This window comes from Azospirillum sp. B21 (assembly GCF_008364825.1).
In the GTDB taxonomy this organism is placed as follows: domain Bacteria; phylum Pseudomonadota; class Alphaproteobacteria; order Azospirillales; family Azospirillaceae; genus Azospirillum.
Window position 1 is genome coordinate 1 of the sequence record NZ_VTTO01000027.1, and the last position, 48,745, is coordinate 48,745.

Annotated in this window: 47 protein-coding genes; 33 read left to right on the forward strand and 14 right to left on the reverse strand. The window is 68.0% G+C overall.

The window, feature by feature from the left end:
* Positions 1 to 248: 248 nt before the first annotated feature.
* The 7 genes from FZ983_RS31410 to tauA all read right to left on the reverse strand — a co-directional run bounded on the left by FZ983_RS31410 (position 249) and on the right by tauA (position 4,893).
* Positions 249 to 821: an ABC transporter substrate-binding protein gene (locus tag FZ983_RS31410; protein WP_188092590.1), complete on the reverse strand. Its 573-nt coding sequence runs from the start codon at positions 819 to 821 to the stop codon at positions 249 to 251.
* Positions 821 to 961: a hypothetical protein gene (locus FZ983_RS34415; protein WP_188092591.1), complete on the reverse strand. Its 141-nt coding sequence runs from the start codon at positions 959 to 961 to the stop codon at positions 821 to 823. The genes FZ983_RS31410 and FZ983_RS34415 overlap by 1 nt, the downstream gene beginning before the upstream one ends.
* Positions 958 to 1,158, reverse strand: a complete 201-nt coding sequence (locus FZ983_RS31415) for a hypothetical protein (RefSeq protein WP_149228571.1) — start codon at positions 1,156 to 1,158, stop codon at positions 958 to 960. Before FZ983_RS31415 ends, FZ983_RS34415 begins: the two co-directional genes overlap by 4 nt.
* 132 nt (positions 1,159 to 1,290) lie before the next feature.
* Entirely contained in the window at positions 1,291 to 2,142 is an 852-nt protein-coding gene (gene tauD, locus FZ983_RS31420; protein ID WP_149228573.1) for a taurine dioxygenase, read from the reverse strand.
* Positions 2,143 to 2,199: 57 nt separating this feature from the next.
* Positions 2,200 to 3,051, reverse strand: a complete 852-nt coding sequence (locus tag FZ983_RS31425; RefSeq protein ID WP_149228575.1) for an ABC transporter permease subunit — start codon at positions 3,049 to 3,051, stop codon at positions 2,200 to 2,202.
* Positions 3,048 to 3,851: an ABC transporter ATP-binding protein gene (locus FZ983_RS31430; protein WP_149228576.1), complete on the reverse strand. Its 804-nt coding sequence runs from the start codon at positions 3,849 to 3,851 to the stop codon at positions 3,048 to 3,050. Before FZ983_RS31430 ends, FZ983_RS31425 begins: the two co-directional genes overlap by 4 nt.
* Positions 3,852 to 3,876: 25 nt before the next feature.
* Positions 3,877 to 4,893 (reverse strand): taurine ABC transporter substrate-binding protein, encoded by a 1,017-nt coding sequence (gene tauA / locus FZ983_RS31435; RefSeq protein WP_149228578.1) that lies wholly within the window; start codon positions 4,891 to 4,893, stop codon positions 3,877 to 3,879.
* A gap of 383 nt (positions 4,894 to 5,276) precedes the next feature.
* Here tauA and FZ983_RS31440 point away from each other — a divergent pair, with 383 nt between their 5' ends.
* From FZ983_RS31440 to FZ983_RS31560, 25 genes are all read left to right on the forward strand, one after another.
* Entirely contained in the window at positions 5,277 to 5,477 is a 201-nt protein-coding gene (locus FZ983_RS31440) for a hypothetical protein (RefSeq protein WP_149228581.1), read from the forward strand.
* A 43-nt stretch (positions 5,478 to 5,520) separates the two neighbouring features.
* Positions 5,521 to 6,855 carry a phenylacetate--CoA ligase gene (locus FZ983_RS31445; protein WP_149228583.1) on the forward strand — a complete coding sequence of 445 codons (1,335 nt, stop codon included), beginning with the start codon at positions 5,521 to 5,523 and terminating at the stop codon, positions 6,853 to 6,855.
* A 27-nt stretch (positions 6,856 to 6,882) separates the two neighbouring features.
* Positions 6,883 to 7,503: a malonic semialdehyde reductase gene (locus FZ983_RS31450; RefSeq protein WP_149228584.1), complete on the forward strand. Its 621-nt coding sequence runs from the start codon at positions 6,883 to 6,885 to the stop codon at positions 7,501 to 7,503.
* A gap of 49 nt (positions 7,504 to 7,552) precedes the next feature.
* Complete coding sequence (locus tag FZ983_RS31455) at positions 7,553 to 8,605, forward strand: ABC transporter permease subunit (protein ID WP_149228586.1); 1,053 nt, start codon at positions 7,553 to 7,555, stop codon at positions 8,603 to 8,605.
* Positions 8,599 to 9,393 carry an ABC transporter ATP-binding protein gene (locus FZ983_RS31460; RefSeq protein WP_149228588.1) on the forward strand — a complete coding sequence of 265 codons (795 nt, stop codon included), beginning with the start codon at positions 8,599 to 8,601 and terminating at the stop codon, positions 9,391 to 9,393. The genes FZ983_RS31455 and FZ983_RS31460 overlap by 7 nt, the downstream gene beginning before the upstream one ends.
* A gap of 12 nt (positions 9,394 to 9,405) precedes the next feature.
* Positions 9,406 to 10,044, forward strand: coding sequence for a cysteine dioxygenase (locus tag FZ983_RS31465; protein WP_149228590.1), 639 nt, complete (start codon positions 9,406 to 9,408; stop codon positions 10,042 to 10,044).
* A gap of 15 nt (positions 10,045 to 10,059) precedes the next feature.
* A complete protein-coding gene (locus FZ983_RS31470; RefSeq protein ID WP_149228592.1) occupies positions 10,060 to 11,691 on the forward strand; it encodes a rhodanese-like domain-containing protein in 1,632 nt (543 codons plus the stop codon).
* Between the two features lie 20 nt (positions 11,692 to 11,711).
* Positions 11,712 to 12,746, forward strand: coding sequence for an ABC transporter substrate-binding protein (locus tag FZ983_RS31475; RefSeq protein ID WP_247884062.1), 1,035 nt, complete (start codon positions 11,712 to 11,714; stop codon positions 12,744 to 12,746).
* 9 nt (positions 12,747 to 12,755) lie between these two features.
* The gene (locus FZ983_RS31480) at positions 12,756 to 13,646 is read left to right on the forward strand and encodes a TauD/TfdA family dioxygenase (RefSeq protein WP_149228595.1); all 891 of its coding nucleotides are present in this window, start codon (positions 12,756 to 12,758) and stop codon (positions 13,644 to 13,646) included.
* Positions 13,643 to 14,491 carry an HAD-IIB family hydrolase gene (locus FZ983_RS31485; protein WP_211103021.1) on the forward strand — a complete coding sequence of 283 codons (849 nt, stop codon included), beginning with the start codon at positions 13,643 to 13,645 and terminating at the stop codon, positions 14,489 to 14,491. Before FZ983_RS31480 ends, FZ983_RS31485 begins: the two co-directional genes overlap by 4 nt.
* Positions 14,481 to 15,464: an ABC transporter substrate-binding protein gene (locus tag FZ983_RS31490; RefSeq protein WP_149228597.1), complete on the forward strand. Its 984-nt coding sequence runs from the start codon at positions 14,481 to 14,483 to the stop codon at positions 15,462 to 15,464. Before FZ983_RS31485 ends, FZ983_RS31490 begins: the two co-directional genes overlap by 11 nt.
* Positions 15,465 to 15,494: 30 nt before the next feature.
* Entirely contained in the window at positions 15,495 to 16,400 is a 906-nt protein-coding gene (locus FZ983_RS31495) for a LysR substrate-binding domain-containing protein (protein ID WP_149228599.1), read from the forward strand.
* A gap of 128 nt (positions 16,401 to 16,528) precedes the next feature.
* On the forward strand, positions 16,529 to 17,341 hold the full coding sequence (locus FZ983_RS31500; RefSeq protein WP_149228601.1) for an ABC transporter permease subunit: 813 nt from the start codon (positions 16,529 to 16,531) through the stop codon (positions 17,339 to 17,341).
* Between the two features lie 6 nt (positions 17,342 to 17,347).
* Entirely contained in the window at positions 17,348 to 18,208 is an 861-nt protein-coding gene (locus FZ983_RS31505; RefSeq protein ID WP_149228603.1) for an ABC transporter ATP-binding protein, read from the forward strand.
* Between the two features lie 26 nt (positions 18,209 to 18,234).
* Positions 18,235 to 19,248, forward strand: coding sequence for an ABC transporter substrate-binding protein (locus FZ983_RS31510; protein ID WP_149228605.1), 1,014 nt, complete (start codon positions 18,235 to 18,237; stop codon positions 19,246 to 19,248).
* A 63-nt stretch (positions 19,249 to 19,311) separates the two neighbouring features.
* The gene (locus tag FZ983_RS31515; RefSeq protein ID WP_149228607.1) at positions 19,312 to 20,436 is read left to right on the forward strand and encodes an LLM class flavin-dependent oxidoreductase; all 1,125 of its coding nucleotides are present in this window, start codon (positions 19,312 to 19,314) and stop codon (positions 20,434 to 20,436) included.
* A 7-nt stretch (positions 20,437 to 20,443) separates the two neighbouring features.
* Positions 20,444 to 21,403: a D-isomer specific 2-hydroxyacid dehydrogenase family protein gene (locus tag FZ983_RS31520; RefSeq protein ID WP_149228609.1), complete on the forward strand. Its 960-nt coding sequence runs from the start codon at positions 20,444 to 20,446 to the stop codon at positions 21,401 to 21,403.
* 27 nt (positions 21,404 to 21,430) lie between these two features.
* The gene (locus FZ983_RS31525) at positions 21,431 to 22,216 is read left to right on the forward strand and encodes a class II aldolase/adducin family protein (protein WP_149228611.1); all 786 of its coding nucleotides are present in this window, start codon (positions 21,431 to 21,433) and stop codon (positions 22,214 to 22,216) included.
* 37 nt (positions 22,217 to 22,253) lie between these two features.
* The gene (locus tag FZ983_RS31530) at positions 22,254 to 23,252 is read left to right on the forward strand and encodes an ABC transporter substrate-binding protein (RefSeq protein WP_149228613.1); all 999 of its coding nucleotides are present in this window, start codon (positions 22,254 to 22,256) and stop codon (positions 23,250 to 23,252) included.
* Positions 23,253 to 23,282: 30 nt separating this feature from the next.
* A complete protein-coding gene (locus tag FZ983_RS31535) occupies positions 23,283 to 24,485 on the forward strand; it encodes an acyl-CoA dehydrogenase family protein (RefSeq protein ID WP_149228615.1) in 1,203 nt (400 codons plus the stop codon).
* Between the two features lie 134 nt (positions 24,486 to 24,619).
* Positions 24,620 to 25,651, forward strand: coding sequence for an ABC transporter substrate-binding protein (locus tag FZ983_RS31540; RefSeq protein WP_149228617.1), 1,032 nt, complete (start codon positions 24,620 to 24,622; stop codon positions 25,649 to 25,651).
* Between the two features lie 4 nt (positions 25,652 to 25,655).
* Entirely contained in the window at positions 25,656 to 26,504 is an 849-nt protein-coding gene (locus FZ983_RS31545; protein WP_149228618.1) for an ABC transporter ATP-binding protein, read from the forward strand.
* Entirely contained in the window at positions 26,501 to 27,415 is a 915-nt protein-coding gene (locus FZ983_RS31550; protein ID WP_149228620.1) for an ABC transporter permease, read from the forward strand. Before FZ983_RS31545 ends, FZ983_RS31550 begins: the two co-directional genes overlap by 4 nt.
* The gene (locus FZ983_RS31555; RefSeq protein ID WP_247884063.1) at positions 27,416 to 28,696 is read left to right on the forward strand and encodes a threonine synthase; all 1,281 of its coding nucleotides are present in this window, start codon (positions 27,416 to 27,418) and stop codon (positions 28,694 to 28,696) included. It abuts the gene before it with no gap.
* Positions 28,693 to 29,757: a malate/lactate/ureidoglycolate dehydrogenase gene (locus FZ983_RS31560; RefSeq protein WP_149228622.1), complete on the forward strand. Its 1,065-nt coding sequence runs from the start codon at positions 28,693 to 28,695 to the stop codon at positions 29,755 to 29,757. The genes FZ983_RS31555 and FZ983_RS31560 overlap by 4 nt, the downstream gene beginning before the upstream one ends.
* 33 nt (positions 29,758 to 29,790) lie before the next feature.
* Here FZ983_RS31560 and FZ983_RS31565 read toward each other — a convergent pair whose 3' ends face one another.
* On the reverse strand, positions 29,791 to 30,798 hold the full coding sequence (locus tag FZ983_RS31565; protein WP_149228624.1) for a C-terminal binding protein: 1,008 nt from the start codon (positions 30,796 to 30,798) through the stop codon (positions 29,791 to 29,793).
* A 1,357-nt stretch (positions 30,799 to 32,155) separates the two neighbouring features.
* Between FZ983_RS31565 and FZ983_RS31570 the strand changes: the two genes are divergently transcribed.
* Together FZ983_RS31570 and FZ983_RS31575 are read left to right on the forward strand one after the other, a co-directional pair.
* Entirely contained in the window at positions 32,156 to 33,067 is a 912-nt protein-coding gene (locus FZ983_RS31570) for a hypothetical protein (protein WP_149228626.1), read from the forward strand.
* A 264-nt stretch (positions 33,068 to 33,331) separates the two neighbouring features.
* Entirely contained in the window at positions 33,332 to 37,357 is a 4,026-nt protein-coding gene (locus tag FZ983_RS31575; RefSeq protein WP_149228628.1) for a S24/S26 family peptidase, read from the forward strand.
* Between the two features lie 16 nt (positions 37,358 to 37,373).
* Here the strand turns inward: FZ983_RS31575 and FZ983_RS31580 are convergent, their stop codons facing one another.
* Positions 37,374 to 38,921, reverse strand: a complete 1,548-nt coding sequence (locus tag FZ983_RS31580) for a hypothetical protein (RefSeq protein WP_149228630.1) — start codon at positions 38,919 to 38,921, stop codon at positions 37,374 to 37,376.
* A 441-nt stretch (positions 38,922 to 39,362) separates the two neighbouring features.
* Here FZ983_RS31580 and FZ983_RS31585 point away from each other — a divergent pair, with 441 nt between their 5' ends.
* Both FZ983_RS31585 and FZ983_RS31590 read left to right on the forward strand, forming a co-directional pair.
* Complete coding sequence (locus FZ983_RS31585) at positions 39,363 to 39,716, forward strand: hypothetical protein (RefSeq protein ID WP_149228632.1); 354 nt, start codon at positions 39,363 to 39,365, stop codon at positions 39,714 to 39,716.
* A 236-nt stretch (positions 39,717 to 39,952) separates the two neighbouring features.
* A complete protein-coding gene (locus FZ983_RS31590; protein ID WP_149228634.1) occupies positions 39,953 to 40,204 on the forward strand; it encodes a hypothetical protein in 252 nt (83 codons plus the stop codon).
* 342 nt (positions 40,205 to 40,546) lie between these two features.
* On the opposite strand, the gene FZ983_RS31600 is transcribed toward FZ983_RS31590, so the two are convergent.
* From FZ983_RS31600 to FZ983_RS31615, 4 genes are read right to left on the reverse strand one after another with little or no spacing between them, the layout of a single operon-like run.
* A complete protein-coding gene (locus FZ983_RS31600; protein WP_188092592.1) occupies positions 40,547 to 40,828 on the reverse strand; it encodes a tyrosine-type recombinase/integrase in 282 nt (93 codons plus the stop codon).
* Positions 40,783 to 41,709, reverse strand: a complete 927-nt coding sequence (locus tag FZ983_RS31605) for an MFS transporter (RefSeq protein ID WP_149228638.1) — start codon at positions 41,707 to 41,709, stop codon at positions 40,783 to 40,785. Before FZ983_RS31605 ends, FZ983_RS31600 begins: the two co-directional genes overlap by 46 nt.
* A gap of 4 nt (positions 41,710 to 41,713) precedes the next feature.
* A complete protein-coding gene (gene chrA / locus FZ983_RS31610; RefSeq protein WP_149228640.1) occupies positions 41,714 to 43,129 on the reverse strand; it encodes a chromate efflux transporter in 1,416 nt (471 codons plus the stop codon).
* Between the two features lie 11 nt (positions 43,130 to 43,140).
* Complete coding sequence (locus FZ983_RS31615) at positions 43,141 to 44,142, reverse strand: chromate resistance protein ChrB domain-containing protein (protein ID WP_188092593.1); 1,002 nt, start codon at positions 44,140 to 44,142, stop codon at positions 43,141 to 43,143.
* 112 nt (positions 44,143 to 44,254) lie between these two features.
* Between FZ983_RS31615 and FZ983_RS31620 the strand changes: the two genes are divergently transcribed.
* The 4 genes from FZ983_RS31620 to FZ983_RS31635 are packed head-to-tail and all read left to right on the forward strand — an operon-like array spanning position 44,255 to position 47,637.
* Complete coding sequence (locus FZ983_RS31620; RefSeq protein WP_149228642.1) at positions 44,255 to 45,196, forward strand: Fe-Mn family superoxide dismutase; 942 nt, start codon at positions 44,255 to 44,257, stop codon at positions 45,194 to 45,196.
* A 24-nt stretch (positions 45,197 to 45,220) separates the two neighbouring features.
* Positions 45,221 to 45,688 carry a chromate resistance protein ChrB domain-containing protein gene (locus tag FZ983_RS31625; RefSeq protein WP_149228644.1) on the forward strand — a complete coding sequence of 156 codons (468 nt, stop codon included), beginning with the start codon at positions 45,221 to 45,223 and terminating at the stop codon, positions 45,686 to 45,688.
* A 16-nt stretch (positions 45,689 to 45,704) separates the two neighbouring features.
* Positions 45,705 to 46,622 carry a DUF1259 domain-containing protein gene (locus tag FZ983_RS31630; RefSeq protein WP_149228646.1) on the forward strand — a complete coding sequence of 306 codons (918 nt, stop codon included), beginning with the start codon at positions 45,705 to 45,707 and terminating at the stop codon, positions 46,620 to 46,622.
* Between the two features lie 4 nt (positions 46,623 to 46,626).
* Positions 46,627 to 47,637, forward strand: coding sequence for a hypothetical protein (locus FZ983_RS31635; protein ID WP_211103022.1), 1,011 nt, complete (start codon positions 46,627 to 46,629; stop codon positions 47,635 to 47,637).
* A gap of 36 nt (positions 47,638 to 47,673) precedes the next feature.
* Here FZ983_RS31635 and FZ983_RS31640 read toward each other — a convergent pair whose 3' ends face one another.
* Positions 47,674 to 48,603 carry a recombinase family protein gene (locus FZ983_RS31640; protein WP_149228648.1) on the reverse strand — a complete coding sequence of 310 codons (930 nt, stop codon included), beginning with the start codon at positions 48,601 to 48,603 and terminating at the stop codon, positions 47,674 to 47,676.
* Positions 48,604 to 48,745: the final 142 nt, after the last annotated feature.

The window sequence follows — 48,745 nt, forward strand, 5'->3', positions numbered from 1 at the left end:
ACTGACGCTTCTATGTTGCGCTGGACTGACATTTTAGCTTTGCGCCTACACGGGGCAGGCACATAAAATCAGTTATGAAAATAACGTGCATTATGCGATATCGCATAACTGGTTGGCCTTGCGGTCCCAGCTCAGGCACCAGCAAACCCGCTCCGGGAACAGAGCGACGGGGATCAGGCAGACGGCGTCAGCCGCCCTTGCCGGGATCCTGCACTGCGGCGACCATGTCGAACTCGACGTTGAACAGCTCATCGTCTTGCCGTTCGACATCCGCGGATGTAGGTGTCGTGCACGATGTCGCGCGTATCGACATCGATGGTGACCGGGCCGCGCGGGCTGGTGCAGCTCATGCCCCTGGCGGCGACGACGAAGCTGTCGCCGTCGGCCTTCTTCAGCACCTCATAGACCAGATGCATACCGTCCCAGCCGCCGACCGACATGAAGTTGGGGCGCAGGCCGCCGTTCGCCTTGCGGAACGCCTCGACATAGGCCTTGTTCTCCGGCGACGGGTGGGCGGCGGAATAGTAATGCGCCGTCACCGTGCCGATCGCGGCGTCGCCCATCGACGGCAGGATGTCGTCGTTCGTCACGTTCCCGGTGGCGAGCAGCCGCCCCCCGGCCTTGGCCAGACCGCGATTGGCGAACCCTTTCATGAAGGACGCCCCCTCGCCCGACGGCACAAAGGCGAAGATCGCGTCGGGGGCGGTGTCCTTGGCGCGCTGCACGAAGGGGCCGTAGTCGGGGTTCTTCAGCGGGATGCGGACATCCCCGACCACGGTGCCGCCGGACGCGGCGAAGCGCTGCCCAAAGATGGTTTCCATTAAGAATACATCTTGGCGGCGCCATTCTTCGCTGCCCATTGGGCGATGGTGGCGGCCGACTGCGGCAGGGTGCCGGACGTGCGCAGGATGTAGGGCCATTTGGTGGTGATGACGGAGGCCGCCGCCGCCATAACGATCATCGGCGTCTTCTCCTGCTCCGACACCGGGGCGGCCACAGTGCCAGCGGGGTCAGCCCGAAGCCGGTGAGGACGGACACCTTCTCCTTCACCACCAGTTTCTGGGCCAAGCGCTTGGTCATGTCGGGCGTCGAGCTGGTGTCGTCCTTGACGATCACCTCCACCTTGCGGCCGGCGACGCTGTCGCCGTCGAGCTGCAAAGCCTTAAAGGCAAAGGCCGGCCTTTGCTGCGTTCGGTAATGGTGATTGAGGGGGCAGGATTTGGTTTTTACCGAACGATGATTCGCTTTTGAACGCGGTTAGGATTGACGCCCCACTTCTCTCCTTCCTTCTCAATAAGGCCGGTCGCCCAGCACAGTGGCGCGGTGCATAATGCGCTGGTGCGGCGCATAGTCGTTCACCGCGTAATGCTGGGTCGATCTATTGTCCCACAGCACCAGATCGTCGGCTTTCCAGCTCCAGCGCACCGTGTATTCCGGCCGGCTGATATGATCGTACAGGAAATCGAGGATCGCCGCGCTCTCCCGGTCGCTGAGCCCGACGATGCGCGCGGTGAAGTTCTCGTTCACGAACAGGGCTTTGGCTCCACTGACCGGATGGGTGCGGATGACGGGATGGACCACCGCCGGGTGCTTGTCCCGAGCCGCCTTCCAGCGGGCATGGGTCTCAGGGTCGCCGTTGTGCCGCCATTCAGGAAAGGAACGGGTGAAGTCGTGCAGGGCCTTCAGCGGCTCCAGCAGGCGGCGGATCGGTTCGGACAAGCCGTCGTAGGCAGCGATGTTGCTGGCCCACACGGTGTCGCCGCCGACCGGCGGGATCAGCTTTCCCGACAGGGCGACGATGGCCGGCGGCGTTTCGATGCAGGTGACGTCGGTATGCCAGACATCGTTGTCGCTGGGATTGTGCGGCCCGGTGTCCAGCACCATGATCTCCGGCTGTTCCGCTACCTTCGGGTAGATCGGGTGGATGTGCAACTGACCGAAGCGGGCGGCGAAGTCTCGTTGCGCCTTGGGGGTCAGGGGCTGGTTTTCGAAGAACAGAACCTGATGGGCGACCAGAGCCCGTTCCAGTGCCGCCGCTTCACTGTCGGATAGCGAACGGGAAAGGTCGATTCCCTCCACCCGCGCGCCGATGGCGGGGCTGACGGGCGTGACGGTCAGGGTGGGCAAGGCGATGTCTGGCATGGCGGTTCCCCAATCTTTTTGTACGGCGGTTGTTAGAATTCCGGCGGTCGGCTGCCCTCAGGACTTGCCTTTCCACGGCACCAGCCACGCTTCCAGCAGGCGCATTCCGTAGGAAAAGGCGAAGGCGAAGACGGCGATGATGCCGATGCCGACGAAGACCACGTCGGTGGCAAGGAAATGCGAAGCGGACATGATCATGAAGCCGATGCCGCGGGTGGCGGCGATCAGTTCCGCCGCGACCAGCGTGCTCCAGCCGACGCCGATGCCGATGCGCAGGCCGGTCAGGATCTCCGGCAGGGCGCTGGGCAGCACGATGGCGCGGAACAGCTGCCAGCGGCTGGCGCCCAGCGACAGGGCGGCGTTCACCCGTTCAATGGGGAGCGACCGCACGCCCGCTTGGGCCGACAGGCAGACCGGCGCGAACATCGCCAGCGTCAGCAGGACGATCTTCGACACCTCGCCAATACCGAGCCAGATGATCATCAGCGGCAGATAGGCGAGCGGCGGCAGCGGCCAGTAGAACTCGATGGGCGTGTCGAAGACGCCCTTGGCCCAGCGGTTCAGACCCATTGCCAGCCCCAGCGGGATGCCGAGCGAGGCGGCGATGACCGCGGCGGAGAAGATGCGGAAGAGGCTGGCCGACACATGTTCCCACAGGGTGGCGCCGGCATAGCCGTCCTCGACGACCGCCAGGAACTGGGTCGCCACCTCCTGCGGGGTCGGCAGGAACAGCGGCGGCACCAGCCGGTAATGTGTCACCAGGAACCACGCGGCCAGCAGCAGCGCGGCAGTGGCGAAGCTGATCGGGCCGGTGCGCGCGCCATCCAGGCCGAAGGGGTGGAGCCGGACGATCTTCGGCCGGTCCGCGGGGCCGATAACGCGGTCGGCGGGGCGAGCGATATCGGTCATTGCAGCACCGTCCGGCGGGAGGCCGTCTCGGCATGCGGCCGATGCACCAGGGAACGGATCTCGTCGTAGAACTCGGCGAACTCCGGTGCCGACAAAATGGCCCGCACGTCGCGCTCGGCGACGAAGCGGCGGACGAAATCCAGATCGAAACGGGCGACAATCCGGCCGGGGCGCGGTGACATCACCACCACCGTAGTGCCGAGGAACAGCGCTTCCTCGATGGAATGGGTAATGAAGAAGATGCGCTTGCCGGTACGGGCCCAGACGTCGATCAGCAATTCCTGCATCTGTTCGCGCGTCAGGCTGTCGAGTGCGCCGAACGGCTCGTCCATCAGCAGGATCTTGGGGTCGGTCGCGAGCGCGCGGGCGATGCCGACGCGCTGGCGCATGCCGCCCGACAGTTCGTGCGGGGCGGCATCGGCGAAGCTTTCCAGCCCGACCAGCCCCAGCAGTTCCTCCGCCCGCTCCCGCCGCTCCCTGGCGGCAACCCCGGCGAAGCGCAGGCCAAGCGCCACATTGTCGGCGACGCTGCTCCAGGGCAGCAGGGTATCCTTCTGGAACACCACGCCGCGGTCGGCACCGGGGCTGGCGACCGGCTGGCCGTCCAGCGTGATCGATCCCTCCGACAGCGGCAGGAAGCCGGCGATGGCGTTCAGCAGCGTCGACTTCCCGCAGCCCGATGCCCCCAGCGCCACCACGATGCTGTTGGCGTCGATATCGAGCGACGCGCGGTCCAGCGCATGCACCACCCGGCCGTCGCGTGCGGAGAAGAAGACGCTGGCGTTGCGGACCTGGAGCATGGGCGCTCTCCCGTCTGCCGTTGGCTCAGCGGATGTCCTTGACGTAGTCGGCGGTGACGAAGCCGCCGTAGCTGGGCAGCACGGTGGTGATCTTCTTCTGCTCCTTCAGGAACTCCGCCGTATCCTTCAGGATCTTACCGGCACCACTCGCCTCGCCGCCGCCCAGCCAGGCAGTGGAGGCCTGCACCTCCGCCGGGACCAGCGACAGATTGGTCAGCGCCGACGCTTGATCGGTCGGCGTGCCGCCCAGCAGCTTCGCCAGCGTCTTCGCATTCTCCGAATCCGGCCCCCAGGCCGCCTTGTCGTTGCGGAATGAGGCGCTGTAGCGCTCGATGGTGCCGGCGAAGCTCTTCAGGAAGGCGGGATTGTCCTTGGCGAAGGCGGCGGTCGCCACCCAGGCGCTGAAGGTCGGAGCGCCGCGGTCGGCCACCTCGCGCGAGGTCAGCAGCACCTTGCCGGTCTTCTTCAGTTCGGTCAGCGCCGGATCCCAGACGAAGGCGCCGTCCAGGTCGTCGCGGTTCCACGCGGCGACGATATCCGGCTGCGGGATGGCGAAGACCTGCGCGTCACGCTCCGTCAGCTTCTCCTGCTTCAGGACGGCGAGCAGCTGGTAATGGTCGGTGGAGACCGGGGCGGCGGCCAGCTTCTTGCCCTTCAGGTCCGACGGCTTTTCGATGCCGGAGCCGTTGCGCACCACCAGCGCCTCGTCGGTACCGGAGATGGTTGCGAGGTGGAACGCCTTCACGTCCAGCCCGCGGCTGACCGCGGCGGCGAACGGGCTGGAGCCGACATAGCCGACCTGCACGTCGCCCGACGCGATGGCGGCAAAGATCTCGGCTCCCGAATTGAACTTGCGGAAGTCGATCTCAGTGCTGGTCGCCTTGACGAAATCGCCGTTGGCGATGGCGACCGAGGAGGGCAGCGCGTCGGTCTGATAGCCGACCACGACCTTGCCGGACGCGGCTTCGGCGATGGTGGAGGCGGCAAAGGGGGCGACCGCCGCCAGCGCGGCAGAAAGGAGGGTGGGCAGAATGGGCTTCATCGTCGTTTCCCCGTCACGGTGTGAATGCCGGCCTGCGAACGCCGGAAAAACGAATGTCCGTAAACTCTAAAGCGACGCTCGCGCCGTTGTCATCATAAAATCTACTAAGGAACAAGGAAAAAGAATATAGTTACGTAAATTTAATGTATAATTGCACCGCCGGTGGATTGCCGAACGAATTTGAAAGCGAGCCCTCCGCCTCCGGCTGGCCGAGCGAGGTACCGATTCCGTCAAAAACATCGACCAACACGAAGCAGGCGCTTGACCTTGTCAGTTTTTCCTATTTTCCTATAGACAATAGAGAGATTAAACATTAGCCTTTCGTTAAACCCGGCAACAGACGGGAAGCGCTACGGACCCACCACCTGACAAGGGGTTCTGCCATGCAGGGTTTGAATGATCTCGACCGGATGGTGATGGCGTCGCTCTGCCCCTCCGGCACGCCCATGCTGCCGGGTCTGCCGCCCGATGGGCCGGCGGCAGACCCGACAGACGAGTTCGGCGGCGACGATCTTTCGGATCGCGGCCTGCTTCCACTCGGGCTCGGCATCGTCTCGGCCATTCTCCTGGCAACGCTGGCCTGATCGGGCCGGCAGCCGCTGCCAAACTCTCGAAGGACAAGAAAAAGTGGCGGTTCAGGACCACGACGCATACTGGCACCCCGGTCTGGAAACCCAGAGCCGAGCCGACTGGCGGAAGCTGCAGCTCGACCTGCTGAAGGACCATCTGCGGCACGCCTACGAAGGCTCGCCCTACTACCGCGCCGCCTTCGACGCACAGAGGGTGTCGCCGGGCGATCTGCACACGCTGGACGACCTGCGGCGTTTTCCCTTCCTGGACAAGGCGACCATCCGCGACCGGCAGGTCGCGGTGCCGCCCTTCGGCGATCTGGTCGCCGTACCGGAACGGGAGATCGTCTACATCTCCGCCTCCAGCGGCTCGACCGGGGTGCCGACCGCTTCGCCCTTCACCGCCAAGGACTTCGAGGAATGGATCGACTATGAGGCGCGGCAGTTCTGGTCAAGCGGCCTGCGCCCGACCGACCGCTATGCCCATGCGCTGAACTTCTCGCTGTTTGTCGGCGGCCCCTGCGTGCTGGGCGCGCAGAAGCTGGGCGCGCTCAGCATCCATGCCGGAACCCTGCCGTCGGAACGGCTGCTGGCGATTCTAAACCAGTTCAAGGCGACGGCGCTGTGGACGACGCCGTCCTACGCTTGGCATCTCGGCGAGACCGCCCAGAGCGAGGGCATCGACCCCGCCCGCGATCTCGGCGTCCGCCGCTTGTTCGTGGCGGGCGAGCCCGGCGGCTCGATCCCCGAGACGCGCGAACGGATCGAGGCGCTGTGGGGGGCGGAGGTCTACGACTATTACGGCCTTTCCGACATCTTCGGCTCCTGCGCCGGCATGTGCGTGGAGAAGGACGGGCTGCACTGGGCCGAGGACCATATCCTGGTCGAGGTGCTCGATCCCGAAACCCTCGAACCGGTGGCGGAGGGCGCGCGCGGCGAGCTGGTGCTGACCACCCTGCGCAAGCGCGCCCGCCCGATCATCCGCTTCCGCACCGGCGACGTGGTGTCGGTGACGACGGAGCCCTGCCGCTGCGGCCGCACCTCCCTACGGCTGAAGGGCGTGCATGGACGACTCGACGACATGCTGATCGTCAAGGGCGTCAATCTGTTCCCCGGCGACGTGGAGGCAGTGGTGCGCCAGGACCCGGCGCTGACTGGCGAATACCGGCTGGTGCTGGACCGGGTCGAGCGGCTGGACCGCCTGACGGTCGAGGCGGAACACACCCAGGGCTTCAACGGCGATCTGGAAGACCTACGAGGCCGACTTCGCCGCCAGCTGAAAGCGGCCACCGGTGTCGGAGCGGAGGTCGCCCTGCTCGCCCCCGGCACCCTGCCCCGGGCCGTCCACAAGGCAAAGCGAATCGACGACCGCCGCCAGCATGTGTGGTCGTGACCCAATCCCCTGACGGAGCCCGCTCACATGCCGGACACCCCTCTTCCCGTCACCGAACAGCGGCCCGACAACATTGCCCAGGCAGCGGCTGACCGCCTGTTCCTCAACGCCCGCACGCCGCAATCCTGGTCCGACCGGCCGCTCCCGGTGGAGACCCTGCATCGCCTCTACGATCTGGTCCGGCTGGCGCCGACCGCCTTCAACGGCAGCCCGGCGCGCTTCGTCTTCTTGACCACGCCGGAGGCGAAGGAGCGGCTGCGCCCGGCGCTGAGCCGTGGCAACCAATCCAAACTGACGGCCGGCGCCATCGCCATCGTCGCCTATGACCGCCGCTTCTTCGAACATCTGCCGCTGCTGAGCCCGCATTACGACCCCTCGCCGATGTTCGTCGACGAGCCGTCGCTGGCCGAGACCACGGCCTTCCGCAACGGCTCGCTCCAGGCCGGTTACCTGATCCTGGCTGCCCGGCTGCTGGGGCTGGATGCCGGGCCGATGTCCGGCTTCGACGCCGAAGCGGTGGATGCAGAATTCTTCGCCGACGGCCGGCTGCGCACGAACCTGCTGGTGGCGCTGGGCCATGCCGACGGCCCGCCATCGCGCCCGCGCGCACCGAGGCTGGACGCGTCGAAGGCGGTGGTGATCCTTTGAGCCCAACGCCGTAGCGGCCGGCAAATCCCGGCCGAACGGGAGATCGATCATGAGCGTGAACGACACGGCCGCCGCCCTGCCGGCGGCCAACGGCGGAGCCTTGCCAATCGGCGGCGGCCTCCCGTCCAACCTCCTCCTGCGTTTTTCCGCCGCCGCCCTGCTATGGTTCGCCGCCTCCGGGGTGACGGCTCTGTGGCCCGACGCCGCCGATGCCCAGGAGTGGGAACGGACCGGCGAGTTCGCCAGCCTGCTGGTGGTCGCCGCCGGTCTTCTGGTGCTGGCCGCCCTGCTGGCCGCGGCGATCCGCCCGGCGCCGCGCAGCCGGCTGGAATCCGCTATTGCCAGCCTGTCGGCGTCCGTTCCCTGGCTGATCGCCCTGGCACTGGGCGTCACCGGTTGGGAAATCCTGACCGCCAAGCTCAATCTGCTGCCGCGGCCCTTCTTCGTCCCGCCGCAGGCGCTGCTGGAGGTCTATCTCGACGACTGGCCGCGGCTGCTCGACTGCTTCGCCGCTTCGCTGAGGCTGCTGGTCACCGGCTATGCGGTCGGTTCGGTACTGGGTGTGGTGACCGGTGTCGCCATCGGCTGGTCGCGCGCGGTCGGCTATTGGGTGCACCCGGTTCTACGGCTGATCGGCCCGCTGCCGGCCACCGCTTGGCTGCCCATCGCCTTCTTCGCCTTTCCGACCAGCTGGAGCGCCAGCGTCTTCCTGATCGCGCTCGCCAGCGGCGTGCCGGTGACCGTCCTCACCTGGTCCGGCGTGGCCGGGGTCAACAGCGCCTATTACGACATCGCCCGCACGCTGGGAGCCTCCCCGCGCTTCCTGGTGCTGAAGGTCGCCGTTCCGGCGGCGATGCCCCATGTCTTCGTCGGGCTGTTCATGGGGCTGGGCGCCTCCTTCGCCGTTCTGGTGGTGGCGGAGATGCTGGGCGTGAAGTCCGGGGTCGGCTGGTACCTGCAATGGGCCCAGGGCTGGGCCGCCTACGGCAACATGTACGCGGCCCTGCTGGTGATGGCGCTGCTCTGCTCCGGTCTGGTGACGCTGCTGTTCCGCGTCCGCGACCGCCTGCTCGCCTGGCAGAAGGGAATGCTCAAATGGTAGCGCTCGAAAACACCGACACCCGAGCTGTGGTGGCCGGCATGACCATCGACGTGCAGGCGGTCAGCCACAGCTTCGAACTGGATGGCGCGCCGCTGCTCGTGCTGGACGAGGTGGAACTTCGGGTGGAGCCGGGCGAACTGGTCGCTCTGCTGGGGCCGAGCGGCTGCGGCAAGTCCACCCTGTTGCGGTTGGTCGCCGGGCTGGAACCGCCCAGCCGCGGCAGCATCATGGCCGACGGTCGTCCCATCGACGGCCCGGACCCGTCGCGCGTCGTCGTCTTTCAGGATCCGACGCTCTATCCCTGGCGAACCGTGCGCGACAATGTCGCCCTCGGGCTGGAGGCGCGCGGCCTGCAGCGCTCCCAGGGCCATCGGATCGACAAGGCCCTGGCGCTGGTCGGGCTGGCCGGCTTCGAGAAGGCCTATCCGCACCAGCTCTCGGGCGGCATGGCCCAGCGCGCGGCGCTGGCCCGTGCCCTGGTCAACGACCCCCGCCTGCTGATCCTCGACGAACCGCTGGGCAAGCTAGACAGCCTGACCCGCCTCGCCATGCAGAGCGAGCTGGTCGATCTGTGGCGCAGTTCGGGCTTCACCGGCCTGCTGGTCACCCACGACATCGAAGAGGCGCTGTTCATGGCGACCCGCGTGATCGTGTTCAGCGGCCGCCCGGCCCGCATCAAGGCCGACCTACCCATCGACCGTCCCTATCCCCGCCACCGCGGCGATCCCGTTCTGACCGAGCTTCGCCACCGCATTCTCGAACTGCTCGGCCTTGCCGAGACCTGGTGAGGACACCCGACTATGCCCGACAGCCTCCCACCCGATACCGCCATCCCGAACCTCCCCCGCCTGCGCGGTTTCATCGCCGACTTCACCCGGCTGGTGGAGCGGCATGGCGACGACGAGGCGGCCGTGCTCGATGCTGGCCGCGTCCTGCTGGCCGGGTTGATCGCCGACGACGACTGGCTGCCCGACGCCTATGCCCAGCCCGACCCGGTGCATTACCGCCAGTATCTGCTGCATTGCGACCCGTACGAGCGATTCTCCGTCGTCAGCTTCGTCTGGGGGCCGGGGCAGCGCACGCCGATCCACGACCACACGGTCTGGGGCCTGGTCGGCATCCTGCGTGGGATGGAGCGGTCGCAACGTTTCGACCTCCAGCCCCAGGGTGGTCCGCCCGTGGCCCATCCGCCCGAAATCCTGAAGGCCGGGTCGGTGGAGGCGGTGTCGCCCCGCATCGGCGACGTCCATGCCATCTCGAACGCCCTGCCCGACCGGCCGTCCATCAGCATCCATGTCTATGGCGGCAACATCGGCGCCGTCCGGCGGACGGTGTTCGACCCGCTGACCGGCCAGCGCAAGCCCTTCATCTCCGGCTACGCCAACAGCGCCCTGCCCAACCTATGGGACCGCTCGCAGCCCGTCCCCCACGCCGCCTGAGGATCCATCACCGCCATGACCGCAGCCGTTACCAAAGCCGCACCGTTTGCTACCCGCCGCCCCGCCGACATCCGCCGCGCCTGGATCGAACGTGACGAAGTCGCCTTGCTCGACGCACGGGAGGAAGGCCCCTATTCGCTGGCCCATCCGCTGTTCTCCGTGTCGGTGCCGCTCAGCCGGGTGGAACTGCTGGTCTACAACCTGCTGCCGCGGCACGACGTGCCGATTACCGTCTACGACGACGGAGAGGGCTACGCCGAGCCGGCCGCTCGCCGGCTCCAGGCACTCGGCTACAGCGACGTGACGCTGCTGGAGGGCGGGTTGGCCGGCTGGATCGCCGCTGGCTTCGAGGTCTACCGGGACGTGAATGTGCCCAGCAAGGCTTTCGGCGAATGGGTGGAGCATCACCGCCACACCCCGTCCCTGTCGGCAGCCGAGGTCAAGGCGCTGATCGACGCCAGGGCCGACTTGGTCATCCTCGACGCCCGCCGCTTCGAGGAGTACCGCACCATGTCGATCCCCGGCGGCATCAGCGTGCCGGGGGCGGAGCTGGTCAAGCGCGTCCACGACATCGCGCCCAACTCGGACACGCTGGTGGTGGTCAATTGCGCTGGCCGCACGCGCTCGATCATCGGCACCCAGTCCCTGGTGAACGCCGGCATCCCCAACCGGGTGGCGGCGCTGCGCAACGGCACCATCGGCTGGACGCTGGCGGGGCTGACGCTGGACAGCGGCAACGAGGGACGCTTTCCGGATGTCTCGGCCGAGGGCGACGCTCAGGGCCGCCGAGCAGCACGCGCGGTGGCCGACCGGGCCGGCGTCGGCAGGATCGATGCGACGACGCTCGACCGTTTCCGCCGCGATGAGCGCCGCACGCTCCATCTCTTCGACGTGCGCACCCCGGAGGAATACGAGGCCGGCCATTTGCCGGGCTTCCGCCATGCCGCCGGCGGCCAGCTGGTCCAGGCGACAGACGAATATGTGGCGGTGCGGGGTGCCCGCATCGTGCTGGCCGACGATCCGGCCGGCGGCGGCGGTCCGCGCGCCGACATGACCGCCTCCTGGCTCGCCCAGCTCGGCTGGGAGGTGCATGTGCTGGAGGGTGACGTGTCGGCCCTGGGCAGCGAGAGCGGTCCCGACCGCCGCCGCCTGCCCCCGGAACCGGATGTGGGGGCTCAGACCGTCGCACCGCGCGACCTGCTGGCCCTGCTGGAGAATGGCGAGGCCGCGGTGATCGACATCACCCGCAGCCCGCGCTACCGCGCCGGACACATTCCGGGAGCGTATTTCTCCACCCGTGCCCGGCTGGCCGAGACCATCGCCCGCCTGCCCAAGGGGGTGCGGCCGGTGCTGACCTGCGGCGACGGCACGCTGACCCGATATGCCGTCGCCGACTTCCCCCTTTCCGGTTTTTCTGGCGGACAACGCCCGCTGCTGCTGGAGGGCGGGACCAAGGGCTGGGTCGCTGCCGGGTTGCCGCTCAGCACCGATCTCGACCGGCTGGGGGGGGAACCCGACGACGTCTACAAGCGCCCCTACGAGGGCACCGACAACAGCGCCGCCGCCATGCAGGGCTACATCGACTGGGAACTTGAACTGGTCGACCAGCTCAAGCGCGACGGCGCCCACAATTTCCACGTCATCTGATGACTTCGGTGAGATCCGCCATGACCGCGCCCTCTCCCATCCCGCGCCGAACCCTTCTGGGGGCGGCACTGCTGCTCGCTGCCGGGCTCCCTTGCCTAATGCCAACCCCGGCGCGGGCGGAGGCGACGGAGGTCCGCTTTGCCCGCAACCTCGGCCTCGGCTACCTGCCGCTCTACGTCATGCAGGACAAGGGGCTGGTGGAGAAGCAGGCGCGCGCCGCCGGCCTGGGAGAGGTGAAAGCCAGCTACACCCCGCTCGGCAATCCAACGACGATCACCGAGGCGACGTTGTCCGGCAATGCCGACTTCGGCGCGGCCGGCGTGCCGGCCTTCATCATCGCCTGGGACAAGACGAAGGGGAACGCCAACCTGCGCGGGCTGGCGGCGCTGAACGCTCAGCCGGCCTATCTCAACACCAACCGGCCGGATGTGAAGAGCCTGAAGGACTTCACCGGCAAGGACCGCATCGTCGTGCCGTCGGTCCGCGCCTCTTATCAGGCCATCGTCCTGCAGATCGCGGCGGAGCAGACCTTCGGCCCCGGCCAGCATGCGAAGCTGGACGCCCAGACCGTCTCGCTGGCCCACCCCGACGGCACCGCCGCCCTGCTGTCCGGCAAGACCGAGATCACCGCCCATTTCACCAGCCCCCCCTTCCAAGACCAGCAGCTGCGCGATCCGAAGATCCACAAGGTGCTGAGCAGCTACGACGTGCTGGGCGGCCCGGCCTCCTTCAGCGCGCTGTGGACGTCCGCCGCTTTCCACGACGCCAACCCGAAGCTGACCAAGGCGGTGCTGGCGGCGCTGGAGGAGGCCGTGGTGCAGATCAAGGCCGACCCTCAGGAAGCCGCTCGCGCCTACATCCGCATCGAGAACTCCAAGCTCGGCGTGGAGGAGGTGGCGGCGATGATTGCGCATCCGGAGATCTCTTACGACCTCGCCCCGCGCGGCATCGGCACCTTCACCGACTTCATGGCGCGCATCGGCTCCATCCGCAACCGGCCGGCGGATTGGCGCGACCTGTTCTTCGCCGACATCCACGACCGCGCCGGCAGCTGAGGTTCCGCCATGCCCGACACCGATTTCACCATCCATCCGGTCACGCCCACGCTGGGTGCCGAGATCGGCGGCCTCGACCTGTCCCGGCCGCTCGGACCCGCCACGGCGTCGGCCCTGGTCGAAGCGCTCGACCACCATCTGGTGCTGGTTTTCCGCGAACAGACTCTTTCGGACGCCGACCTCGTCCGCATCTCCGGCCATTTCGGTCCGCTCGACAAGGCGCCGATCACCGAGAACGGCCGGCTGCACGCGCCGGGCTACGAGGAGGTCTACGTCATCTCCAACATCACGGAGAATGGCCGGCCCATCGGCGCGCTGGGGGCGGGAGAGTCGGTGTGGCACGCCGACATGACCTATCTAGAGACGCCGCCCTACGCCAGCAGCCTCTATGCGCTGGAGGTGCCGGCCGAGGGCGGCGACACCGGCTTCCTCAGCATGTTCGCCGCCTATGACGCCCTACCCGAACCGCTGAAGCGGCGGGTGGAGGGGCTTTCGATCAAGCATGACAGCACCACCAACAGCGGCGGCTATCTGCGTCAGGGTTTCTCCCCGCCGGCCGATGTCGCCACCTCGCCCGGCACGGTGCATCCGCTGGTCATCGCCCACCCGGTGACGGGCGCCAAGGCATTGCTGCTGGGCCGCCGTCCCCATGCCCACATCCCCAGTCTGTCGGTGGCGGCGAGCGAGGCGCTGCTGGATGAAATCTGGGCGGCGGCGGTGCGCCCGGAGCTTGCGTGGCACCACCGCTGGCGGGTCGGCGATCTGGTGATGTGGGACAACCGCTGGACCATGCATCGCCGCGACCCCTTCCCCGCCGATCAGCGCCGCCGCATGCACCGCACCCAGATCGCCGTGCCCGCGGACCGTCGGCAGGACCCGCGGCGGACGGTGGCCGCATGACCATCATCGCCGCCCTGCGTCCGCTGGCGAAGGCACCGGCGGAGGCCCTGGCCCGCGTGCGTTTTGTCCTGACCGACATGGACGACACCCTCACCCACCGGGGCCGCCTGTCCGCCTGCACCTATGACGCGCTGGAGCGGCTGCGCGATGCCGGAATTCCGGTCCTGCCGGTCACCGCCGCCCCGGCGGGCTGGGCCGACCAGATGGCGCGCATGTGGCCAGTGGACGGGGTGATCGCCGAGAATGGCGGCCTGTTCCTGCGCCGTACCGCCGATGGCGATGTCGAGCGCCGCTATTGGCACGGGGAGGAGGAGCGGACGCTGGCCGCAAGGCGGCTGGAGCAGTTGCGGCAGGCTATCCACGCCGTTTTGCCCGAGGCGGAATTGGCGAGCGACCAGTCCTTCCGCCTGTGCAGCCTCGCCTTCCGCTTGCCCTCCGATCCCGCCTTGCGAACGGCGCTGGTCCGCCACTTCCGCAACGCCGGAGCGGAGGTGACGGTCAATTCCCTATGGGTGCTCGGCTGGTTCGGCGGCTACGACAAGCTCGGCATGGCGCGCCGGGTGATGCGCGAGGTTCATGGCCTCGACATCGACGCCGCACCGGAGACCGTCGCCTATGCCGGCGATTCGGTCAACGACGCGCCGATGTTCGCCCATTTCCCGACCTCCGTCGGCGTCAGCACGGTCATCGCCTTCCTGTCCGACATTCCCCGCCCGCCGGCCTGGATCACGCGTGGCCCTGGCGGCGACGGCTTCGTCGAACTGGCCGACGCGCTGCTGGCCGCACGGACCCCGTCCCCCTTTTTCCCGGAGCCCCGCTCCGCAGGAGACCATCATGAGCCTTGATCGACCCTTTTTCCTGTCGCGCCGCCATGCTCTCGGCCTCGGTGTCGGCGCGCTCGCCGCCGGGCTCGCGCCCCTGCGGCCGGCCCGGGCGGCCATTCCCGCCGGCACCGTGCTGAAGGTCGGCGACCAGAAGGGCGGCGTACAATCGGTGATCGAGGCCGCCGGGCTTCTGGCCGACTTGCCCTACCGCATCGAATGGAGCCAGTTCCCGGCCGCCGCCCCCCTGCTGGAGGCGCTGAACGCCGGCGCCATCGAGGTCGGCTATGCCGGCGACGCGCCGACCACCTTCGCTCTGGCGGCCGGTACCTCGGCCAAGATCATCGTCGCCGTCCGTTCCAACCCGCAGAGCACCACCATCCTGGTGCCGGGCGCCTCCCCCATCCGCAACGTCGCCGACCTGAAGGGCAAGACCATCGGCACCGGGCGCGGCTCCATCGGCCATTACCTCGTGCTGGCGGCGCTGAAGGCGAACGGGCTGAAACCGGACGACGTGAAGATCGCCTTCCTGCTGCCGTCCGACGCCAAATCGGCGCTGGCCGCCGGCTCCATCGACGCCTGGTCAACTTGGGGCATCTATGTCTCACAGGCGCTGCTGGTGGACGGCGCCCGCGCGGTCGTCACCGGCACCGGCCTGATGAGCGGCCTGTCCTATCAGTCCGCGACGCTGGAGGCGATATCCACCAAGCGCGAGGCGTTGGCCGACCTGATCCGCCGCTTCTCCACCGCCCGGCTGTGGGCCCTGGAGAACAGCGACGCCTATGCCGGCATCTGGGCCAGGACGGTCGGGGTTGATCCCGCCATCGCCCGCCACACTTTCGGCGTCGAGCGGGCACGGCCGGTTGCTATCGACGCCTCGGTTATCGCCGACCAGCAGGCGACGTCCGATGTCTGGCGGGAGTTCGGCATCATTCCCAAGCGGCTGGACGCGGCGGCGATCTTCGATCCCGGTTTCAACAGCGCGCTGCCGGCCTGACGGCGGCGAACCGCAGGAAGGCGATGCGGAATGGCGATGCTTCCAACCAACCTCGACATGGATGTGCTGCGGGCGCTGGTGATCGCCATGGAGCATGGCGGCTTCGCCCGCGCCGCCGAACGGCTGGGGCGGACCCAATCGGCGATCAGCCTGCAAATGAAAAAGCTGGAGGAGCAGGTCGGCCAGCCGCTGTTCCGCAAGGCCGGGCGCACGGTGACGCCGACCGATGCCGGCGACCTGCTGCTGGGCTATGCCCGACGCATCGTCGCCCTGAACGACGAGGCCCTGTCGGCCGCCCGCGGCCGGGCGATGGACGGCACCGTGCGGGTCGGCTTTCCCCAGGATCTGGCAGAACGCTGGCTGCCATCCGTGCTCGGCTCCTTCCACCGTGCGCATCCCCGGATCCATGTCGAGGCCCAGGTCGGCCGCGGGCGCGAACTGCGCGAGCGGGTGGCGCAGGGTGCGCTCGATCTTGCCCTGGCCTTCGGCGAGATCGGTGGCGATTCCGCAAAGACGACGACCGGAGCGGCCACTCTGGCCCATCTGCCGGTTGCCTGGGTCGCGCCGGACGGCTTCCGTGCAGACCCGGAGACCCCCCTGCCGCTGGCCCTGCTCGACGCGCCCTGCATGTTCCGCCAGCACGGCATCGACCGGCTGGATGGCGGTGGGCGCCCTTGGCGCATCACCTTCACCAGCCCCAGCCTGTCCGGCCTGTGGGCGGCGGTGGAGGCCGGGCTGGGCGTCACGATCCGCACGCCGCTCGGCCTGCCCGACACGCTGGTGCCCCTTGAGCCGCATCATGACCTGCCGGAACTGGGATCGGTCCCGCTGGAACTGCATCGCGCGCCGTCCGCCGCCAACCCTGCGGTCGAGCGCCTGCATGGGATCCTGGCCGACTCGCTGAGCGCGGTCCTGCGCGACGCGGGCGACCAATAATCACATAACAAATTAGTTACTTAAATTTTTCTCAACAGTCTGCTTTGTGTTTTTTGTTTTTCCTATTCACGCAATAGAGATACGATTTCTCCCGTAGCCACTGCAACCGGACGGCCTCGGGAGGAATCATGACGGCAGCCGCCGCAACCCAAACGCCGGGACGCCGATCCCGCGCATTGATTCTTCCGGCGGGTCTCCGCCGCTGCGTGGTGCCGCTGGCTCTGCTGGTGCTGTGGCAGGCCAGCGTCGGGTTCGGCTGGATTTCCACCCGCTCCATTCCTTCGCCGAGCCAGATCCTGACCGCCTTTTGGGATCTGACGGTTAGCGGCGAGTTGGCGGTACATTTGCTGGTCTCGCTCGGCCGGGTCAGTGCCGGGCTCGCCATTGGCGTGTCTGCCGGCACCGTCTGCGCGCTGATCGCCGGCCTGTCGCGGCGGGGGGAGGATGCGCTGGACGCGCTGCTTCAGATGCTGCGCACCTTGCCCCATCTGGCCCTGGTACCGCTGTTCATCCTGTGGTTTGGCATCGGCGAGACGCCGAAGATCGCGCTCGTGGCGCTCGGCACCGCCTTCCCGATCTACCTGAACCTGTTCGCCGGCATCCGCACCGTCGACGCCAAGGTGGTGGAGGCCGTCTCCACCCTCGGCTTGACCCGGCGCGAGCTGATCGCCCAGGTCATCCTACCAGGCGCCCTGCCGGCCTTCCTGACCGGCCTGCGCTATGCGCTCGGCGTCGCCTGGCTCAGCCTGGTGGTGGGGGAGCAGATCAACGCCTCCAGCGGCATCGGTTATCTGGCGATGACGGCGCGGGAGTTCCTGCGCACCGACGTGATCATCGTCGCCCTGATCGTCTACGCCATCCTCGGCCTGCTCGCCGACCTGATCGTCCGCCTCATTGAACGCAGGGCGCTGGTCTGGCGCCCGGCCTTCATCAAGGAGTGACCCTCCATGAGCCACGCCCTTTCCCCGATCCCCGTCTCCCCGTACACAACCGGCAAGCCCGTCGTCAGCGTCCGCGGCCTCGTCCGCAATTTCGGCAACGGCAATGTGTTGGACGGCCTGTCGCTCGACCTTCAGCCGGGCACCTTCACCGCCCTTCTCGGCCGCTCTGGCTGCGGCAAGTCCACGCTGCTGCGCACCCTGGCCAAGCTGGACCCGGCGCCGGAAGGCGACGTGCAGCTGCCAGAGGAGCGCGCCGTGGTGTTCCAAGAGCCGCGGCTGGTGCCCTGGATGCGGGTGCTGCGCAACGTCACGCTGGGCTTGCGCCATCCGGATGCCGAAGTCCGCGGCCTTGCAGCATTGGCGGAGGTCGGGCTGTCCCACCGCGCCCGTGCTTGGCCGCTGACCCTGTCGGGCGGCGAGGCGCAGCGGGCGGCGCTGGCCCGCGCCCTGGTCCGCGAACCGCGCCTGCTGCTGCTCGACGAGCCCTTCGCGGCGCTGGACGCCCTGACCCGGATGCGCATGCAGGGTCTGGTGGAGACGCTGTGGCGCACCCATGCCCCCGCCATCCTGCTGGTGACCCATGACGTGGACGAGGCTCTGCTGCTGGCCGACCGCGCCGTGGTGATGGCGGACGGCAAGATCGCCGCCGACATCCCGATCCCGCTCGCCCGCCCACGCCGCCACGGCGACCCCGGCTTCATCGCACTACGCTCCCGCCTGCTGGCCGAGCTTGGTGTCGACGAGGAGCATCTGGCCGCACGGGAACCGCAGCGCATCGACGCCAAGGGAACTGACACCAGGGCAGCTGGCGCGAAGCCCGGCAGCTACGGCCTTCCCGCCGGTGCCGCCGCCGCGCCCAGCCTCTGACTCTCGAAGCCGACGGACCCGCCGCCATGACGACCGATATTGTCCGCCTCCCCTCCACCCCGTTCGGCCGCCGCAGCCTGTTGCGCGGAGCCTGCGGCGCCCTGGCACTGGGCACCCTGCCCGGCCTTTCGCAGGCCGCCTCCGGCCCAGCATCCGAAACCGTCCTGCGCATCGCCGACTACAAGGCTTTGGACGGGCTGACGCTGGAGGCGTCCGGCAACGCCGGGTCCAGTTTCCGGTCGCAGTTCGCCGAGTTCGCGTCGGGCAACCTGATCGTCGAGGCGATCAATTCCGGTTCCATCGATGTCGGCTCCAGCAGCGAAATCCCGCCCGCCTTCGGCATCGCCGCCGGTGCCCGGCTGTCCATCGTCGCCGTGGTCAAGGACGACGTGAACTGGCAGGTGGTTCTGGTGCCGTCCGGCAGCCCGATCCAGTCGGTCGCCGACCTGAAGGGAAAGCGCGTCGGCTATGTCCGCGCCACCACCACGCAGTACTATCTCGCCAAGATGCTGGGCAAGGCCGGACTGCGTTTTACCGACATACAGGCGATCAGCCTGACGCCGTCGGAAGGACAGGCCGCCTTCGAGCAGGGCGCGCTCGAAGCCTGGGCGATCTACGGCTACTCGGTGCCCTTCGCCATCAAGAAGGGCGCGCGAGTCCTCGTCACCTCCAACGGCTACCTGTCGGGCAATTACCTGTATCTCGCCTCGCCCGACGCACTGACCGATCCGGGCAAGTCGGCCGCCCTCGGCGATTATTTCCTGCGGCTGCGCCGCGCCTTCGCCTGGCGCGCCGCCAATTTGGAGCGCTGGGCCCAGGTCCATTCCGCCGCCATCGGCGTGCCGGTCGAAACCGACCTGGAAATCCTGCGCAAGAATTCCCGCCAGCGCGATCTGGCACCGATCACCGATGCCGACATCGCTTCGGCTCAGAACGTCGCCGATACCTTCCACCAGCTGAGCGTGCTGCCAAAGCGCATCGACATCGCCCCGGCCTTCGACCGCCGCTTCACCGACATCCTGTCGCGTCCGCTCGGCTGAGCCCTATCGGCCCGTTGACGCCATCCCGATCCCTCGCCAGCCATAAATAAGGGGACCACCGCCATGACCGCCTCCCACAGCACGTCGGCCCACCCGCTCCGCTTCGTCGGCTTCGTCGGCAACCACAATGCGTCGGAGATCATCCCGCGCCAGGGTCCGGTGGTGGACCGCGACTATATCGAGACGGTCGCCAAGGCACATGAACTGGGCGGCTTCGATTCCGTGCTCCAGGCCTTCCATGCCGATGCGCCCGACAGCCTGCAGGTCAGCCAACACATCACCAGCGTCACCGACCGGCTGGGTGTGCTGATCGCCCACCGCCCCGGCTTCCAGGCGCCGACCATCCTGGCCCGCCAACTTGCGACCCTCGACCAGCTGAGCCGCGGCCGCGTCGCCATCAACGTCATCACCGGCGCCGAGCGCAGCGAGCTTGCCCGCGACGGCAACACGGTGGACGACAAGGACGACCGCTACGCTCGCACGTCCGAGTTCCTCGACATTGTCCGGGCCGAATGGACCAGCGACACGCCCTTCGACTATCAGGGCCGATTCTATCAGGTCGAGAAGGCCTTCTCGCAGGTGAAGCCCTACAACCCGTCGGGCATTCCGGTGTGGATCGCCGGCGCGTCGGCGTCGGCGGTTGAGGTGGCCGGGCGCCATGCCGACACCTATGCGGTGTGGGGCGAAACCCATGATCAGGTGCGCGAGCTGCTGGCCCGCGTGCGCGCCGCCGTCGCCAAGGGGGGCCGTCCGCAGCCGGCCTTCAGCCTGTCGTTGCGCCCGATCCTGGCCGAGACGGAGGACGCCGCCTGGGCCAAGGCCGAGGCCATCTATGAGAAGGCCAAGGCGCTGCTGGAGAAGACCGGCTTCACCCGCGGCGACCTGCCGAACAACGAGGGCGCCCGCCGCCTGCTGGCCATCGCCGATAAGGGCCACCGCCACGACAAGCGCCTGTGGACCGCCATCGCCGCCCTGACCGGGGCGAAGGGCAACTCCACCTCGCTGGTCGGCACCCCGGATCAAGTGGCCGACGCCCTGCTCGACTATTACGACCTCGGAGTCACCACCTTCCTGATCCGCGGCTTCGACCCGCTGCCCGACGCCATCGCCTACGGACGCGACCTGCTGCCGCGCGTCCGCCAACTGGTGGCCGACCGCCGGCGCGCCCAGGCCGTCGCGGCGGAGTGACGGCGCCATGGCGGGCCGGTCCGCGGTCATCCTCAACCAGCTTGGCCCCGCCGTGGGGGAGCGCATCGCCGCCCACCCTTCCCGGCCCATTGTGCTGGCGCATGAGGTCGGCCGCGCCCCTTGGGAGGTCCCGGCCGGCGTCGAAGTCCTGTTGACCCGTCCACTGATCGGGTGGGAGGAGGCCCCCGCCACCCGTCCCGCCGGCTGGGGAGATGGCCTGCGCTGGATCCAGTCGGCCTCTACAGGCATGGATTTCTACCCGCCCTGGCTACTCGATGGTGCGCCGGTCGTCACCTGCGCCCGCGGCGTATCGGCGGTCGCCATCGCCGACTACGTGATGACGGCGATCCTGACCTTCGAGAAGCAATGGGACGCCATCCGCCTGCAAGGGCCGGAAGATTGGCGGCGCAAGACGCTCGGCAGCCTGTCCGGCAAACGGCTGGGGCTGGCCGGGTTCGGCGCCATCGGCCGGGCGATCACCGAGCGAGCGCTCGCTTTTGGAATGAGCGTGGGGGCGCCGCGCCGCTCCCGCTGGGACGAACCGGAAGCGGGCGTTGAGCCGTTCGGCCGGCTGGAAGATCTGGCGGCTGCCAGCGACCATCTGGTACTGGCCCTGCCGCTGACGGCGGCGACGCGCGGGCTGGTCGGGGCACACCTGCTGGCCCAGGCCAAACCGGGGCTGCATCTGGTCAATGTCGCCCGCGGCGCGCTGGTCGATCAGCACGTACTGCTCGCCGCCATCGACAGCGGCCGGATCGCCGGTGCCACGCTGGACGTCACCGACCCCGAACCGCTGCCCGCCGGCCATCCCTTCTATCGCTATCCGTCGATCCGGCTGACGCCGCACGTCTCCTGGTCCGCCCCGGATTTCGAGCAGCGGCTGGCCGACCGCATCCTCGCCAACCTCGATGCCTACGCACGCGGCGCCCCGCTGCGCGACGTGGTGGACACCGCCACCGGCTACTGACCCCTTTCCCGACGGAGCCCCCGCCCGATGACCCACATCCAGCCCCGCCCGCGCAAATTCTGGCCGCCGGTCGATCCGGTCAGTTACACCAGCGTCGAGGAGGAGCGGCAGCACCGCAAGCAGCGGCTTGCCGCCACCTTCCGCCTGTTCGGCCGCTACGGCTTCGACCAGGGGCTGGCCGGCCACGTCACCGCCCGTGACCCGGAACATCCCGACCGCTTCTGGATCAACCCGCTGGGCCAGCATTTCCGCACCATCCGGGTATCGGACCTGCATCTGGTCGATGGGGACGGCACCATCCTGCAAGGCGACCGCGCCATCAACCAAGCCGGCTTCACCATCCATTCCGCCATCCACCGGGCGCGTCCGGACGTGGTGGCCGCCGCCCACGCCCATTCGACCTACGGCAAGGCATGGTCGGCGCTCGGCCGGCCGCTCGCCCCGCTGAGCCAGGATTCGGCCGCCTTCTACGAGGATCAGGCCATCTTCGATCCTTATTCAGGCGTCGTCCTGACCGAAGGCGAAGGCAAACGGCTGGTGGAGGCGCTGGGCGACCGGAAGCTGGCGATCCTCAAGAACCACGGCCTGCTGACCGTCGGCCCGACGGTGGAAGCCGCCGCTTGGTGGTTCATCAGCGCCGACAACGCCGCCCACACCCAGCTGCTGGCGGAGGCCGCCGGCCGCCCCCAACCCATCGACCATGAGACCGCGCTGCTGACCCGCACCCAGGTCGGCACCCACCAGGGCAGCGCCTACAACTTCCACCCGCTGTGGGAGTGGATCGTCGCGACTGAACCCGACCTGCTCGACTGACCCTGTCCCTTCCCATCCTTCGCCAAGGCAAAAAACGATGACCGCGAAACCGGCCCTTTCCCACTCCCTGTCACGTCGCGGCCTGATCGCCGCGGGCGCCGTCGCCCTCGCCGCCCCCTTCGTCCTGCGCCGACGCGCTGTGGCGGCGGAGCCGCTGCGCCTGTCCTGGAATGCCGGCGCCGTCTGCTTCTCCGCCGTGCCGCTGGCCTTCCAGCTCGACCTGTTCAAGAAGCACGGGCTGGAGGTGGAGCTGGTCAACTTCACCGGCTCCACCGACCAGCTACTGGAGGCCATCGCCACCGGCAAGGCCGACGCCGGCGTCGGCATGGCGCTGCGCTGGCTGAAACCGCTGGAACAGGGCTTCGACGTGAAAATCTCTGCCGGCCTGCATGGCGGCTGCATGCGGCTGTTCGGGGCGAAGGCGGCAGGGGTGAAGACCGTGCTGGACCTGCCGGGCAAGGTGATCGGCGTCAGCGACATGGCCAGCCCGTCGAAGAACTTCTTCTCGGTCGTGCTGACCAAGTTCGGCATCGACCCCAACAAGGACGTCGAATGGCGCCAGTTCCCCGCCGACCTGCTGGGGCTGGCGGTAGAGAAGGGCGAAATCCACGCCATCGCCGACGGCGATCCGCTGGTGTGGAGCCAGACCAAGAACCCGCAGATGGTGGAGATCACCAACAACGTCTGCGGCGAGTTCGCCACCCGCACCTGCTGCCTCGTCGGCGTGCGTGGCAGCCTGCTGCGCGACAACCGCCCGGCGGCCAAGGCGCTGACCACGGCTCTGATCGAGGCGCAGCACGCCGCCTATGCCGACCTGCGCGCTGCAGCCGCCGCCTATGCCCCATTCGCCCCGAAATTTCCGGTGGAGGAGCTGGAAGCGATGCTGCGCAGCCATGCCCACAACGTCACACCCATTGGCGACGAGCTGCGCCAGCAGCTGGCGCTCTACACCGACGAACTGAAGAGCGTGTCGGTCATCAAGCGCTCCACCGACAGCCAGCGCTTCGCCGGGCGCATCACGGTCGACCTCGCCTGATCCATCTCCACTGAAGCGGAGCCGCCTGCCATGCCCTTCGACGACCTGCCCCTCGCTGCTTCCTTCGGCGAGACCACCCCTGCCCCGGCGGTCAATTCATCGCTCATCACCGCGCTGGCGGCGGAGTTCGCCCTGCGTGCTGCGGAGCATGACGCCGCCGCCAGCTTCCCCTTCGAAAATTTCCACCGATTGGTGGCGGCGGGGCTTCCGGCGCTGGTCACACCGAAAGCGTCGGGCGGCAAGGGGGGTGGGCTTGCTGACGCGCTGGCGGTGGTGAACGGGATCGCACAGGGCGAGCCGTCCACCGCGCTGGTTCTGGTGCTGCAATACGTCATCCATAACCAACTCTGGCGCGAGTCCGCTTGGCCGGAGGCTCTGCGCGACCGCATCGCCCGCACCGCGGCGACCGACGGCGCCCTGGTCAACATCCTGCGGGTGGAGCCGGAACTGGGCTCGCCCCATCGCGGCGGGCTGCCGGCGACGGTGGCGCGCAAGGTGCCGGGCGGCTGGCGCCTCTCCGGCACCAAGATCTACTCCACCGGCATTCCGGCACTGTCCTGGCTCGGCGTCTGGGCGCGCACCGACGATGCCGAACCGCTGGTGGGCACCTGGGTGGTTCCGCGCGGCGCCGATTTGGCGGAACAGGGGATCGAGGTACGGGAGACCTGGAACCACATCGGCATGCGTGCCAGCGGCAGTCACGAGGTGGTGTTCCGCGACGTCTTTGTCCCCGACGACCATGCCGGCGAACTGCGCCCGCCGGCCGGTTGGGCGGCACCCGACGCGGTCGCCACCGCCTGGATGTCCACCCTGTTCAGCGGCGTCTATGACGGCATCGCCCGCTCCGCCCGCGACTGGCTGGTCGGATTCCTGCACGCCCGTAAGCCGACGGGGCTGAATGGCGCGTCGCTCGCCACGGTGCCGCGCCTTCAGGAGGCTTTGGGCGGGATCGAGGCGCTGCTGCTGACGAACCGCATCCTCCTGCGCTCCCTGTCGACGGCGGTCGACCACGGGTCGCCGCCCTCCTCCACCGACAGCCTGCTGGTGAAATACACGGTGACCAACAACGCCATCGACGCGGTGGCGCGGGCGCTGGAGGTCACCGGCAATCCCGGCCTGTCGCGCGACAACCCGCTGGAACGCCATCACCGCGACGTGCTGTGCGCCCGCGTTCACGCCCCGCAGAACGACATGATCCTGACCGGTGCAGGGCGCGCCGCTCTCGCACGGTGAGCATCCGGCGGAAAAGCGCGCAGGATTGTGTGAAATTTGTTCGGTGGCCTTTCACATTCTACAGTGTTGACGGCCATGAAGAATCGTGTTCCCCTTAAATCTACTAGATTTATGGAATTAAGGGGAGCACCACTATGCGCCAGCCAGGACGCCCCAGCCGCCGCGCCTTCGCGGTCCTCTCCGCGTCGGTGATGGGGCTGCTGTTGACGTCTGCCATCACGACGCCGGCGGCTGCCGAGGGGCGGATCCGCATCGCCGAGCAATATGGCCTCGGCTATCTGCCGCTGCATGTGCTGCGCTACAACCAGTTGATCGAGAAACACGGCAAGGTATTGGGCCTCGACATCGCCGTTGACTGGGTCCAGTTGTCCGGCGGGGCGGCGATGAACGATGCGCTGCTGTCCGGCAGCATCGATCTGGGGTCGGCCGGGGTCGGACCGCTGCTGACCATCTGGGACCGCACCAAGGGCAGCGCCAACGTGAAGGCGATCGCGTCGCTCAACGACATGCCGCTGTTCCTGACCACCGCCAATCCCAAGGTCAAATCGCTGAAGGACTTCACCGACGCCGACAAGATCGCGCTGCCGGCGGTGAAGGTCGGCGTCCAGGCCCGCATCCTGCAGATGGCGGCCGAGAAAGAGCTGGGCGCCGGAAAATTCGACGCCCTCGACAAGCTGACGGTGTCGATGCCGCATCCCGACGCCACCGCCGCCCTGCTGTCGGGCAGCGGCGGCATCACCGCCCACCTCTCCAGCCCGCCCTTCCAGTACCAGCAGTTGGACGACCCGAAGATCCACAAGGTCGTCAGCTCCTACGAAGTGCTGGGCGGTCCGCACAGCTTCAACCTGATCTGGAGCAAGCAATCCTTCCGCGACGAGAACCCGAAGACCTACAGGGCCTTCCTCGACGCGCTCCGGGAAGCGATGGACTATATCAACGCCAACCATGACGGCGCGGCGGACGCCTATCTGGCACAGAACAAGGGCAACCTCGACAAGGCCTATATCCTGCGCCTGCTGAACGACCCCGACATCCGCTTCACCGTCACGCCCAACCGGACGGAGGCCTTCGCCGATTTCATGCACAAGGTCGGCGCGATCAAGAACAAGCCGGCCTCGTGGAGGGATTATTTCTTTGACGACCTGCATGACGGCGCCGGGAGCTGAGGCGATGAACGCGCTGACCTACCCGCAGAGCATCGACAACGACGGCCTGTCCGAACGCCCGCTGCTCGACGTCTCCGGAGTCACCCTGCAATACAAGACGCGCCGGCACCTCGTCACCGCAACCTACCGCGTCGATTTCCAGGTGTTCCAGGCCGAGCGCTACGTCCTGCTGGGACCGTCGGGCTGCGGCAAATCCTCCCTGCTGAAGGCGGTCGGCGGCTTCCTCCAGCCGGTCGAGGGAGCAATCCGCCTGAATGGCCGTACGGTGACCAAACCCGGTCCCGACCGCATGATGGTCTTTCAGGAGTTCGACCAGCTTCCGCCCTGGAAGACGGTCAAGGAGAACGTCATGTTCCCGCTGCTCGCCAGCGGCAAGGCCAAGCGGCGCGAGGCGGAGGAAAAGGCGCTCGACTGCATCGCGCGGGTCAACCTGACCAAGTTCGCCGACGTTCACCCGCACATGCTGTCCGGCGGCATGAAGCAGCGCGTCGCCATCGCCCGCGCCATGGCAATGGAGCCCGACATCCTGCTGATGGACGAGCCCTTCGCCGCGCTCGACGCGCTGACCCGCCGCAAGATGCAGGAGGAACTGCTGCAGCTGTGGGACGACCTGCGCTTCACCGTGCTGTTCGTCACCCACTCCATCGAGGAAGCGCTGGTCGTCGGCTCACGCATCCTGGTGCTGTCGCCCCACCCCGGACAGGTGAAGGCGGAGGTCAACTGCGACGGCTACGACCATGGCGCGGTCGGCGGAGCGGAGTTCCAGGCGCTCACCAACCGCATCCACACCATGCTGTTCGCCGAGGACGTCGAAGGCGTCGGTCAGGCTGCCGTGAAAGGGGCCCACGCATGACCGACCTGTCCTTCTCTCCCCGACGTCCCGTGTCTTCCGGCGGACGGCGTGAGCCGCCGCTTCGCCCGGAATACGAGCGTACCGTCACCGCGACCGGCCCCATCGGCGACGTCGCCCGCCCGCTGTCGCTCTGGGAGCGGCTGAGCAACGTCACGGCGTTGCGCCGGCTGCTGGTTCTGGCCGCGGTCGCGGCGCTGTGGCAGGCGGCGGCGGTCTGGCAGAACAACCCGCTGATGTTCCCGACCTTCACCGACACCATGGCGGCGCTGTGGGACGGCATCCGGCGCGACGGCCTGCTGCCGATGGCCTGGACCTCGCTGTCGGTGCTGCTGAAGGGCTATGCGGTGGCGGTGGTGCTGGCCGTGCTGCTGACCACGGTCGCCGTCTCGACCCGGATCGGCAACGACCTGCTGTCGACGCTGACCTCCATGTTCAACCCGCTGCCGGCCATCGCCATGCTGCCCATCGCCATGCTGTGGTTCGGGCTGGGCGAGGTCAGCCTGATCTTCGTGCTGGTCCATGCCGTGCTGTGGCCGCTGGCGCTGAACACCCATGCCGGCTTCACCTCGGTGTCGGAGACGCTGCGGATGGCCGGGCGCAATTACGGGCTGGGCGGCCTGCGCTATGTCGTGACGCTGCTGATCCCCGCCGCCTTCCCGGCGATCCTGACCGGGCTGAAGGTCGGCTGGGCCTTCGCCTGGCGCACGCTGATCGCGGCGGAGCTGGTGTTCGGCGTGTCGTCCGGCAAGGGCGGGCTCGGCTGGTTCATCTTCCAGAACCGCAACGAACTTTACATCGACAAGGTCTTCGCCGGCCTCGTCACCGTCATCCTGATCGGCCTGCTGGTCGAGAACGTCGTCTTCCGCTGGATCGAGGTCCACACGGTCCGCAAATGGGGCATGGTCCGCTAAATGGCTTTCCAAGACATCAATCCCGTGCGCTTCGATTCCAACCTGACGGTCGAGCGCCCCACCTTCGTCACCCATCTGGAATGCGCCTACACCGGCGAACGGTACGAGGCGGACACCGTCCACAACCTGTCGCCCGCCGGCAAGCCTCTGCTGGTCCGTTACGACCTGAACGGCGTGAAGCAGGCCCTGACCAAGAGCTCGCTGTCCGAACGCCCGCAGGATCTGTGGCGCTACCGCGAGCTTCTGCCCGTCCGCAAGGTTGAGGACATCGTCAGCCTCGGCGAGGCGGTGACCCCGCTGGTCCCGCTGCCGCGTCTGGGGAGGAAGCTGGGCGCCGCCGAGTTGCTGGTGAAGGACGAGGGGCGGCTGCCCACAGGATCCTTCAAGGCGCGCGGTCTGGTGATGGCGGTATCGATGGCGAAATCCTTCGGCATCAAGCACATGGCGATGCCGACCAACGGCAATGCCGGGGCGGCACTGGCCGCCTACGCCACCCGTGCCGGCATCCGCACCACCATCTTCTGCCCGGCAGACACGCCGGAAGTGAACGTTTCGGAGATCGAGCTGCAGGGCGCCACCGTTTACCGCGTCAACGGCCTGATCGACGATTGCGGGAAGATCGTCGGCGAGGGCAAGGCGAAGGTTGGCTGGTTCGACGTCTCCACTCTGAAGGAGCCCTACCGGATCGAGGGCAAGAAGACCATGGGCCTGGAGCTTGCCGAACAGCTGGGCTGGGAGGTGCCGGACGTCATCTTCTATCCCACCGGCGGCGGCACCGGCCTGATCGGCATGTGGAAGGCCTTCGACGAGCTGGAGGCCATCGGCTTCATCGGCTCCAGGCGCCCACGCATGGTGGCGGTGCAGGCCGCCGGCTGCGCTCCCATGGTCCGCGCCTGGGAACAGGGGGAGGAGCATGCCCCGCGCTGGGAGGACGCCCACACCATCGCGTCTGGCATCCGCGTGCCGCAGGCGGTCGGCGATTTCCTGATCCTGCGCGCCGTGCGCGCGAGCGGCGGCTTCGCCATCGCCGTGCCGGACGACGCCATCCAGGCCGCCCTGAACGAGGTGGCGCGGGAGGAAGGCTTCCTGCTCTGCCCGGAAGGAGCCGCAACCTACGCCGCCTACCGCCAAGCGCTGACCGACGGCCGGGTCGGCAAGGAGGAACGCGCCGTCCTGTTCAACTGCGCCACCGGCCTGAAATACCCGCTGCCGCCGATCCACCGGACCCTGGACCGCACCCAGCCCATCGACTACTCGCTCTTTGAGGAAAGCGGACGATGAGCGAGGTCCGGTACCGCCCAGATCGGCTGGTCGCGACGCTCGACGCGATCCTCCGGCGCAGCGGCAGCTCGGCGGAGGAGGCGGCCATCGTCGCCGCCAATCTGGTGGAGGCCGACGCCCGTGGCCATGCCAGCCACGGCGTCTGCCAGATCGCCGTCTATGCCCGCAGCCTTGAGCTGGGCCATCTCCAGCCCAACCGCCATGCCCGCATCGTCCGCGACGAGGCCCCCTTCCTGGTGGTGGACGGCGATGTCGGCTACGGGCAGGTGATCGCGCGGGAGGCGACCGACCTCGCCATCGAACGGGCCAAGGCCGGCGGGGCCTGCATCCTGGCCCTGCGCAACGCCCACCATATCGGCCGCGTCGGGTCCTATGGCGAGCAGTGCATCGACGCCGGGTTGATTGGGCTGTTCTTCGTCAATGTGGTCAGCCGTCCGCTGGCGGCGCCCCATGGCGGCGGCCGGCCGCGGCTGGGGACCAACCCGATCTGCATCGCCGTTCCCGGCACGCCCGGTTATGCGCCATTTCTGCTGGATTTCGCGACCAGCGCCATCGCCGCCAACAAGTGCCGCGTCGCCGCCTCGCTGGGCAAGGAGGTGGAGGACGGCCTGCTGCTGGACCCAGAGGGCCAGCCGACGCGCGATCCCGGCGTGATGTTCAGCGAGCCGACCGGCGCTATCCTGCCCTTCGGCGGGCATAAGGGCTACGGCTTGGCACTGGCCTGCGAAATCCTGGCCGGTGCGCTGGCCGGGGGATTGCCGGCCCTGCCGGAGAATCTGCGGTCGGGGCGGGTGGTAAACAACGCCCTGGCCTTCGTCGTCAACCCCAACCGGGTGGCCAGCCCGGAATGGCAGACGCTGACGGATGCGGTCCTCGATCATGTCGCCGATACGCCCCCAGCCGCCGGAAGCGGCGGCGTCAGCATCCCCGGCGAGCCGGAGGCACTGCACCGCATGACCGCCATAGACCGGGGCATCGCACTGGATCCCGACACGGTTGTGGCGCTCCACCGCATCGGCGGCGGGCTCGGTCTGGACGTCAAGGGCCTGCTGGAGGGATAGCGGGGACCAGCATTTGCCCCCGCGCAAGATCGCTCAAGCCCGGATTCTGTTTCGCAACGTCCCACCCTCCAGGAACATGCGCACCGTTTCCGCCGCGTTGCGCCGCATCTCCACAGCCGCCTGATCGGAGTGGAAGGCGTTGTGCGGGGTCACCACCAGCCGTCCGGCCAACCAGCCCTCCCCTGCCCGCCAGGCGTCGAGCAGCGGATGGGGAGCCGGCGGCTCGACCGGCAGCACGTCGGTCCCGACGGCGGCGAGCCGGCCGCTGCGTAGGGCGGCTTCCAACGGGTCCAGGCCAGCAAACAGTTCGCCGCGCGCGGTGTTGACCAGGATGGCTCCCGGCTTCATCGCCGCCAGTGTCGCGTCGTTCAGCAAGTCGCGGGTCTCGCTGTTCAACGGACAATGGAAGGTGACGATGTCGGAGTCTGCCAGCAGGTCCTCCAGCCGCCGGACCCGGCGGTAGCCGACTGCCTTCTCATGCCCGGCTGGCTGCAGCGGATCGTAGCCCAGGATGCGGTAGCCGAAGCCCTTCAGCCGGTTGACCACCGCGGTGCCGATCCGCCCGACCCCGACCACGCCCACCGTCGCAGCGCTGGAGCGGTGCAGCGGCGTCAGCGTGTTGGCCTGCCATGTGGTCGTATAGCTGCGGGCCCGGGCATCATGCTCCCACAGGCGCCGCTGCAGCGACAGGATCATGGCGACCGCGTGGTCGGCGACCTCCTCTGTCCCGTAATCCGGGTTGTTGCAGAACGGGATCCCGGCAGCCTCCAGCGCCGCGACATCGACGCGGTCGTATCCGACGCCGAAGCGTACGACGATCCGGCAGCGCTTCAACCGCTTGACCGTGGCGGGACCGACGCGCGTGCTCCACACCAGAAGGCCGTCCAGGCGGGCGAGGCGCTCCGGATCAAGGTCCTCCTCCCGCCGGCAATCGAGAAAATCGACGTCGGCGACACCTTCCAACACGCCGGCTTCCAAATCCGGGGGCGGTATCATGTGATCGGTGATTCCGACGATGAACCGTCCTGATTTCGGCTTCATACTCTGGCGCTCCTCCCGCTGCTTCAGTCGATGAGCTCCATTTGCGCAAAGGGCCATAGAGTTTTCAAGAAAATGTCGATTGCTATTATAGGGAAATACGCGTGCACGTGAATAGCCGCCTGAGCCTTCTCTGAATCAGATGCTTCTGTCAGTGCCGGTTGGATACTGGTTCTTCGAAGTTTCACGTGCATAAATCCGAGAGGATTTAGACCCGGGGATTCTCCTACGCCTCAGCCAGAACACGGGCACGCAGAAGAGCGAAGCCCGCCCGGCTGTCTCCGAAGCGTGAGAACGGTGGCGGAGTATCTGGATCGCCCAGTAGCACCGGTCAAACTCGCGCCTCATCGTCTCCTACCCCACCGGTCCTGAAGTCCCAGTCGCGGCGGGTGGCATCGCGCCGTATGCGCCGGTCGGTCGGCGTTGGGCTCTTGGCGGTCCGTCGTTCGGTCGGGTTGTGCGACCAGCGCTCGGCGTGGTGAACGTTGCGGGGCGTCTGTTTCACGGCGGGCGGTCCGCCCCGATTCTCGTGCTCGGCGCCGCGGCCCCGGTGATGCCGACGGCGAAGCCGCCGCGTCATCTCAGACCGCCAAGGAAGGCTGCTGGCAGATCCTCGAGGTTCTGGTGCGCGGGTGGCTTGAGGAGCACAATACGTTTGCCGAACCCCTACCCACCTGCGAGATCGCCGCTCTCGCGCGATCCGTCGCGAAATTCTGTCGCTACAAGCTTCAGCCACGCGCGGATCGGGCGGCTCGGCCTCATTGCGGCACCATGAACGCAGATCGCTCGCTTCCGCCGGCTGACCGGATGACGGCGGGTGGGCGGTATGCCGCGGCGCGGCGGCAGCAGGCGACGCGCGACGCAATCATGACCTGCATATCGGAGCGACGCGCAGCGGACCTGCCGATTTCTGTCAACACCATCGCGGCAGCGCTGCACATCCATCAGAGCACCGGCCAGCGGCATCTCAAGAGCGTGGTAACGGCTCTACCCCGGAAGGTCTAGGCGTTCAGGCCCATCAGATAGTCCCCTGGCGTCGCGCCTCGGGAGAGGAGCCGGCGTGCGGCATGGGGGGGCCGACAGGCCGTAGTCGCGGGGGAAGTGGCGGGTCACTGCGCCGCGCGCATGGCTGCTCTGCGCCGGACGGGATTGCCTGCCGTGGCGCATCGCCAAATCGGGACATGGCGGCGCGCGGCGCTCGCCCCGGTCCCGAGGACCGGTCCTTCCGACTAGGAAAGCTCCGCCCCAGCATGCACCTCTCGCTGTCGCTCCCTGCGACGCCGCTCGTCTACAGCGCGTCCACTCACCGGCCCGTCCAACGCCGCGTCGGCGGGACCGACGCTTGGTTCAGCAAGACCGCATGAGCACCGCCATGAAGCAGCCCTATGCCCACCATCTCTGCGATGCCCTGCGTCAGGCGTCGAAGCGGATCATCAACGCCTCCAAGTTGGACGATCAGGGCTTCCTGCTCAGGAGCATGCTCCTGGGATTCACCTTCTGGGAGAAGCCTCTGTTCGTCATGCAGGAAGACATCATCACCTTTTACGACGACGCGCTGATCGAGACGGCGAAGGAGATGCAGAAGGCCAGCTGCTTGCGGCTGCCTTATCCATCGATGCTTATCGAAGTCACCGACTCCGTCATGATCGATCCGTCCACCAGTGAGACGGACACCATCCACGTCTACATCATCCACGCGACGCAGGCGTCCGACACGGGTGACATCCGGTTTACCCTTTTCACGACCAGCACGGCCGAACTCGGCGAATGGATCGGTGGCTTCGGCGTTGGCGAAATCCCGATGGGCGAGCGCGGGCTTGCTCTCTGGGGCCCGCCGCCGGATGACGCGGACAGGAGCAATGGTTGCCACGAAGTGCTCTCAACGGCCGGCTATTTCCTGTCTGGGCTGCTGGCCGTGATCAACTCACCGGCCGTCGAGCGCGAAACCGTCGCAGCGCCCAAAGCGTTGAACAGGGCACGGGTGAGCCGCGGCGCGGCGCCCATCCCCGCCTTCGAGACGGTCCGGCTGCGGCTGCCGAAGACGGTGGCCCTGCCCACCGGTGGCGCTGGTGATGAGCCGACCGGCACCGGCGGGCGTGAACGTCGGACGCCGAAGCCGCATTGGCGCCGCGGCCACCCGCGGCGCTACCGGTCTGGCAAGGTAACGGCGATCCCCGCCACCGTCGTTGCCTGGTCGGGCGAGGGCGCGCCGCCGGCTCCGGTCGTCCAGGTGACGGTTGGAGGCAACGTTGTAGCGCTGCGTCGCGATTGAGCGTCAGCCGATTTGCGCGTGGTCGGGCGAGGTCAACGGCATTAGTCCCATTACGCCGGCCGAGTCCGGGGCCGGCTGTCTGGCCAATGCTCGAAAGTTCCTGCAAGAACTCGCCGCGCGACTGAGGCAGGACGAAGATCCGATTTTTCTGTAAGAGCAGGCTCTGTGCCACATGCACGCTCGCGCCTGCCATGTTGCTCTTGCTGCCCGACCCGCGTGCTGATAACACACGGTTAAGGTACAGCTTGGAAGGGAGAGCCTCCGTTGGATGACCTGCGCGAGGTTTCTGCGAGAGAGGATCAACCTCCCCGTGTTCGCAGCTACGCACTGGCAGGCCTGACGTTCGACCAAGCGGTCCAGGTGCTCGTCGCCGGAGGCTGCCTGGAACTCTCCGGCAGGCACACCGTCACGCTGGGGGAAGCAGCGCGCAAGGCCCTGCACTTCTATTTCGATGCCAAGCGTCTGGACCTGTGGAAGAACCAGGTCCGGAATCTGCGCCCAAGTGAAGGCGAGGAGCTGATCGCCGCGCTCGAAGCGGACCTGCCGGATGTCCCGATGCCGGAGGCCGGACAGTCGGAGGCGGTGCTGTGGGACGTCGTGGCGCTGGAGATCGAGCAGTTCGGTGGGCTGCACGCGCATTGTGTGGAGGGGGGCAAGCCGCCCCCCACGATCACGTTGCTGCTCAAGGAACCGCGCACGCTTCTCCAAGGCCGCAACGGCGTGGGCAAAAGCCAGCTCGCGAGGGCGGTGACGTGGTGCCTGACCGGAAAGATCCCACGTTCGCTGGCCGAACCCTGTGAGCCCAAGGTCAACGACTATGCAGTCGAACCGGACACCCCGGAGGCCGAATCGCCCGATGAGGAGAATGGTGACGCCGCCGAACGGACCATCGGCTTGCCCGTGATCGTTCCGGTCCCCGGACGCAAGGAATTGCAATGGCTCGGCGGCAAGGCGCCGCTCGTCTCCACTGCCGTCACGCTCGACCTCGTGCGCCGCGACGGCACCGAGCGGTGCCGCATCCGCCGCCGCCTCGTCCCACAGCGGGGAACCTACGTCCCACGCGTGGAGCGCATCGATCCCGACACGGGTTCCGTGCAGGCGGTCGAGTCCGTTGGGCAAGCGTTGGAAGTGTCGGCGGCCTCCCTGGAGGCGACCGGGCTGATGATGGCGCGCTTGCCCTTCCTGCGGCTCGACGGGCCCAACGCCCTGGTGGACGCGGTGAAGGTCCTCACCGGCCTGCAGCCCTTCGAGAACCTTGGCCGGCGCTGCCAGCGTTCGGTGTTGCCGCGGCTGGAGAAAGCCATTCCAGACGCCGCGCGCAAGGAGATGGCCAGGACCGTCACCGCATTCACGGAGGAAGCGGCCAAACTGCCGGGCTACTTCAGCCTCGGCACGCCGCTGCCGGCCGACGCGCTTCCACCGGTACCGGACGATGCCGACGAGGGAAAGGCCTGCGATAGCGCACTGGCGGCGCTGGATGCCGAATTGAACCGCCGGGATGCCGAGTTGCGGGCCACCATCCGCACCGCCACCGGCCTGGATGTCGCCGAGGCCGATCTGTCCGCGCTCAGGAAGGCGGTGCTGGCGGCGCGGACGGCGCTCGCGACCGGGGCGATCGAGGCCTGGGCGGACTTCAAGGCGCTGAAGACGTTGAGCGCCGTCGACGCATCCATGATCGAAGCCGCCCGCGAACTCGTCGCCGAGGCCGTGCTGGATGCCGTTGCCTTCGCCGACTTGGCGACGCGCCCTGACGAGGCGGCCCGTCGCCGCCTGTACGTGGTCATCGAAGAATGGCGCCAAGCCAATCCCTCCAAGGACGGCTGGCCGCCCTGCGCCTGCCCGGTGTGCCGGGCTGACCTCGACGGCAGGACCGACGAAACGCTCGGCCTGCCGGTCCGGGATGCGTTGGCGCGGGCGGAGCACGACACGGCGGCCGGTCACCTGGATGCGGAGACCTGCGGCAGAGCGCTCGCGAACAGACTCCGGGCCGGCCTTGCACCGGTACTGGGCGCTGCGCTGGACGTCCATGTCCGACCCTGGGAGGCATTGCGCCGCGGCTGCACGAAGTCTGCGCAGGCGCACCTGTCCGGCGACCTTGTGCCTTTGCAGGCGGATCTGGCGGCGGAGTTCGTCCGCTTGGCCGCCGGCCTGCCGGAAGCCGGGACGGCCGACACCGTGGAGCTGCCAGAGTCGTTGCGGGACGGAGCGCTCGGCAAGACGGTCCGTCAGATCCTCGCCACGCTGGCAGATGCCGCCTGGTGCCTGGAGGCCGGCGCGCAGCTGGACGGGATCCGCACCGCCTTGTTCGGCAGCGGGGCCGGCGAGGGGCAGCAGGTGGGCTACCTGCCTACCCGTTTCGATGCGCTCGACAAGGCCCTAGGAGAGGACGGGCCGGTAGACAGCGCGCGGCGGACGCTGAAGACGCTGCGGAACCACAGAACGGAGTGGGGTACGCAGCGGGCCTGGATCGCCCGTGCTGCCGCCGCGGTGCCGGCGGTTCGCGAACTGGTGGATTTCGGCGAGCGGATCGAAACCCAGGTGACGACACTCGTCGACGAACTCGACGCGCAGACCCAGGCCTGGACCGAGAGACTGTACCTTCCGGTCAATGCCACGGCGCCGGCCCTGGCGGGAACGCGTCTCGATGGCGAAGGCATGCGGGTGCAGGTCCGGCGCGACGGCGTCACCGGCGACGGCCGGGATCTGGTCAACAGCTCGGGCCTGCGCACCCACCTGTTCGCCTTCACCCTCGCGCTGATCAAGCGCATCCGGGACGACGACGGCGGCGTGTCGCTCCTGCTGCTCGACGACCCGCAGACGCTGTTCGACGAACACAACCAGCGCCGCGTCGCCAGAGCCCTGGGCACCCTGCCCGAGCACGACTTCCGGCCGCTCATCACCACCTACGACCAGCACTTCGCCGGCAGCCTGTTCCGGCAGGCGAAGGGTAAGGGAATCGAGTTCCTTCAGATCCTGCCCCGCTCCACGGGCGAAGGGTGCGCACGCATCCGCCGTCACCAGCTGCACATCGAGTTGGTCCACGAAGACTGGCAGCGCAGCGATCATGATCCCACTCGCATCCGGGCCTTCTGCGACGAGGCGCGCATCATGATCGAGCAGGGGTTGCGGGACCTAATCTGGCCGAGCCCCGCCGTCGTCGCCGGCAGCGAGACCATGCAGCCGCTGATGCTCAAGCTGCAAAGACTGATCGGGCGCGGCGGCCCGTACTCCAACCCTGCGTTCTCGGCGCTCATGAAGCATCAGGCGCTGAAGGATCAGGTCTTCAGCGAAGCCGTCCGCTGGGCTCACCACTACCCCGCCGAGGACCTCGGCCATACGCATGCCAAGCAAGTGGGCAAGTACCTCGATCCCCTTCTGCACAGTTTCGAGCAATGCCGCGGCGTGCTCGACGAGGCGCTGTCCCAGGGACCGCTGTCACTCCAGCTCGCTCCTGCCGCGCCGGATGCCGACATCGTGCCGTTCCCGGAGCGGCCCTGCCGGCCGCTGAGGCTGTACCAGATCGGCCGCGCCGCCGCCGAGGGCGGCGCCGAGGTCGACGACGGCGATGGTGTCGGCTCCGACATCGGGGTGTCGCTCGTCAATGGGCAGCATCAGCTGTTCGGGGTCGGCAAGGCGCTCACTTGGATGCCGCGGCTGTTTCAGGCCGGTGACGTGCTGATCGTCGACTGCAAGGCCTTGGCGTCCGGAGGACTTGCGCTGGTGTGGGACGGAGCGCGCAAACAGGCAGAGGCCGGCTGGCTGAAGCCGGTGCAGGGGCGGCCGGGGACCGTAATCCTCGTCGGCGATCACGACACCGGATACGCTCGCGAGTTCGACACCGATGTCAACGAATGCCACCCGGTCGTCGGCATCCTATTCCGCGGTGCCCGTGCCAACGCCGGAAAGGCGCTGGAGCCGCTGGACGCGTGTCCGCGCTTCGCCGACGTCGAGGGGACGGTGGTGATCGACCAGGGCGACAGCGCCGAACCGCTGCTGCACAAGGGCGACAGCGTTCTGGTCGGTGCCAGAGTGGGCGATCCCGCCGGCGTATCTGCGCTGGCCAGCAGCCCGGTGGCCGTTCGCCTGGAGGGCGGCCGACGCCTCGTCAAGCGGCTGGGCGAAAAGCCGTTGGACGCGAAGGGGCGCGTCTGGGTGCTGGACAATCTGGGTATCCAGGGGAACGGTGCGGTGATCCGGTTCGGCGAGGACATTCCCGACGGCTTTGCCGCCGTTCCCCGCGCCGACTCGATCCGGCCGATCCTCGGCTACTGGTTTTCCCGCCAGACCTGATCCGGCCTGAAGCCGGTCAGTGTCCCCCGAGGTTCTGGTGCAGCACGTTGTCTCCGGCGGCGTGCTTCGCCGTATGGGCGTCGAGATCGCCCTTCCAGAAGGTGACGAGGCCCGCTGCGGAGCTCACCACCAGCAGCACCCAGCGGGCCCACTCCGTATGATCGAAATGGAGCGCCTCGAGCAGCAGCTTGCCAAAGGTCACCAGCGTGATGACGACCAACGCGGCGGACACCAAGCGTGGGATCCATCGCCAAGGGCGGGCGTTCCGCTGCGCCGCATTCGCAGCAATGCTTGCGGCACGCTCCTCTAAGTAGGCGCCGATCTCCAGGGCATCCTGGTTCACATCAGCGAGCAGGGGCTCCAGGCCGAAGGCGTCACCCAGGGCCTCGTGGAAGGCGTTGTGCATGCCGATCGGGCTGACGCGCGACAGGCGGCAGCCCAACCGGAAGGCCAGGATGTCCTCGCGCAGCCGGTGCAGACGCTCAACGTCCTTGGTGGCGGGTTGCGCCATGTTCGGCCAGAAGCCGCTGCTGTGGGTGAGCGCCAGCAGTGCCTCGCGGGCGTGCAGATTGATTGCGGCGATCGGCAGGTAACGCCGTTCGAGAGCTTCGCTGCGGAAAGTCGACAGGAAGCTGGGGGGCTCCTTCGCCCCCTCGGCGGGGATGCGTTCGACGAGCGTGACGCATCCCTCCACAGAAGCGGCATGGGTCACCGTGTCGAAGACCCGCACCTCGTGCAGCCCTGCACGTGGATCGGCCAGCCGGTAATCGTCGGTGAACTTGCGGGCAAGCCGCGCCAGCAACATCTGCCGCTCGGCGTCGGCAAGCCGCTGGTCGAACGCCGCATACGTGTAGCTGAACAGGCGCCGACCCTGGAGCGGTTCGGCAGCGACGTCACCGATCAAGTCGGTCAGCTGCTCGGCAAGGCGGAAGGTAGGATTGCCGGCGCGCGTGGAAACCTCCTTGCCGTCCTTCAGCCGCCAGCGCAGGCCGCGGTCGTGACACAGCGCGGTGATCGCTTCGACCAGCAGAGGCGCCGGAAGCTCCTGCCCGCCCGCCAGACGGATCTCGACGATCAGCAGTCCCTGTCCGGTGCGGAAGGGCACGAGGCGAACACTGCCGAATGTTATCGACAACGCATCGGTCGGTTGCAGGCCACAACGCTGCAGCCGTCCCTGTGCGGCCACAGACAGCGGCAGTTGCAGAACCAGCGTCGATCCCGATGGACCGCTCAGCCATTGCTGGACGTGCCGCTGGGAGTCGAGGGTCCAGACGCCGTCCGGTTCGTCTCCCGCGCCCAACTGCTGGCTGGCCTTGTGGTAGAGATCGCCGAGCGACCAGTTCTTGCGCAGCCAAAGCGGCCGGCTCTCGGTTTCCCGCAGGCACTCACCGACTGCAGGGAGCCATCCTGCTCCCGCCAGGGAGCCGAGTGTGGCGGCTGGTGTCACCGGCCAATCCCGTTTGCGGCACTGGAACGGGTACAACAGGAAAACTGCGTGCTCGGCAACCGGGGTGATGGGGTGCGTGGTTCCGTGCGCCACCGGATCACGCTCGATCACGTTCATGCTAGTCATCGTGTTTTGTCGTCCGTCGCGAAACCGCGGCGCACTTTACCCGGCATTGGTTGCAGAGTCGATATGTGCTCGCCAATAACGGATATACCATCCGCGGACCGATGTACCCCCGGGCGCGGCGCCGCATATGGGTCCTGGGTGCGTGAGCGGTCGCGATCTTTACCCTAGCGTCCCGGTGCCGATGCCGCGGACTGCTCCCGCTGATAGATCCTTCTGATTGGCGGCACCGGCGGCACCGATCCGGACCAGGCGCATACCATCGCGACCGCGAACAGCGCCTTCGATACCCTGGCTGGGGCCCGCCAACCCGCTCGGCGCGCCAGACCGGACCGATCTGCGGAAAATTTTCGGATCAGCCCCTTCCCGGCTTCCAACCGATCCATATCCCAGCGCGACGCCGGCCCCAACCCCCGGCCGACCCTAGGAGATGCCATGAACTTTGCCCCGAAGGACCACTGGTTCGGCGAGCCCCCGCCGACCGAAACGCCGATCCGCGGCGCTTTTGGCGCGCGCGCCATCCTGGAGAGCCGCTACGGCCGCCAGGCGCTGGAGTTCTTCCCCGACCGCAAGTCGTTCTTCCCGGCCGACGCCCCGTTCAGCCCCGACTTCCAGGCGTTCCTGGACAACGAGGTGACCGCCTGGCTGAAGACCCTGTGCGGCCAGACCTGGATCAACCCCAACGGCGGCCAGCGGTACACCTTGGAGCACCCGGTCAACCCGTGTCTGCGCGCGATGGCCAGGGCCCAGGGCGGCTACCTGTATGTGGGCGCCTACGAGATGGCGTGACACCAAGGCAGGCCCCGCTCGCTCCTGAGCGGGGCCACGTTCCTGGTGCCGGGCGCGGCCAATCCGCGTCCGGCTTGCGGAAGACACACTCCGTGGAGTTGTCGCGCCAGCGGTCGACGAAGCGGATGTGGCGCAGCCGAATATGTTTGTTGAACAGCGCCGCTGACGCCTTTGTCCCCTTCAAGGGGACATCTATGATCAACGCATGAACAACGCGGCCATCGACCGCCAACCAGATGAAGGAAGATCACGCGATGCTGTACCAGACCCACAAGAACGGCACCGACCTCCCCAAGTACTTGGCCGACCGCGGCTTCGAATTCGACGTCACCGACGGTGCTGAAGACCGCTACTGGACGGCCGATGGCGAGACCGGCTTGGTTGTTGAAGAGGACGTTGCCGGCGACCTGCGCTGCACCCTGCTCGACCGCGACGGCAACCCGGTGGACCGTAACCTGCGGCTGGAGGACATCCGGCCGCAGCCGTAAGGCAGACAGTCAATCGTCACGCTCACCAGAGAGAAGTGGATGACGCCCGAGCAGGTCACGGAGCAGCGCCGGTGTGGTGGCGCTGCTCTTGGCGTCGTCCGCGAGGTCAACAACATGGCCATGGCGGCGTTACCGGCCGGCTTGAAAGCCGACGTCGGCACCACCTGCGACCGCTGCAAGATCGCCGATTGGGTGGCTGGGTCGCGCCCGATTCCGCTCGCCGTGCTGCGGCACCTAGTCTCCGCGTTCAAGCCTGAGGTCGGTAATTCCCGTCAGAACAAACGTGTGTTTTCAACGGAAAATCTAGCCGTCCATCGCTCCACGTTCTGCAGCTTCTCACGGTCAGTCCGCGTCTGGCTTGCGGCGGAACAGGCGTTCGGTCGGGTTGTCGCGCCAGCGGTCGGCGTGGCGGATGTAGCGTAGCGCGACGTCGCTGCTCTGGTGCCCGGTCTGCTCTATGATCTTTTTCAGGCTCGCCTCCTCCTCGGCGGCGGCAGTGGCGAAGCCGCTGCGCAGCGAGTGGGCGGAGAAGCGGCTGCCCGGGCGCTGCGCCACCTCCGGCTCCTGGGTCCAGCGGATCAGATCGGCGTCGGTTTCGCCGATGGCCTGGCTGGTCTCGCGCACCACCCGATCCGCGCCGCGATCCGCTCCGCCACCAGATAGGAGACGGCAGACAGCAGGCCGGTCCAGAAGAAGATCACCCCGGTCGTCGCCAGCGACAGCCCGAAGCGCTCGAACAGCCAGAGTGCCAGCAGCGATTGGACGACCAGCCCGCCGGCGAAGGCGTCGAGGGAGAACAGCGCGGCCAAGCGCAACAGGATGCCGCGAGACCGTCGCAGCGGCTCGGCCGGAACGCTCAGGGCGTCCGCCTGGGTATCCGGCAGGCGCCGGTAGAGCAGCAGCGATGCCAAGCCCAGCAGCGCGTAGAGCAGGAACGCACCGTCGATCGCCATGCCCGGGTCGATGCCGGTCGCGCCGGCGAGCAGCTCGGGCACGCCGGCGCACAGGGAGCCGACGGCGGCGGCCAGCGAGCCGATCAGGCTGTAGCGGGCGAACAGGGCGGTGCGCCCTCGGTTCGGAACCGTTTCGCTCAGCCGGGCCTGCTCGAGCGGCAGGAAGACGCTGACGTCGCCCGACGACGGGTTGATCGTCCCGACGAACGCGATCAGCATCAGCGGCCAGAACTGCGACGCCAGAGGGAACGCGAGGCCGGTCGCGACCATCAGCACGGCGGCGCCGAGCAACGGTGTACGCCCCTTGGGCAAACGATGGGCGGCGAGGCCGACCGTCAAGGTCAAGGCCGCCGAGCCGGCGAGGGTCGCCGTCGCCAGGGCGCCGATCGCGACCGGACCGAAGCCGAGCCGGGCGAGGTGAACCGGCAGCAGCAGGCTGATCAGCCCGTCGCCGAAGGCCCGCAGCGCCCGCGCGCCCAGCAGCAGAGCCGCCTCGGGCACGGTGCCGGCCGGCAGCAGCGCAAACCGTCCGGTGCGGGCGCCGGCCGTCATCGCGCTAGCCCGCCACGCCGGCGACGTGCAGGAGGAGACCGGCCGCCGAACAGGCGAGGAGCACCGGGATCATTCCGACCTTGAAGCGGAACACCGCCAGCATGGCGCCGGCGGTCAGGACCAGCGAGGGGAGGTTCACGGTGCTCGGCACCGGGATCTCGAGCGTGGCTCCGAGGAGGCGCACCGGTTCCAGCCGCCCGAACAGCACGTGCAGGGCGAACCAGACCGCCAGGTTCAGCACGACCCCGACCACCGCGGCGGTGATTGCCGACAAGGCGCCGCCGAGCGCCTTGTTGCCGCGTAGCGCTTCCACGAAGGGCGCGCCGAGAAAGATCCACAGGAAGCAGGGCACGAAGGTGACCCAGGTCGTCAGCAGCCCGCCCAGCGTGCCGGCCAACAGCGGCGGCAGCGTGCCCGGCGCGCGGAAGGCGCTCATGAAGCCGACGAACTGGGTGACCATGATCAGTGGCCCGGGAGTGGTTTCGGCCATGCCGAGTCCATCCAGCATCTCGCCGGGCTGCAGCCAGCCATAATGGTCCACCGCCTGCTGCGCCACGTAGGCGAGGACGGCATAGGCGCCGCCGAAGGTGACCATCGCCATCTTCGAGAAGAAGACCGCGATCTGGCTGAACACACTGTCGGGCCCGGCCGCCAGGAGCAACGCCACCACCGGCCCGAGCCACAGCGCCAGGCAGAAACCGCTCACCCGCAGCGACCAGCCGAGCGTCGGGCGCGCGTGGGCCGGCGTGCCGTCGCCCAGCAGACTGTCGGCATCCGCCAGGGTCTTCCCCTTGGACGCTCCGTGTCCGCCCCCGACCATGAACGCCTGGCGTCCCAAACGCCCGCCGACGAAGCCGATCAGGCCCGCCGCCAGGATGATGATCGGAAATGGCACGTCGAAGGCGAAGATCGCCACGAAGGACGCCGCGGCGATCCCGAGCATCACCCGGTTCTTCAGGGCGCGCTTGCCGATGCGCACCACCGCCTCGAGCACGATGGCGAGCACCGCCGCCTTCAGGCCGAAGAACAGCCCCTGCACCAGCCCGACGTTGCCGAAGGCGGCGTAGATCAGGCTCAGCGCCATGATGGCGACCATGCCCGGCAGCACGAACAGGATGCCGGCGATCAGGCCGCCGACCGTCCGGTGCATCAGCCAGCCGATGTAGATGGCCAGCTGCTGCGCCTCCGGTCCCGGCAGCAGCATGCAGTAGTTCAGCGCGTGCAAAAACCGCGTTTCGCCGATCCAGCGCTTCTCCTCGACGAGGATGCGGTGCATGACCGCGATCTGCCCGGCCGGGCCGCCGAAGCTGAGCGCGGCGATGCGTGCCCACACCCGGGTAGCCTCGCCAAGGCTCACCCCGTGCGTGCCGTCCTTCATCGTGGATACGGGTGTATCCACGGCGGCGTCCGCCTCCGTCATCGGTCTTCCCCTCAGTCGCGCTTTTTGCGGAAGTATTCGTAGAGGTCCTCGAACACCGCCGATCCGCGCTCCAGCCGGCGTCTGTCGTCGTCCGTCGCCGCGGCGATGCCGGCGAGCAGCGTCCGGATGCCGGCCGCCTCCTCGCGCTGGAACTTGGCGTCCTTCAGGTCGATGTCGTGGACGATCTCGGCGATCGCCTGGAGCGCCCGGTCGGGCGGCACGAGCTTCGCCAGCAGCACCTCGAAGGTGCAATGGTCGCCTTCGTGGGTGAACTCGGCCTCGAACATGTCGAAGCGCAGTTCACCGGGCTCCGGGACGTACCCCTTGTCGGGGACGAACTTGAAGCGAGCCTCGGGGTCGATGAAGCGCTGGATCAACCAGGCCGAGGCGATGCGGTCGACCTGCACGCCCCGGCGCGTCACCCAGGTCCGGCCTTTCACGTCAGTGATGTTTTTGGTCTCCATGGTCGTCTCCTCTTGGTCCGAGCTGCGCTCGGCCTTGGCGAGCCGGGCCTCGATCCCTGTGAGCAGCCCCTCCACCGGCTCCCGGCCACCCGCGCCGAAGAAGTCGATGGCGACGATCTCCGCCAAGCGCCGGCGCAGGCGGGTGACCTGACCCCGGATCTCGCTGCCGCGCGCACACCACAGCTCCGGCTCGCCGGCAACCACCTCCGCCACCCCCCGGGCATCGATGGCGAGGCCCTCGTAATCGGCGTCACGGGCCTTGTCGAACAGCGCCCGGACCTCCTGATCCGTCAGGCCGTCGACGAAGCGCGCTTCGAAGATCGCCGCCTCGCCGCCGCCTTCGGTGATCTCGCGCAGCAGCCATTGGAAGTCCTCCTGGGCCTGCTCGCCGGCGGGCAGCGCGTAGAGCGAGTTCTTGATCGCCACCGCCCCCAAGCCCTGGAGGCGGCGCCAGACCTTGACGCGGAAGTAGGCGGGCTTCGGCGGAAGCTGGTGGGCCAGCAGCAGCCAGGCGTATCGAGACTCCGAGGTGGTGCGCATGTCGCTCATTGGTCACCTGTATCTCAGACATACCAACAACGCAACACTTGTATCATTGGCCTTCTGGGCGTACGGTTCGATTTGAAGCCGAACAGTCCGGCTATCGAACAGAAGGTGTGCCATGCCCCATGAGGTCGCACCGCTGCCGTTCAAGCCGCCTCGGCTGACCGGCCTCTCCGAGCGCCTGCTCGCCAGCCACTACGAGAACAACTATGGCGGCGCCGTCCGCCGCCTGAATGCCATCGAGGCCGACCTCGCCCGGCTCGATTGGAGCGCGGCACCGACCTTCGTCATCAACGGCCTCAAGCGCGAGGAGCTGATCGCCGCCAACTCGATGATCCTGCACGAGGCGTATTTCGACAGTCTGGGCGGCTCCGGCGACGCCGGCGGAGAACTCGCCGCCGCGTTGGAGCGGGACTTCGGGTCGGTGGCCCGCTGGCGCCGGGAGTTCACCGCGATGGGCAAGGCGCTCGGAGGCGGTTCCGGCTGGGTGCTGCTGACCTTGTCCGAGCGGGATGGCAGGCTGCGAAACGTCTGGGCGGCCGACCATGGCCACACGCCGGCCGACGGCCGGGTGGTGCTGGCGCTCGACATGTACGAGCACGCCTACCACCTCGACTTCGGCGCCAAGGCGGGCGCCTATGTCAACGCCTTCATGGCCAACATTGCCTGGGAGCGCGTCGCGGACCGTCACCGGCGTGCCGCCGAAGGGTTTCGCACAGCGTCGCAGCCTGCTGACGCCGTCCCGGAGATGAGCGTCGGCGAAGCGCGGCGGGCGATCGAGAGTGGCGAACTCCTCGTGCTCGACGTCTGCTGGGCGGAGGATCTGGCGAAGTCCTCCGACATGCTGCCGACCGCCGTTCACCATGACGCTCGGCGCATCGAGGAGTGGGCCGATGGTGTGCCGAAGGATCGCGAGGTGCTGGCCTACTGCGTCTACGGCTTCCAGGTCAGCCGGGACGCGGTCACCGAACTGCGGCGCCGGGGCGTCTCCGCCCGCACGCTGGCCGGCGGCATCGCGGCATGGCGCGCCATGGCAGCGCCAACGGTGCCGAAGGCCTGATCCCCTCGTCCACGGAGTGTTGCCATGAAGTGGGTCACCCGCGAACGTCCGAAGATCGACCGCATCGCCTGTCCGTGGCTGATCGCCCGATTCATCGATGAGCAGCCCGAGTTCCTGTACGTACCCGGCGACCGCGTGCTGGAGGTGGCCAAGGAGACCGGCGCCGTTCCCTACGACGTCCCCGGCGTCGAACTCGGCCATGTGGGCGACCTCTGCAGTTTCGACGCCTTCCTGAGCAAGTACCGCCTGGACGATCCGGCGCTCCATCAGCTGGCGTCCGTCGTGCGCGGCGCCGACACCTCGCGCCTTGATCTGACCTCGCAGTCGGCCGGACTGTATGCCGTCTCACTCGGCCTCTCCGCCATCTTCCCCGACGACCACGAGATGCTGCGCCACGGCATGATCGTCTATGACGCGCTTTACGCCTGGTGCCGGGACTGCCAGGGCGAGGCGCACAACTGGCCGCCTGCAGGATGGGCGGTGATCGCCTGACAGACGGAGGGATGCCATGAAGCGACACCTAGGAGCTCTGGTCGTCGGTATCGCGGCCATCGGGCTGTCGGACGCCGCGCCCGCGGCCGATGGCGCGTGGACGGCCGTCGATGAGGCGATGGGACGCCCTGGGGCACTGCAGCCGGGCGACGTCCACAAGTTCAGCTTCCCGCGGTCGGACCTGAAGGTGACGGTGGACGGCGTCGCGGTCAAACCGGCGTTGGCGCTCGGCTCCTGGGTCGCCTTCAAGGGCGAGAGCGGGCACGCGATGGCGATGGGCGATCTGGTGCTGACCGAGGATGAAATCGCGCCGGTGATGAAGAGCCTGGTCGAGAACGGAATCCAGGTCACCGCCGTGCACAACCACATTCTGCGCGCCTCCCCGGCGACGTTGTACATGCACATCGCCGGGATGGGAGAACCGGTGAGGTTGGCACAGGCGATCCACGCTGCCCTGGGCAAGAGCAAGACCCCGATGGAAGCCGCCCCGGCATCCGATCAGGCGCTCGACCTCGACGCGGCGGCGCTGGAGGCGGCGATCGGCCAGAAGGGCAAGGCCGCAGGCGGCACCTACCAGTTCAGCATCCCGCGGGCCGAGGCGGTGCAGGACATGGGCATGGCGGTGCCGCCCGCCATGGGAACGGCGATCGCGATCAACGTCCAGGCGGCCGGAGGAGGCAAGGCCGCGACGACCGGCGACTTCGTGCTGACCGCCGAGGAGGTCAACCCGGTGGTTCAGACGCTGGTGGCGAACGGCATCGAGGTGACGGCGTTGCACACCCACATGCTCGCCGAGGAGCCCCGGCTGTATTTCATGCACTTCTGGGGCGTCGACGATCCGGCGAAGCTGGGGTCCGGTCTGCACGCCGCCCTCGACAAGGTCAACATCGCCCGCAGCCAAACCTCGGAAGTGCCGGGCGCGACAAAGCAGTAAGGCGATGACCCTGCGCGTCAACACAGTGGCCGTGCTCACGGCCTTGGCTGTCAACCTTGTTGGGTGGCTATCGCACGCCGCGTCCGCAGCGGACCCCGAGGCTTTGACCCTGGAGCGGAAGATTCCCCTGGGCGAGGTGTCCGGCCGCATCGATCACTTCGCGGTCGACCTCGCCCGACAGCGCCTTTTCGTGGCCGAACTGGGCAACGGTACGGTCGGCGTGCTCGACCTCGCCCAGGGCCAGATCATCCATCGGATCACCGGCCTGGAGGAGCCCCAGGGTGTCGGGTACCTGCCGGGTGTCGACGTGATCTACGTGGCGAATGGAGGCGATGGCTCCGTCCGCCGGTTCCGCGCAGCGGACTTTGCCGTGCTGGACACGGTGAAGCTTGGGGACGATGCCGACAACATCCGCTTCGACGCGGCGGCCAATCAGGTGATCGTCGGATACGGAAGCGGCGCCCTGGCGGTGCTGGAGTCCGCGTCCGGGAAGAGGCTCCGTGACATTCCGCTCGCTGCCCACCCGGAGTCGTTCCGCCTGGAAGCGACGGGCGCCCGCATTTTCGTGAATGTCCCCGACGCACGGCAGATCGCCGTCGTCGACCGCCGCAGCGGACGCCAAGTGGCCACGTGGACGGTGAACGGTGCCGGAGCGAACTTTCCGATGGCGCTCGACGATGCCGCCGGACATCTCGCCGTCGTCTACCGCAAGCCCGCGACCTTGGCGGTCTTCGACACCACGCGGGGCGAGGTCGTGGCGCGGGCACCGACCTGCGGGGACGCTGACGACGTGTTCTTCGATACGAAGCGCCAACGCCTCTACATCAGCTGTGGCGAAGGCGCGCTCGATGTCTTTCAGCGGCAAGGTGACGGCTATCGGGAGATCGGGCGGACACCGACGGTGTCCGGCGCGCGGACGTCCCTGTGGGTTCCGGAGTTGGACCGCCTCTTCCTTGGCGTGAGGGCGAGTGGACGGGAGCCAGCCGCGGTATGGGTTTATCGACCAACGCAATAGACACTCGTTCCACGACTTTCCCACACCGCGTCAGGACTACGATGCCGATCCTGAAGCGACGACCGGGGCGGTGGAGATCAGCCCCTGGGCGCGAGCACGGTCCAGCAGGTTCTTGACTGATGCCGCCGCCCAGTTGCGCCCACCTCGCGGCGTGGTCTCCCGCATCGCCTCCAACTGAGCCCCAATCGCTCGAAGCGACAGCTTCGGGTTCGCCCGTGCAATGCCGGCCACCAGCACCACGAGACGGTCATCTCCGCGCACCGCAGGCGCCTTGTCGAGCAATGCCCTTTCCGCCAGCCCTTCCTCGACGAAGGCGCGGACGGCGCGGCGCAGCCGCTCGGCGGTCCAATGGCGGCCCGGCGGCAGCCTGGCGTTCACCGCCCGCGTCACCGCCGCCCAAGAGCGGGCCGGGGAGTGGGCCAGCCGGAGCCGCCGCACGGTGGGCAGCCATTCCTCCGCGGTGCGGGTCAACTCCAACAGGTAAAGCTGGCGCTGCCGCTCGGCCAAACGCTGCGCCATCGCCGTGTCGCCCTGCTTCAGCTTGGGATTGCCGCCGACCCGGCCCCGCGCCTTGGCCGCCTTCAGCCCGGCCTTCGTCCGTTCGCGGATCAGCGAGCGTTCATACTCGGCCACCGCGCCCAGCATCTGCAGCACCAGCGTGCCGTGCGGGCTTGCGGTGTCGATCGGGCTGGTGAGGCAGCGGAAATGGCAGCCGCGGCCACGCAGATCCTCGATCACCTCCAGCAGGTGCGACAGCGAGCGGCCGAGCCGGTCGAGCTTCCAGATCACCAGCGTGTCGCCCCTGGTCAGGCTGGCCAGGGCCCGCGCCAACTCGGGCCGCGCCCTTGAGGCGCCGGAGGCGGTCTCCTCGAAGATCGTGGCGCAGCCGGCGGCGCGCAGCGCGTCGATCTGGGCGGCGGTGGTCTGATCGTCGGTCGAAACGCGGGCGTAGCCGATGAGCGCCATGGCGGAGTCCAGGCAGGAGGAGGGGCGGGCACGCCTTTGTAAAATTATTGGAGATATTAGTAAACGACCGTTTGGTAAAATATCTATGCGCCGCGGCCCGGCTTGCGCTCCGTTGATCGCTTGAGGCCGTCAGCCGGCGCGA

Excerpts from the sequence above, each read along its gene's own strand:
- tauD (WP_149228573.1), bottom strand. The coding sequence starts at position 2,142 with ATGCCAGACATCGCCTTGCCCACCCTGACCGTCACGCCCGTCAGCCCC.
- FZ983_RS31480 (WP_149228595.1), top strand. The coding sequence starts at position 12,756 with ATGCCCGACACCGATTTCACCATCCATCCGGTCACGCCCACGCTGGGT.
- FZ983_RS31490 (WP_149228597.1), top strand. The coding sequence starts at position 14,481 with ATGAGCCTTGATCGACCCTTTTTCCTGTCGCGCCGCCATGCTCTCGGC.
- FZ983_RS31630 (WP_149228646.1), top strand. The coding sequence starts at position 45,705 with ATGAAGCGACACCTAGGAGCTCTGGTCGTCGGTATCGCGGCCATCGGG.
- FZ983_RS31605 (WP_149228638.1), bottom strand. The coding sequence starts at position 41,709 with ATGACGGCCGGCGCCCGCACCGGACGGTTTGCGCTGCTGCCGGCCGGC.
- FZ983_RS31495 (WP_149228599.1), top strand. The coding sequence starts at position 15,495 with ATGGCGATGCTTCCAACCAACCTCGACATGGATGTGCTGCGGGCGCTG.
- FZ983_RS31620 (WP_149228642.1), top strand. The coding sequence starts at position 44,255 with ATGCCCCATGAGGTCGCACCGCTGCCGTTCAAGCCGCCTCGGCTGACC.
- FZ983_RS31570 (WP_149228626.1), top strand. The coding sequence starts at position 32,156 with ATGAGCACCGCCATGAAGCAGCCCTATGCCCACCATCTCTGCGATGCC.
- FZ983_RS31440 (WP_149228581.1), top strand. The coding sequence starts at position 5,277 with ATGCAGGGTTTGAATGATCTCGACCGGATGGTGATGGCGTCGCTCTGC.
- FZ983_RS31555 (WP_247884063.1), top strand. The coding sequence starts at position 27,416 with ATGGCTTTCCAAGACATCAATCCCGTGCGCTTCGATTCCAACCTGACG.
- FZ983_RS31450 (WP_149228584.1), top strand. The coding sequence starts at position 6,883 with ATGCCGGACACCCCTCTTCCCGTCACCGAACAGCGGCCCGACAACATT.
- chrA (WP_149228640.1), bottom strand. The coding sequence starts at position 43,129 with ATGACGGAGGCGGACGCCGCCGTGGATACACCCGTATCCACGATGAAG.
- FZ983_RS34415 (WP_188092591.1), bottom strand. The coding sequence starts at position 961 with ATGATCGTTATGGCGGCGGCGGCCTCCGTCATCACCACCAAATGGCCC.
- FZ983_RS31515 (WP_149228607.1), top strand. The coding sequence starts at position 19,312 with ATGACCGCCTCCCACAGCACGTCGGCCCACCCGCTCCGCTTCGTCGGC.
- FZ983_RS31485 (WP_211103021.1), top strand. The coding sequence starts at position 13,643 with ATGACCATCATCGCCGCCCTGCGTCCGCTGGCGAAGGCACCGGCGGAG.
- FZ983_RS31590 (WP_149228634.1), top strand. The coding sequence starts at position 39,953 with ATGAAGGAAGATCACGCGATGCTGTACCAGACCCACAAGAACGGCACC.
- FZ983_RS31455 (WP_149228586.1), top strand. The coding sequence starts at position 7,553 with ATGAGCGTGAACGACACGGCCGCCGCCCTGCCGGCGGCCAACGGCGGA.
- FZ983_RS31460 (WP_149228588.1), top strand. The coding sequence starts at position 8,599 with ATGGTAGCGCTCGAAAACACCGACACCCGAGCTGTGGTGGCCGGCATG.
- FZ983_RS31470 (WP_149228592.1), top strand. The coding sequence starts at position 10,060 with ATGACCGCAGCCGTTACCAAAGCCGCACCGTTTGCTACCCGCCGCCCC.
- FZ983_RS31520 (WP_149228609.1), top strand. The coding sequence starts at position 20,444 with ATGGCGGGCCGGTCCGCGGTCATCCTCAACCAGCTTGGCCCCGCCGTG.
- FZ983_RS31535 (WP_149228615.1), top strand. The coding sequence starts at position 23,283 with ATGCCCTTCGACGACCTGCCCCTCGCTGCTTCCTTCGGCGAGACCACC.
- FZ983_RS31540 (WP_149228617.1), top strand. The coding sequence starts at position 24,620 with ATGCGCCAGCCAGGACGCCCCAGCCGCCGCGCCTTCGCGGTCCTCTCC.
- FZ983_RS31615 (WP_188092593.1), bottom strand. The coding sequence starts at position 44,142 with ATGAGCGACATGCGCACCACCTCGGAGTCTCGATACGCCTGGCTGCTG.
- FZ983_RS31560 (WP_149228622.1), top strand. The coding sequence starts at position 28,693 with ATGAGCGAGGTCCGGTACCGCCCAGATCGGCTGGTCGCGACGCTCGAC.
- FZ983_RS31640 (WP_149228648.1), bottom strand. The coding sequence starts at position 48,603 with ATGGCGCTCATCGGCTACGCCCGCGTTTCGACCGACGATCAGACCACC.
- FZ983_RS31425 (WP_149228575.1), bottom strand. The coding sequence starts at position 3,051 with ATGACCGATATCGCTCGCCCCGCCGACCGCGTTATCGGCCCCGCGGAC.
- FZ983_RS31585 (WP_149228632.1), top strand. The coding sequence starts at position 39,363 with ATGAACTTTGCCCCGAAGGACCACTGGTTCGGCGAGCCCCCGCCGACC.
- FZ983_RS31510 (WP_149228605.1), top strand. The coding sequence starts at position 18,235 with ATGACGACCGATATTGTCCGCCTCCCCTCCACCCCGTTCGGCCGCCGC.
- FZ983_RS31635 (WP_211103022.1), top strand. The coding sequence starts at position 46,627 with ATGACCCTGCGCGTCAACACAGTGGCCGTGCTCACGGCCTTGGCTGTC.
- FZ983_RS31580 (WP_149228630.1), bottom strand. The coding sequence starts at position 38,921 with ATGAACGTGATCGAGCGTGATCCGGTGGCGCACGGAACCACGCACCCC.
- FZ983_RS31465 (WP_149228590.1), top strand. The coding sequence starts at position 9,406 with ATGCCCGACAGCCTCCCACCCGATACCGCCATCCCGAACCTCCCCCGC.
- FZ983_RS31410 (WP_188092590.1), bottom strand. The coding sequence starts at position 821 with ATGGAAACCATCTTTGGGCAGCGCTTCGCCGCGTCCGGCGGCACCGTG.
- FZ983_RS31550 (WP_149228620.1), top strand. The coding sequence starts at position 26,501 with ATGACCGACCTGTCCTTCTCTCCCCGACGTCCCGTGTCTTCCGGCGGA.
- FZ983_RS31530 (WP_149228613.1), top strand. The coding sequence starts at position 22,254 with ATGACCGCGAAACCGGCCCTTTCCCACTCCCTGTCACGTCGCGGCCTG.
- FZ983_RS31430 (WP_149228576.1), bottom strand. The coding sequence starts at position 3,851 with ATGCTCCAGGTCCGCAACGCCAGCGTCTTCTTCTCCGCACGCGACGGC.
- FZ983_RS31565 (WP_149228624.1), bottom strand. The coding sequence starts at position 30,798 with ATGAAGCCGAAATCAGGACGGTTCATCGTCGGAATCACCGATCACATG.
- tauA (WP_149228578.1), bottom strand. The coding sequence starts at position 4,893 with ATGAAGCCCATTCTGCCCACCCTCCTTTCTGCCGCGCTGGCGGCGGTC.
- FZ983_RS31545 (WP_149228618.1), top strand. The coding sequence starts at position 25,656 with ATGAACGCGCTGACCTACCCGCAGAGCATCGACAACGACGGCCTGTCC.
- FZ983_RS31525 (WP_149228611.1), top strand. The coding sequence starts at position 21,431 with ATGACCCACATCCAGCCCCGCCCGCGCAAATTCTGGCCGCCGGTCGAT.
- FZ983_RS31625 (WP_149228644.1), top strand. The coding sequence starts at position 45,221 with ATGAAGTGGGTCACCCGCGAACGTCCGAAGATCGACCGCATCGCCTGT.
- FZ983_RS31475 (WP_247884062.1), top strand. The coding sequence starts at position 11,712 with ATGACCGCGCCCTCTCCCATCCCGCGCCGAACCCTTCTGGGGGCGGCA.
- FZ983_RS31500 (WP_149228601.1), top strand. The coding sequence starts at position 16,529 with ATGACGGCAGCCGCCGCAACCCAAACGCCGGGACGCCGATCCCGCGCA.
- FZ983_RS31505 (WP_149228603.1), top strand. The coding sequence starts at position 17,348 with ATGAGCCACGCCCTTTCCCCGATCCCCGTCTCCCCGTACACAACCGGC.